Below are 57,671 nucleotides of genomic sequence, written 5' to 3' on the forward strand. Positions count from 1 at the left end.
ACGATCCTTACAGGTGGTTGGAAGACGACCGCTCTGCCGATACCAAAAAATGGGTGGAAGCGCAGAACGTGGTTACTCAGCAGTATTTGGCTCAAATTCCTTATCGCAAAGACATAAAGGACCGGTTGAGACAATTGATGAATTATGAGAAATATTCTCAGCCATTCAAAGAGGGGGCATACACCTATTATTTCAAAAATACCGGATTGCAGAATCAGAGTGTGATGTATCGTCAGAAAGAAGGGGGAGAACCGGAGGTTTTCCTGGATCCAAATACTTTTTCCAAAGATGCAACGACTTCCCTTGCCGGCATCAATTTTTCCAAGGATGGAAGTTTGGTCGCCTATCAGCTGTCTGAAGGTGGTTCAGACTGGACTTCGGTCATTGTGATGAAATCTGCCGATAAAACGGTGGTGGGAGAAACATTGAAAGATGTTAAATTTTCGGGAATTGCATGGCAGGGAAATGAAGGTTTTTATTATAGCAGTTATGATAAACCTGCAGAAGGAAGTCAGCTTTCCGGTATGACTCAATACCATAAGTTATTTTACCATAAACTGGGAACGCCACAGAAAGACGACCAGTTGATTTTTGGAGGAGAGAAAACGCCCAGACGCTATATCGGAGCAGGACTCACAGAAGATGAGCGTTACCTGATCATTTCCGCAGCAAATTCTACTTCAGGAAATGAGCTTTATATCCGTGACCTGAAGGATAAAAAAGGAACTATTGTACCTGTTGTCAATAACTTTGACAAGAGCCATAACATCATAGACAATGTGGGTAGTAAATTATTCATTTATACGAATTTGAATGCTCCGAACGGACGTGTGGTGACCGTTGATGCAGCGAAACCCGGCGTTGAAAACTGGAAAGAACTGATCAGGGAAACTGAAAATGTGCTGAGCCCTTCTTCAGGAGGAGGGAAGTTGTTTGCCAACTATATTAAAGATGCCGTATCCCTGGTATTGCAGTACGATAGAAATGGTAAGCTTGAGCACGAAATTAAGTTGCCTGGAATTGGTTCCGCGAATGGATTTGGTAGTAAACAAGCTGAAAAAGAATTGTATTATACTTTTACTTCCTATGTTTATCCGGCTACAATTTTCAAATACAATGTGGAAACCGGAAAGTCTGAAGTATACAAAAAATCAGGAGTAGATTTTGATCCGGCAAATTATGAATCAAAACAGGTCTTTTATACTTCCAAAGACGGAACGAAAGTGCCGATGATCATTACCTATAAAAAAGGAATTACCCTGGATGGTAAAAACCCTACGGTGTTGTATGGTTACGGAGGTTTTAATGTGAGCCTGACGCCTTCGTTCAGTACTGCAAATATTATCCTGATGGATCAGGGCGGGATTTATGCCGTAGCGAATCTTCGTGGTGGTGGAGAGTATGGCGAAAAATGGCACCTGGCAGGAACAAAACTGCAAAAGCAAAATGTATTTGACGACTTTATCGCGGCGGGAGAATACCTGATCGCAAACAAATATACTTCGAAAGATTACCTGGCCAGTATGGGTGGTTCTAACGGAGGATTACTGGTAGGCGCAACAATGGCCCAACGTCCTGATCTCTTTAAAGTCGCTTTCCCGGCGGTAGGGGTAATGGATATGTTGCGTTACCATAAATTTACTGCTGGTGCAGGATGGAACTTTGACTACGGAACCGCTGAGGATTCAAAAGAGATGTTTGAGTACCTGTATAAATATTCTCCGGTACATGCCTTAAAAGCAGGAACAAAATATCCGGCAACATTGGTGACTACAGCTGATCATGATGACCGGGTGGTACCAGCACACTCTTTCAAGTTTGCCGCAAATTTACAGAAGGATCAGGCCGGGGATGCTCCGGTACTCATCAGTATTCAAACCAATGCCGGACATGGTGCGGGTAAACCCACTGATAAAGCGATTGAAGAAATTGCCGATCGCTGGGCATTCTTATTTTACAATATGGGTGTTACTTATAAAAAGTAACACCTGAAATATCAAAGGAGCATCAGCTCTAAAAAGATGTGACCAGGTTCTTATTTAGCCAATTTAAGGACTTTGGGCACATCTTTTTCATTTCCGGTAAAAATTACCAGCTTCTTGTCTGCACCATAAAGATATAATGATGGATAGTGTTTTGGCTGAAATAGAGGAATGAAAACATAATCTTTATCCTGTAAAGTCGTGATGTTTTTCATTGCTTTTAATGGCTTTGCATAAGTATCCATGAAATAATTGATCGAACGGAATACATCCTGGGAAACGAGATAGAAGTTAATTCCCGACAATTCTTTCTTATTTTTTGATAAGTATCCCGCTACCTTCTGACAATGATCGCAGGTGGCATCAAAAAACATGATGAGGGATTTCTTTCCCTTAGGGATCTGCTCGGTAGAAAAGGTAGTTCCGTTTTCTTTGTAAAAAACTGCTTTGGGGATGGCTGTACCCGGGGTTGGTGCCTGAGCAAATGCGCTTAACGAAAATGCGGTGACAAGTAAGGAAAAGAAAAGTTGTTTCATCTGATCTGTTTTTCTGGGTTAATATTTACTAATATCTGATTCTCCTGCAAGATTTGCGTCATTTGAATTCAAAAATACTATTCCTATATTTATCAATTGAGGTATACGGATAAGAAATGATTATTACCGCTGCCAGGTTTATGAGTTCCTGAGCTACATTAGAAAACAATACAAAACACGAAAAAAGACAAGTATATTCCAATGAAAAAAATGATGTGGAGTGGTGTAGCGGGGAAGGTCCTGATTCTGGTGATTGTCCTGTTCAATATTGGTTGCGATCAGATTACAAAGTCTATAGTAAGAGATCATGTAGATTATAATGCGAATATTAAAGTCATCACTAATCATGTCACGCTGACTAAAGTAGAAAATGCAGGCGCTTTTTTAAGTGTGGGAGATACGCTTCATTCGGGATTTAAATTTGTATTGCTGTTATTGATGCCTGTACTGGTGCTTCTGATGGGTACTTATTTTGTAATGACCAGGAAAAACCTCTCTCCGCTATTGGTGTTTGGCATCAGCTGTGTGATTGGTGGTGGGGCAGGAAATCTGTATGACCGCATTATTTATGGTTCGGTAACCGACTTTCTTCATATTGACTTTGTTATTTTTCAGACGGGCGTGTTCAATGCGGCAGACCTTTCTATTATGCTCGGAATGCTGTTGATCATGATCGATTCATTTTCAAGAAAGAATGTGGCAAATACAAGCTACAGTTAATCCCAGATCTTTCCGGTTTTATAACCCAATTTTGTAGCTATGAAATTATTGCTTGTAGAAGATGAGGCTGATTTGCAGGAAGTGATCCGTCAGTCTCTTGAGAAAGAGAACTATCTGGTGGAAACTGCCGACAGCTATGCCCTTGCTTTAGACAAAATTGTTTCTTATGAATATGATTGCATTCTGCTGGACATCATGTTGCCCGATGGAAGTGGCCTGGACCTGCTTGCGGAATTGAAACAAATGAATAAGTCTGACAATGTGATCATCATTTCTGCAAAAGATGCGCTGGAAGATAAAGTAAAAGGATTGGATATGGGGGCTGACGATTACCTGGTTAAACCTTTTCATATAGCAGAGCTCAATGCCAGAATTAAATCGGTATGGAGAAGAAAGTCTTTGAATGGCAAAAATACAATGGAATATGCGAATATGCGCATGGACCTGGACGAACGTCAGGTGTGGATTGAAGGGAATGAACTCCTGCTCAACCGCAAAGAGTTCGATATCCTGAGTTATCTGTCGGTAAATAAAAACAGGTTAGTCAACAAAACAGCATTGGCGGAACAGGTTTGGGGAGATTATATGGATGGTGCGGACGATTATGAGTTCATCTATTCCCAGATAAAAAACCTCCGCAGAAAACTGAAAGAAAACAATGCAGGTATAGAAATTCAGGCGGTGTATGGCATCGGTTATAAACTGGTCACGTTATGAACCTGCTGAATTACACGCTCAAGTATCTTTCCTTAGCACTACTGCTGGTCATCAGTATCTGGGCGATCTTGTTTTATTTCAATATGATTGATGAAGTACAGGATAGTCTGGACGATGGACTGGAGAACAGTAAGATGCTGGTGATTCAGCGGGTGGAAACAGATCCCGGAATCATTCAGCGTTCCGGCTTTTCTGAACACAATTATGAGATCAAAGAAATCGGAGAACAATCAGGGCTTAAATTTAAGGACAGGTATCGGGACACGATGATGTACACACTGAATGAAGAAGATCTGGAACCGTTCCGGATGCTGACGACTGTATTTAATAAGGACAATAAGTATTATGAAATGAAAGTCGTGGCTTCAACTGTAGAGGAAGATGACCTGGTAAGGAGCTTGTTATATAGCCTGATCTGGTTGTATGCCGCAATTCTGGTCAGCTTTCTGTTGATCAATAACCTGCTGCTTCGGAAAATATGGACGCCGTTTTATCAGTTGCTCAGGAGGTTGAAAGCATTCCGCCTGGATAAAGATCAGGGGATTGAGACGACAAAGACAGGTGTAAAGGAATTTAAAGAACTAAATGAGGCAGTAAGCGGTTTGGTGGAGCAATCGGTCAATACCTATGGAAGCCAGAAGCAGTTTATAGAAAATGCGGCGCATGAATTACAAACACCACTTGCCATCAGTCTGAACAGACTGGAGCTTCTGGCAGAAAATGAAGGACTTACCGATCATCACCTGGAATCTATAGGTCAGGTGATCGGGACTTTACAACGGCTAACGAGATTGAATAAATCGCTCTTATTGCTTTCAAAAATTGAAAACAAGCAATATGGAGAGATTACGCGGCTCTCGATCAATGCAATCGTAAAAAACCTGATCTCGGAATATGAAGACTTTGCGGAAATGAAATCTGTCCGGATCCATCTGGAAGAAGAAGGAGCCGCTGAGCTGGCAATGAACAAAGATCTGGCTGCGGTGCTCATTTCCAATCTCCTTAAAAATGCCATTACCCATAATGTTTCCGGAGGACTTGTAAAGGTCTTCATTAATGGAAATAGTTTAGTCGTCAGCAATACGGGGGGGGCAAACGCCTTAAATCAGGAGAAGATCTTTAAGCGTTTTCAGAAAGACAGCAGGGAACAAAGCAGTATCGGCCTTGGACTTGCTATCGTGAAGGCCATCGTGGATCTCTATGGTTTTAACATCAGGTATTTCTATACCGATCAGCACCACATTCAATTAAATTTCAAATAATTGAAATAATTGCCAATTCTGGTTTTCTATTCCAGTTTCTTTTCAGAATTGACCTCTTTCTTTGTGGTATAAATAAAAACAATTACCATGAAACAAAGGATCATATTAGCAGCAGGCCTGCTTTTTTCAGGCCTTACTTACGCACAGGATATTCCGGTAAAAGATGTGCCTTCAGTAGTACTTAACACTTTCAATAAAACATTTCCACAGGCAGTTAAAGTAGAGTGGGAGATGAAAGGAGAGCTATTTAATGCGGATTTCGATATCAGCAGAAGAGACCATGAAGTATGGTTGAACAATAAAGGTGCGATCGTTAAATACAAAAAAGAGATCCGCTCCAGAGAGTTGCCTGCAGCGGTAGCCAATAGCATTAAAAAGAACTTTAAAGGATTCAGGATTGATGATGTAGATAAGTTTGAAGAAGAAAAACAATTCTTTTATAAGGTAGAATTGAAAACCCTGCGTGAAGAGAAAAAAGTAGTTTTTGATGCACAGGGAAAACTGAGCAATAGAATTTTATAACCCCCCCCCTAAAAAAAATAAGAATATGAAATCATTTAAAAGAGGGTTTGTTGCCCTTAGTATGGCATTGGCTTTTACCCTGACTTTGTCCAGCTGTGATAAAGACGATGATGTGGTTGTTCCGGAAACAGAGCTTTCTGCAGGAGCTAAAGCTTATGTAAATACGCATTTCAGTGGTGTGGCAATTTCACAGATCATCAAAGATAAAGAAGGATTAAGTCATGAGTACGAGGTGATCCTCGCCAATGGTGTGAAACTGGAATTCAACGCAAATGGAGAAGTGGAAAGTATTAAAAGCTTAAAACAGCTGCCAGATAGTGTGATTCCGGCAAAGATTCTGACTTATGTGAAAGCGAATTATCCTGCTGAACAGATTACAGAATGGGAATCAGATGTAAATGATCAGGAAGTTCAGCTAACCAGCGGAATGGAATTGAAATTCAGCAAAGCAGGTGATTTTTTAAGAATTGATATTTAAAAAAAAACTTTCGTTTGAAATGTAATACGCCATCCTGAATCAGTTCAGGATGGCGTATTGTTGTTTAACAGTTTTCCTTACCTTTTTGGCCTTTAGCCGGTGGAGGAGGAGGAGGTCCGAATTTTATCGTTTTTGAAGGTTCCATCGGTGGAGGTGGTGGTGCTTTAGTTGATGAGGCGGGCTCTACCGGTGGGGCTGGCGGTGGGGGTGGCGGCGCCTTAAAACCTGTTTTATGCACCCATTTCCTGGTCTTTTTCTGATCAGCCTTTGCACTTTTCTTAACCGAATCCTGAGGCCTGATGGTGGTAATCACTACTTTTTCCGGATAGAAATCCAGAAGACCATAATCCTTGGTGAAAGCCATTGTAGAGGTGCAAAGCATTCCTCCGATAAGCGGCAGTGCCAACAGGAGCTTGAGCCTTGCCCTACCCGTTGATTTTTCCTTGTTTAACATATTGATCCTTTGTTTTAGTATGGATTGATTAAAGATTTGGTTACTCAGTTGTTTGGTACTGGTTCCGAATGAATTTCTGATCAGAAAGAGGGCGTAATCGTGTTTCCTGATGTCTTCTTTGGTAGTCAGTTCGTCCGCAATATATTCGTGCAACAGCTTGATGTCTTTCTTGATCAGGTAGCTGATCGGGTTGAACCAGCTTAGGATCTGGATAAGTTCAAAAAATAAGATGTCAATACTATGCCCTTGCCGGATGTGAATCATTTCATGTTTCAGAATGGTTTCTTTTTCTAAAATATCTGGTTGGATAAACAGCAGGTTAAAGAAAGAGAAAGCGGCGGTGCCCTGATCAATCGGTACATAAATTACCTGACCATCGCGATGTCTTTCTGTTTTTCTGGAAAGCATGATGATGTGAAAAAGATCTCTGAATAGTTTTAAGGAAAAACCAAGTGCAACCAGGATATAGAGGGTGCTGATCCCTGATTTAAGCAGCTGGTCATTGGAAACGGCCGTCAGTCCGGAAAGCTCCGTCATCGTGCCAGAATCATATCCTGTGCCCTGGAAAAGATGGTTCAGGTAACCAATTTGCAGAACCGGCAGGATGAAAGCCAGAAGGGTAGTGCCGATCAGAAAATACCGGTTTATGGTATAGAATGTTTCTTTGTGAAAGAGCAGACGATAACAGCCATAAAATATAGCCAGGTATAAATTGGCTTCCAGGAGATAGTACAACCAGTTCATCATTTCTTATTTTTAAGTTTTTCCGCGAGTTGGATGAGTTCGTCGAGTTCCTCCAGGTCCATATTTTTTTCCTTTACCAGGAAAGAAACAAGGCTCTGATAGGAGTTTTCAAAGTAATTATTCATGACCTTATCAAAGGCAAAGTGTTTATACTCGGCTTCGGTAATCAACGGAAAATAAATATGTGTGTTCCCTATGGCTTTATGATCAATAAACCCCTTTCCTTCCAGGACCCGGATGACGGTAGAAACGGTATTGTAAGCTGGTTTCGGGGGAGCCATTTTTTCAATGACATCCTTTGTTAAACCTTCTTTTATTTCCCATAAAATCAACATCACCTGTTCTTCTGCTTTTGTAAGTTCTCTCATTTTATCCGCTTAATATTTAACGTTAATTAAAGATACTACTATTTTTATAGTTTGCAAACTATTTTTGTAGTTTGCTTGCAAATTGTTGTATAATAATGATTAACGCTTGTTTAGAAACGAGTATAAAGTGGAAAAGAAAGAAGGGGTGTTTTTTAGAGCGCAGGAAATATTAAGCTGAAGGTAGTTCCCTCATTCACTTTTGATTTTACCCTGATTTCAATTCCATGATATAGGGTAATGCTTTTTACAATAGAAAGACCAAGTCCATAGCCTACATTTTCGGTCAGATTAGCTTTTCGGAACCGGTCAAATATGAAATCGAGGTCTTCTTCCGCAATTCCAATTCCTGTGTCCTGAATGGTAATGACATAATTTTTTCCTTCAGGAAACTCATCTGTAATCAGGATACTTCCCTGATTTACATTATATTTTATCGCATTATTGATGAGGTTATAGAAAAGCTGGAATAAAAGGTCCTGGTTAACATCTTTGAGCAACCGGTCTTCTTTTAGGCGGATGTCCATCTCCAGTTCTTTTTCTGACAGGCGATGGCTGATCTCTTCCATCACTTCATGGATAATTTTGGAAGGTTTTACATGCGCAGATTTCACAAATTGCTGGTTTTCAATTCTGGAGATCAGCAGGAGGGAGTTAGAAATTTTCTTGAGCCTGCTGAGGGTCTTCATCATTTCTACAATACGGAGAACCACATTTTCAGGAAGCTGTTCATCTCCCAACAGGTTTTCCATCTTATTCTGAAGAATGCTGATCGGGGTCATGAGCTCATGTGAAGCGTTTGCAGTAAACTCACGTTCTTTTTCAAAGGCCTCGTTGATCTGGTCCATCAGCTGGATTAAAGATTCATCCAGATATTTAAAATCCTGTGTAGAGGTAGGTACCGGAGGGGAATAATCTTTGAATGGAAACTTCCTGTTGATCAGTTTACTTTTGATGATTTTGCCTAAAGGTCTGATGAGGGCCCTGGTAAAGATCAGGTCGAAAAGAAGGGTCAGTGCAATCAGGCCCATGAGCACATACAAAGCAATCCTTTGGAGTGGCTTATTATATTGGTTAATACTGGCAGTAGTTTTTCCAATCTCCAGCAGGTAATTTTTGGATCCGAAGTTAAAGGTATGCATCAGAATCCGGTAGTTGAGGGTATCTCTTTCTACTACCCGCTGTGCTGTTTTGATGGTATCGATCAGACTTTTTGCAGCAGCAGGTTCCAATGCAATATACTCTTCTTTAAGCATGGTGTAACTACCATAACTATCGTCCCCCTGCAGGTAATGATCGATCCCGTTTTTATGAATGATATTGATCACCTTGGCCTGTTGCCGGCGTAAGGAATAATTGGTGTATTCAGAAACAATACTGTCTACAAGAAAAGGAAGGGAAATGACAAAAAGTAATACCACTGCCAGCTTGGAGCTCGTGATGAACAGGATTAATTTCGATGATAACTTCATTTACTTCTTTATTCTGTAACCCACGCCCCGCACGGTTTCAAGGAAATCTGTGGGCGCCCAGGCATTTAGTTTTTTTCTGATGTTCTTGATGTGCGCATCAATATAATTGGAATCGTAGTCATCATCGGCAAAAGTGCCCCAGATGTGTTCACTAAGCTGCATCCTGGTCAGCACCCGGTTGTTGTGTAAAAAGAGGTAACTCAATAGGTCAAACTCTTTTCTGGACAATTCAATCTGGTTTTCCTTAAAAAGAATCAGTCTTTTTTGCAGGTCTACATTGAAATCGCCCAGCGGCAGCAACTCTTCTTTAACATTGAATTTACGACGGGCAATGGCCTGCATTCTGGATTGAAGTTCCAGTAAAGAAAAAGGCTTGGGTAGGTAATCATCTGCACCCAGATCCAGTCCGGCGATACGGTCTTCCAGGTTTCCACGGGCAGTAAGAATAATATATGCTGCGTCAGGATTGTATTTTTTTGCTTTTGGAAGCAGGCTCAGGCCATCTCCATCAGGCAAACCGAGGTCCAGCAGAATGAAATCATAACTGTTGATTTCCATCTTTTCCAGTCCGTCTTTTATGGTATGGGCAAGGTCGCAGATATAAAAAGCCTTTTTCAGGAAGTCTTCCATTTCATAGGCCAGGGTTTTTTCGTCTTCAACAATCAGAACTTTCATAACCCTGTCTTAATCGTTTCTTCTTTTATTTTCTTTGGAAGGCTTTCCTCTTTTTTCAGGTTTAACTTCTCCAGGTTTTTCCTGTCTCCTGGATTGAGGGACCTCTTTGACATCAGGCTTTCTGTCTTCTTTGCCTCGTTCCTGTTTTTTACCTCTTCTGTCCTGATAAGGATTCTCTAAGGAAATCAGGGATGTAGGGTGGGTGTCTCTGGCAAAAGTACCTGAGGGAAGCCAGAGAAATAGTATGGCTGCGGTAAATGAACGGAAAAAAATATTAGTGCTCATCATGTAAATATATGGAAAGTTTGCCTCTTCCGAGGCAAACTAACACTCCCTCACTTAAAACATTGTGTGTTTTATTATCTGCGCCACTCTAATTGAATGATACGAAGATGAGGACCGAAGATGAAATTAAGATGAAAAAGAAAAATAAATTAAATAATTCTAAAATTTCATGTTGATTTCATCTTCAGTATAGAGATTTGATTTAACAACACACAAATGAAACATTAAAAACAGGGTTATGAAAAAGTTAATAGTATTAGGATTGCTCGGTATAATAGGATGGATGCCATTCCGCGCTGAAGCACAAGTCAGCATCAGCTTAAATATTGGTTCACAACCTTTATGGGGACCAGTGGGATACGATTATGTAGATAATTATTATTTACCTGATATTGAATGTTATTATAATGTACCCAGACGTCAGTTTATTTATCTGGACAATAGCAGATGGATCTATTCTTCTTCATTGCCATCGAGATACAGAGGTTATGATTTATATAGCGGATATAAGGTAGTCGTGAATTCCAGAGATCCGTATCGTCATTTTGAGCGCGACCGTGTGAGCTATGCCAGGTATAGAAATGTAAGAAATCAGCGGGTGATCAGGTATAGTGATGATTCCAGGTACTATGTGATTAAAGGTCATCCACACGGAAGATCATATGGAAGAGGAAGAGACAGGGATGATAGAGATCATGGCAACTGGAGAGGACGCGACAGGGATGATGACCGCAGAGGTGGTTATGGAAGAGGCAGAGACAGAGATGACGACAGAGGTCATGGAAGAGGTGACAGGGACAACGGAAAAGGCCATGGCAGAGGTCACGGTAGAGGTAGAGATTAAACCCTTAAAATTGAGTATATTTAAATATAAAAACACATCTATAAAACACATCAACCATGAAAAAGTTAATCATAATAGGTCTGCTCGGAATTATAGGGATGATTCCCTACCGTGCGGCGGCGCAAATCAGCGTTAATGTAAACATAGGTTCCCAGCCTTTATGGGGACCGGTAGGATATGATCATGTAGACTATTACTATCTGCCGGATATTGAAAGTTATTATTCTGTGCCTAAACGACAGTTTATTTACATGGATAATGGCAGGTGGATCTTTTCAACGTCATTGCCAACCAGATATAGAAGCTATAACTTATACAACGGGTATAAAGTAGTGGTGAATTCGTACGACAACTTTAATTCGGATAGAGTAAGGTATGCTAAATATAAAAAGGTACGTACACAGAAGGTGATCAAATACAGTAATGATTCCAGATATTACGTAGTAAAAGGCCATCCGCATGGAATGCCTCCCGGACAAGCTAAAAAATATTATGGCAAGGATAAAGGGAAATGGGATAAAGGGCATGACAAAGGTCATGGCAAAGGAAAGCATTAATACACACAAAAAGCCAAACCGGGCCCTCCATATCATTTGGAGGGCCCGGTTTTTTTTGATTTATTTATTGGTGATCAGTTTGACCATGATCCTGGGATCCATTCCAGTTGGATTTACCAGGCCGATGCTCAACACGGTATAAATGCCGCCGGCCTTTATTTCTGTTTCGGCTAATTCTGCCTTCAAGGGACTGGCTGTCTTATCTTTAATCTGGAAGATGTATTTCTTAGGTTCTATTTCGATGAAATCGCCTATTGCTTTGTAAGCCTTACCGGTAACCAGTGCCGCGCCATCTTTCACCGCAAGGTCAAGGGCTGGGGCATCCGGAGAAAGGTTAATGAACCTGATTAAAGCTTTAGTAGTTGGTAAGGCACTCACCTCATCACTGGCAATCAAAATGTCTAGTTTTGGTTCTTTATCAATGAGAAACAGCGAATAACCTTTCTTATCCTCCAAGATGATTTTTTTGGTAACAAGACTTTCCGTACTGCCGGCAGTTGTAAATTTGATGGTGCTTTCGCCGGTATTGAGCCTGATGTAGGGAAGGGGACCACCAAAAGGTAAAGGACCCGGATTTGCTTTGCCTCCGTTTATATATACGTTATAGGTACCGGGACTGGCTGAAGTATTGACTACCATTAAGGAAGAAGATTCGGGAACAGGTGTTTCCTTTGTGGAGCAGGATGCCAGCATTAAAGTACTCAGACCGAATAAAGAGGCGGTCATTAATCTGAAAAGATTGAGGGGCTTGTTTTTTGTAAAGAGTTCCATATTAGGGTATGAGGGGTTTAAATATTATCGATGCTAAAACGGGTTTGCAGAATGAAACGCTACAGATCAATGACGAAAAAGAAATGAAATTTGTACCTTAGGGATACTTATTTAAACAGTATGAAAGTTATTGTAGGTTCAGACCATGCGGGATTCCGCTATAAAACCATTTTAGTTGAGGCGATAAAAGAAAAAGGATATGAAGTCCTTGATTTAGGTACCCAGACCGAATCACCCAGTGATTACCCGGATCATGCTGCAGATGTCGCAAAGGCTTTGATCAGCAAGCAGGGGGAACGGGGCATTCTCATCTGCGGAAGTTCCGTAGGGGTAAGCATTGCCGCAAATAAATTTAAGGGAATCCGCGCGGGAGTTTGTCATGATACCTATTCGGCACACCAGTCTGTAGAGCATGACGATGTTAATATTTTATGTATCGGAGAGCGGGTGATCGGGATAGAGCTGGCAAAAGATATCGTATTTGCGTTTTTAAAAGCAGCGTTTTCCAATGAGGAACGACACCTGAAACGTCTGGCGAAAATCTCGGCTATTGAAGCGCAATGGTGAGTTGTGGATAACTATGTGTAAAAACTGTTAGGAACCTGTTGGTAATGTGTTAAAAATAAAATGCAATTATCTTTGGATTAGATAGTTATAGTTCGTAAATTAGATCTATCAAAAAGGAAGTAATTTGACCGTTTGAAAGAAAGACTCCAAAAAGAACAATGGCCTCAGGGCAAAAGGTTCTGGGGATTTCAATGAATTAGTAGAAGATCAGATTCAAAGGAGACAGAGAAAATGATGCTTAAAATGCCAGAACTGTTAAGTAAGGGTATATTCACTAAATTCGGGACAGACATTAAACCTATCCATTATTCTACGGAACGATGTGAAAAGGATAAGTTCGGAGGGATCAAAGTTGAAAAATACTAAGAGGACCAAAGAAGGTTAAAATACAGAGCGTTTGATGCCTTTTTGGTGCTACGGCAAAGAAAAGGTGAAAACGGAGAACCAAATCGCTAGAAGAGGGACTCCGTTTTCTTTTTATATCCGTTTTTTGCTGAAGATCTTTCAGGATCAAATCAAATTCTTTTTAAGACAAATCCGGATTATTAATCCCTTTTAGCAATCTAACGTTAAATAAAGAATTCCTTAACATTAAGGGAATATTGCCGGAGTAGATTTGTCAAAAAAATACCATCGAGACAAATCAAATGATTTCTGGCAGTCAACTGATCTCTTTTCTAAAGAACGGGAGTCATAAAGCAATGGAAGATATTTATCAGCTCTATTGGGAAGAGGTGCTGGATAGTGCTTATAAAAGGCTGCGGGACGAGGAGATTGCTCAGGACATTACCCAGGAAATTTTTATCTCTTTATGGGAGAACCGGGAGAAGATCCAATTGACAGGTACGCTGCGGGCTTATTTTGAAGGGGCGGTAAAATACCGGGTCATTAACTATTTCCGTTCCTCCCTCATTAAAGAAAAACATAAAGAAGACCTTTCCCTCCTGATCCGTGATGAAGTCGGATCCTCTGCAGAAAACATACTGATGCTCAAAGACCTTCACCAGGAAGTAGATGAGGCCATGCTGGACCTACCGGAAAAAATGAGGTTAATTTTTTCTATGAGCAGAAAACAGGAAAAAAGTATCGGAGAAATTTCTTCGGAGCTCGGTATTTCTGTGCAAACGGTTAAAAATCAGCTCAGTGCCGCATTAAAAGTGATGAAGAAAAGGCTTTCTTATCTCCTGTTTTTAATCATTTGTATCTTGTTAACATAAACTTAACCTAAGTTTAACAACTTTGGCTGGTACTATTCTTCTTTTGCTTTGACAATAGGTTGATGACAAAGGAAGAACAAGCACAGGAGCTGCTAAAAAAATATATCAATAAGGAAGCCAGTCCTGCCGAAATTGCACAGGTAGAAAGCTGGTATGCTTCCTCCGCAGGAGAAAACCTGCCCTTGCCAAAAGAAAAAAAGCAAGAGATTGCTGAACGGGTATTGCATAAACTTCGCCAGGAGATGGGAAAAGTTGAAGAGCAGGAAAATCTTCGTTTTCCTTTCTGGTATCAAACCGGCAAAGTCGCAGCTGCCATCCTGCTAGTTTCGGCTCTGGGACTAGGCATTTGGCTGATGAACAGAAAACCAGTGGTTCCTGAAAAACTGCTGTCACTGAGCACTACTGCAAAGGAAAGAAAGAAAATTGTTTTTGCAGAAGGCTCTGAAATTGTGCTCGGACCTTCTTCCCGCCTGAGGTATCCCGCCAGGTTCAAATCATTGGAGAGAACAGTATCGCTCACAGAAGGAGAGGCTTTCTTTAACATTGCCCATGAAGAAAAGCGTCCTTTTATGGTGAAGACTGCTGAGGATCTTTATACAAAAGTTCTGGGGACTTCTTTCCGGATTAAATCTTATCGCAAAAGCAATCATATTTCTGTGGCAGTGCTGACTGGAAAAGTGGCAGTTGGAAATTCCCGTCAACTGTTTGGAACGCTGATCAAAGGACAGGAAATCTCCTACAATAAGGTCGGACAGCGGGCAGAAATTAGCTACACACCTGTAAAAACGTATATCAACCTCAAATTCGAAAACGCTTCTTTACAAGAGGTTGCCCGTAAACTCGAATATGCTTATAGCATCCGGATTTCTTTAAACAGTCCGGCAATCAGCAGGTTGAAATGTAATGCCACTTTTAACACCAAACAAAACCCTGAAGAGATTCTGGACATCATTTGTAGTCTGCATCATCTCCAATTCAGGAAATCTGATGACCATAAAACCTTTAATGTATACAGAAAATGAGAATATAAAGATGATCAACAAAACCGGTACTGATCAGATCAGCACCGGAAAGTCTAAAGCCGGCCTCATAACGACAATTACACAGCCAGGCTTATTTTAACACCACCATTACAGGGTATAAAAACAAATAAAAATATGAAAAAATCCTCATACAAGAGGTTACCAGCTCTTTATAAAGCCATGAAATATTCATTGTTAACTTTTTCCATTCTCTGCACATTCTGTGGAACGCTCTTTGCCTCCCTGACCATGGCACAAACACTGGAGAAAAGCAGGGTTACGATTAAAATTGGTCCCAACCGTGCTACCAGCTCCATACTTAAAGAAATAGAAGCCGGCACCGGACTTCATTTTGTATACAATCCGGAATCTGCCTCTGGAAATCAAAACCTTGCCCCACAGTCCTTCAAAAATGAGAAGGTTTCTTTATTGCTTAAACTTCTGGGTTTCGATTTCCAGGAAAAAGCAGGACATGTGATCCTCAGAAAAATTCCGGTTGCCCCACCAAAACCAGATCGCGTGATCAAAGGAAGGGTAACAGACTCTACCGGAATGGCGATGCCGGGTGTATCCGTAAACGTCATCGGTGGAAAAGCAACGACTACCGCTGCTGATGGAACATATAGCATCCCGGTTCCGGAAAATGGCGTATTGTCTTTCTCTATGGTTGGTTTTAAAACCAAACAGGTTAAAGTTTCCGACATTCAGGAAGTGAATGTTGTACTGATGGAAGATAAAGCCCTTTTATCTGAAATCGTGGTGGTAGGTTACGGTACGCAAAAGAAAGCAACCCTGTCTGGTGCAGTAAGTGTGGTATCCCTGGATAAAGTATCCTCAAGATCTTTAAATAGTGTGGCTGAGGTTCTGGCAGGAAAAGCACCCGGAGTAATTGTAACCAATGAAGGAGGAGATCCTACCTCGGCACCTCGTATCAATATCCGCGGTTCTGGTGGAATCAATGGAGAGAACGTCCTTTATGTGGTAGATGGGACAGTTTTTTCAGGAACACCGGTGCTCAATCCAAATGATATCGAATCTATCTCTGTATTGAAAGATGGATCTGCAGCAATATACGGAGCGCGTGCTTCGGGCGGTGTGGTGCTGATCACCACTAAAAAAGGTAAGAACGAGGCCATGCAGATTACATTTGATGGTAAGATCGGGACACAAGCTGCCTGGAGAAAATTAGAACCCCTAAATGCAGAACAAAGAGCATTTGTGGCGGAAACAGCAGCTAAAAATGGAAAGAGCGACTTACTACCGGCTTTTGACGCTTCAAAATATCCGGATGGAAGAATAACCCGTACCAACTGGATGGATGAAGTTTTCAGAACAGGAATGACTCAGGATTATAATCTTGGTCTTTCCGGAGGAACGGATAAATCCAATGCTTACCTGAGTTTCAATTACCGTAAAGCGGAGGGGATTGTCCTGAATACTTCTGCCGAAAGGTATAATTTCAGGATTAATTCTGATTATAAAATCAGTTCCTGGTTGAAAGTAGGAGAAAACTTTTCTTTTAGCAGCACAAACGGACAGGGTGCAAATACCAGTAGTGATTACACAGGGGCATTATTGTCTGCGATCTATTACCCTGCCAATGGAACACCTTATAACCCGGATGGCTCTTTTGCCGGATTACCTGGCGGGGCATACGCAGGAGATTATGGCGATATCGTTAATCCCGTTGCGGATTTGAAGAGAATTGATGTGAACAGGCCTCAGAATGTATTCATGATCAATCCTTATATCATGGTTGACCTGGCGAAAGGACTATCGTTTAAATCTAATTTTAACCTGACTAAAGACTTCCTGAATACGACAATTTTTACGCCTAAACGTCCGGAAGTAGGAAAACCGGTACTGACCAATTCCCTGGAAGTTGGACAAACCAGAAAGAGCGATATCCTTGCAGAACAAATCCTGAACTATAAGACTGATCTGGAGCAGCATCACCTGGATTTTACCGGCGGATTCTCTTTCCAAAAAACAAAATATAACGACTTTTATGTAAAAGGAAACGGCTTTGATGATGAGTCCCCTTCAAAAAGATACCTGGTAAATGCATCGACATTTGAGCCTGCCACGACCAGGTTTGAAGCTACTGCATTGTCTTCCCTGTTTTTAAGGGCCAACTATAATTATGCAGATAAATATCTGCTATCGCTGATCGGACGTCGTGACGGTTCTTCTCTAATCCCGAAAAAGGAAAACAGGTTCCGTAATTACTACTCTGTTTCGGCCGGATGGGTGCTGACAAAAGAGAATTTCCTGTCGGAAAGTACCTGGTTAAATGAGCTGAAACTAAGAGGAAGTTATGGTTTATTAGGTAACCTGGGTAGTTTATCTGCCACAGATGTGAGCCCTTTATTGGACCGTACCAATTCTTATTTTGGACAAAATCCAAGCTTAGGTACGGGTTATGTATCCAGCATTCTGGAGAACCCGGACCTGAAATGGGCGGAATCCAAACAAACCAATATTGGTCTGGACCTTGGGATCCTGAAAAATGCGCTGACCATTACTGCGGATTATTTTGTTAAAAACACAGATAAAATGATCCTGAAAAAGCCATTGCCGGGAACTGCAGGACTAGCCGTTCAGACCATTAACGCTGGTTTGGTAAGAGATCGCGGATTTGAGCTTGGTATCAATTATAACAGCAGTAAGGAACGCGATTTTACCTATACTGTTGGTCTTACCTTAACCAAAGTGAACAATAAGGTGATTAAACTGGCTCCTGGTCAGGATGTGATTCCGGTAGGTACCAATTTCAGAAATGAGCTGGCTCCGCTGATGATTAAACAGGGACAACCTTTATACAGCTATTTTGTCCTGAAAACTCAGGGAATATTTAAAACTCAGGCGGAAGTTGATGAATATGTCGGTGCTAATGGAGAGAAGATTCAGCCTAAGGCTAAACCGGGCGATTTTAAATTCGCTGATTTGGATAACAATGGTTCCATCGATGCAAAAGACCGTTATTTTGCAGGAAGTGCCTATCCGGACTTCTCCTATGGATTGAGTTTCAACGCAAATTATAAAAACTTTGACCTTAACATTTTTGCTCAGGGTGTCTATGGAAACAAGTTGTTTAATGCCGTTAAAAGAACAACTTATAGCGCAAGTGGACCTTCTTACAATAAGCTAACCGGTATCCTCGATGCCTGGTCGCCGGAAAATCCGAATGGAAAAGTTCCGATCATCTCTACTTCGGATGCCAACGGGAACTTTAATGCTTCAGATTTCTATGTAGAAAATGGATCTTATCTGCGTCTGAGAAACCTGACATTGGGTTATAGCCTTCCTAAATCGCTTACCAGTAAGATGAAAACAGGTGCAGTTCGTATTTATGCGACTTCAAATAACCTGTTTACCATCACCAACTATTCTGGCTTTGATCCTGAAATCGGAATGAGTAATAATGGCCTGGATGTGGGCAGATACCCACAGGCGAGAAGCTTCCTGTTAGGTCTTAGTGTGAATTTATAATTTTTTAAAAGAAAGAAAAATGAAACAAAATATAAAGTATATAGCCGTAGCTGCACTTGCCTTCTTAAGTTCGTGTACGAAGCAATTGGATATTATCCCTCAAGGCGCTCCATCAGCTCAGAACTTCTGGAAAACCCAGGAAGATGCATTAAAGGGAAGAAACGGATTATATGAGAAATATAATGATGAGAACTTCTATGGAAGGGGGATGTTCTGGTTTATCAATGCCAGCGATGATATGGTGACGGGAAGAAACAAACCCGAAGCCGATAACATTAAGAATTTTAATAAGACTTATCTGGGAGGTGGGTATACGGAAAGCCAGTGGTCCATGCGCTATGCGATCATCAAACGCGCAAATGACATCATTAAAAATGTCCCGGGGATTTCAATGGATGAATCCCTGAAAAAGGCAATCATCGGTGATGCCTATTTTAATGCTGGATTGGTTTATTTTCAATTGGCTGCAAATTATGGAAATGAAAAGGCCGGTGTTCCTATTGTCGGATTGGATACGGATCCGGCAAAGGCAATCCCAAGGGCAAAAAATGTAAATGAAAACTATGATTATATCATTCAGTTGTTTGAAAAAGCCGCAGAGCAGCTGCCGTTTTTTACAGACATGAAAGCGGATGATTATGGAAGAGCGCACAAAACTGCAGCTTGGGCTTATCTGTCAAAAGTTTATCTTTATAAAAAAGATTATGCCAATGCCAAGAAATATGCAGATATGGTGATCAGTTCGGGTAAACATGAGTTGGTTTTAACCAGTTTCTCGGATGTATTTAAGGCCTCTAATAACTGGTCTAAAGAGTACATCTGGTCTGTAGTTTGCACGCCTAACGGAGGTGGTACGGGCTGGGGAAGTAAATTGCCAGGCGTAATGCTCACCAATAAAGGCTGGACCCTGTACAACGGCTGGGGTTATTACCTGCCTACCAAAGAGCTATATGATTCTTATGAAACAGGGGATAAACGTCGCGAAGCAACGATCCTGAAGCCAGGAGATAAGTTCATGTTTTTCGGACAGGAACGTAGCTTTACCAAAGATGGAGGAGCAACCTCAGATTACCAGTTTAAGAAATACATGGAGCCTTTCTCTTATGCAAACCCAATCCCTACACATGTAAATCCTAATGGTGATAATGGTACTACTGATCTGAATGTGCCATTGATGCGTTTTGCAGAGGTATTATTGATCAAGGCTGAAGCTGCGATTATGTTGAATGGTGCCGGAGCTGGTGATGCGGAATTGAACAGAATCAGAGTTCGTGCAGGATTAACAGTCAAAAGTGGGATGACCATGACCGACCTGAAACGCGAACGCCGGAATGAGCTGGCCGGAGAATGGGCCGACCGCCATCGCGATCTGGTAAGGTGGGGAGATGCGCAGGCAACCTATGCTTTGCCATTACACGACTCACAAGGAAGAGAGATCTGGGCTTCCAGGGCATTCAATCCTCAGGTTCATGATGTATGGGCTGTTCCACAAAGCGAAATTGACAATAGTGGCGGAGTAATTACTCAAAATCCAGGCTGGTAATGAGAATAGAAATGAAAAATATCATACGTTGTGCTTTGTTTGCCGGTGCTTTATTTGCATCGGAAGCAAAGGCACAACGGTCTTTAAACGTTAATTCTGGTCATAGTCATAACGACTATCACCAGAATATTCCGCTGTTGACCGCCTATTATGCAGGCATTGGTTCTATTGAAGCAGATGTATTCCTTAAAGACGGGGAATTGTATGTCGCACATGATCCTTCAGAAATCAAAACCGGGGTAACCTTAAAAAAAATGTATCTGGAGCCATTGGCGGGTTTCTATCGTCAAAATGGAAACCATGCATATTCCGATTCTACAAAGCGCCTGCAACTGGTAGTCGATATTAAAAAGGATTATGTGAAGGTGCTGGCCCGGTTGATTAAGGACCTGGAAGTTTATCCGGAGGTTTTCAACAGCAGTAAAAACTCCAGGGCAATCAGGATCGTGATCAGTGGTGATGTCCCTGCACCGGCCGATTTTAAAAATTATCCGGATTATATTTCTTTTGATGGTCGCCCATACACCACATATACGGAGGATCAGCTGAAAAGACTAGCCATGATCAGCGATGATATTAAGAACTATACACCCTGGAATGGAAAGGGAAATCCAACTACTCCGGATCTGGCTAAACTAACGGCAGTAATCGAAAAGGCCCATCAACAACATAAACCTTTTCGGTTTTGGGCTACACAGGATAGTCCCAATACCTGGATTGTCCTGGAAAGGTTGGGTGCTGACTGGATCAATACGGATCAGCCGGATAAATTAAAGGAGTTTTACCTGCATCGGGATAAGCTCAGCTATACCAATCCGGTTGCTTACCCGGTTTATACGCCGGAATATAAAGTTGATGGATTACAAAAACCGGTTAAAAATGTCATTCTGCTTATTGGAGATGGAATGGGGCTTGCACAAATTCATGCAGGCAGTATTGCCAATCACGGACAGCTGAATATGGGGAAGATCCATAACATCGGTTTTTCTCAGACGGCTGCGGCAGATGCCGGAAATACAGATTCTGCCGCCGGTGGCTCCGCAATGGCTATCGGTGAAAAAACAAACAACCGGTATATAGGGGTAGGGCCAGATCAAAAGAAACGAACAAATCTGGTGGATACCCTGGCCAATTATGGCATTAAAAGTGGAATCATCAGTGTCGGAGATATTACTGATGCAACCCCGGCTGTATTTTATGCACACCAGACAGACCGTTCAATGAGTTCTGAAATTGCTGCAGACCTGCTGGAAAGCAAGGTAGAAATACTGGTTGGTTCGAATCAAAAGAGCTTTTTGAAAAACAAAGATGCAGAGTTGATGAACAAACTGGGCAGTAAAGGGTTTAAGCTGAGTACGAGTGCGGCAGATTTCTTAAAGGAAAGCAAAGGCCGTCAACTGGTCCTGCTACCGGATAGCGCAACCCGTCCGGTTAAAGATGGACGCGGCCAATTGTTGAAGGAATCATTATTGCACAGCCTGAATATGCTGTCTGCAAATAAGCCCGGCTTTTTTGTGATGGCTGAAGGTGCACAAATCGATTACGGAGGGCATAGCAATGACCTGCCTTATGTGGTTACTGAACTTCATGATTTCGACAAGACAGTGGAGGCAGCTTTGCGTTTCGCTGATCAGAATGGAGAAACGTTGGTGGTCATTACTGCAGATCATGAAACGGGAGGTTTAACCCTGCTGGATGCATCCGCAGAAAAAGGGATGATCAGTGGTGCTTTTAGTACGAACGACCACACCAATATTATGGTTCCGGTATTTGCCTATGGACCAGGCTCAGGAGAGTTCCGGGGCACTTATCCTAACAATGAACTTTTTCATAAGATCATTAAAGTGATGGACCTGAAGAATAAACGTAAAAAATAGCGTTGAGGTATGGCCGTTTTCTGAAAAGAAATGGCCATACTTTAATTTTCCATAGAAATCGGAACTTATTCCCTTAAATAACAAAAATTATCTGTGATTTTCGTTATTTTTAGTTGTCATGAGTAAATCTATCCTAAATCGCGAGCCCCTCAAAAAAAAGATCTTTGTACTTGATACCTCGGTTATCCTATACGATCACAATGCTTTCAATAATTTTCAGGAACATGATGTAGCCATTCCGATCCAGGTACTGGAGGAACTGGACAACATGAAAAATGGAAATGAGACACGTAATGCAGAAGCGAGAAGCTTTATCCGTTTGATGGATGCTGCTTCAGCAGACCAGATCATCAACAAATGGATTCCCCTGAAAGGAAGTAAACGAGGGCATTTTAAAGTGGTGATGGACAATAAGCCTGCACATTGGGATGCAGAGGCAATTTTTGGTGCCGGGAAATTTGACCACCGCATTTTGAATGCAGCCTTAAGTCTGAAGGAAGAATTTCCGGAGAAAAAGATTGTCCTGGTATCTAAAGATATTTGTTTGCGTTTAAAGGCCAAGTCGCTGGATTTGTATGCGGAGGATTATGAAACCGGAAAGATCAAAAATGTAGAGGAGCTGTATACCGGAAAGACCACTCTGACGAATGTTTCTACAACAGTACTCGATGAGTTAAAAGCGGAGGGAAGTACAACGACTATTGACCTGGAGCTTGCTCCGGAAACGGGCAATCATTTTTATATCCTGAAAAGCAAACGTAAACCGGTCACCGCTTACCATGATGTTAAAGCCGGTACGCTGACAACGGTAAAACCTCAGCAGGTATTTAACATTGCCCCGAGAAATGAGGAGCAAAGTATGGCGATCCATGCCTTGCTGAATCCTGCGGTAAAACTGGTGACCATTCAGGGAAAAGCCGGTACAGGAAAAACCTTGCTAGCAATTGCCAGCGCATTGGAACAACGTAAAGACTACCGGCAGATCTACGTAACCCGACCTATCGTGGCCCTGAGCAATAAAGATATCGGTTTCTTACCAGGCGATGCGAAATCAAAGATTGACCCTTATATGGCCCCGATCTGGGACAACCTGCGTTTTATTAAGGAGCAGTACAATGATGATCCGAAAACCCAGGCTAAGATCGATGAATTTGTCAGCACCGAAAAGATCGTGATCGCTCCGCTGGCTTATATCCGTGGCCGGACGCTCACCAAGATATTTTTCATCGTAGACGAAGCGCAGAACTTAACGCCTCATGAAATTAAAACGATCATTTCCAGGGCAGGAGAGGAGACTAAAATTATCTTTACCGGTGATATTTATCAGATCGATACGCCTTATCTCGATGCGGAAAGTAATGGATTGTCTTATTTGATTGAGAGTGCCAAGAACCACCCCTTATATGCTCATATTACCCTGGATAAGGGGGAGCGGAGTGAGCTGGCAAACCTGGCGAACGACTTATTGTAACACAAAAAAACCGCTCATGGTTTGAACGGTTCTTGTAAATATATGATGATGCACTCGTGCTGAGGCCCGGATTAAAGTTTGGCAATAACGAAGTCGTTCAGATTTAATTTTGAAACTTCATTTCTTACCAGGTGATGTTCTGCTGATGAACCGCTCAATTTCAGGTCAGACTGATCTTTCATGTCGGTATAAAGGCTGCCTACTTTTGCATTTACATTTGCTTTAGCCCCATCTTTTAAAAAGATCTGAAGAACGGCTAAGTCGAAGTTACCACGGGTTTTTACCTGGGCAGTATTGGAAGCCTCAATTCTTTGCAGGTCTTTTACATTCACGTAAATGGTTGCCGGGCTGCTCTCTGTAGAGTTGATGTATAAAGTATATCCTTTTTGTTGAACGGTAGTGTTGGCGCCAAGCTCGTCGTTAGTGGTAACGCTTTCTGAATTGCTTTGTACCAATACCACTTTAGCATTTCCGGTAACAACTACTTTATTGAATTTTACAGCGGCTGGTGCGCTTACAGGTGTAGTATCTTTAGCGAAAGTAGTGAAGGCTGAAGAAGTTAAAACGATAGCAGTTAAAGCTGAAGCGAATAAGGTTTTGATCGAGGTTTTCATATCTTTTATATTTTTAGTTTTTAATTATTTAATTGTTGTTTTGTAGATAAGACACCATCACACAGGAAACGTTTCAGCGTTTTTTTGCACATTAGACCATGCCACAGTAACAGTCGACCAACTGCCTATAGTATTCGACCAATCGACGAAAATATTTTCGTCGATTTGGTTATCTTAGTCGTCATTAATTAAAATCAATATGATAAAGCAGATCTCCCTACTCTTTCTCCTTTTAATCTGTTTAGGCAGCAAAACTGTTTTTGCCCAGCAGAGTCATCAAAAACTGATTACAGAAATGGGCTATCTGCTATATCTCCCGGAAGGATACCAGCAGGATACGCTGAAGAAATTTCCTTTGGTATTGTTTCTGCATGGCAGTGGTGAACGGGGAAATGACCTGGAAAAAGTGAAAGTAAATGGTCTGCCTAAACTGGTAGAAGCGGGGAAAAAGTTTCCTTTTATTTTGGTTTCTCCTCAGGCAGAGGAAGGTTGGGAAAGCAAAGACCTGATGCGTTTGATGAGGTCTTTACAAAAGAAATACCGGATAGATGAAGACCGGCTTTACCTTACGGGCCTAAGTATGGGAGGTTATGGCAGCTGGGATATGGCAATTAAATATCCTGGATTGTTTGCAGCCGTTGTCCCGGTTTGTGGTGGTGGAGATCCCTCAAAGGTCTGGATCATGAGACATACGCCAACCTGGGTCTTTCATGGCGCCAAAGATGATGTTGTTCCGTTAAGGGCCAGTCAGGAAATGGTAGATGCATTGCGCCCGTATAACCCCTCTGTTAAATTTACTGTTTTTCCGGAGGCGGGGCACGACAGCTGGACGGATACCTATAATACAGACAGTTTATATACCTGGATGCTCAGCCAGAAACGCTTTAAATATAGCAAAGTTGCAGTTGATCAGGGGATCCTGGACAATTACCGCGGGATCTATGTAAATACTAAAGGGAAGGATACCGTCGTAATCAGCTCTGGCCCCGGTGTGTTGATTGCCACTGTAAAAAATCGAAAAATAGAAATTCAACCCTACGATCAGCATCAGTTTTTTGTCCAGGCCGCCGAGCCGCTGGATGTGGTTTTCTCGGGAAAAGGTAAAAAGCAACAGTTCGTGGTTAATGATGAGGAAAAAAAGGTTTATAAAATGGTGAAAAAAGAATAGTCATAGTTTCTTAATATTTTCATTTTTTTACCATAGATCAAGATTCGTGGAGAAAAAATGTCTCAGATTTGTACCATAAATAAATGACCAAACATTATGGGACAGCTGATTAAGAAAAAACCATTAGCCGTTAATGACATTTTAAATGGAGTTAACAGTGAAAAAACATATTTTGTATACACGTCAAAAGGAATCCGCACCATGAAGGTGATTGTGTTTCTCTTATTGACTTTCATCATTGGCAATCAATTTTTACAGCGTAAAGCAGGAGTGTTGAAACTTCAGCCGGTAGCAGAACTCAAAGGAACTTTGCTTTTCGGTAGACCTCTGAAAAATGTAGATATTCTTAGCCCCGGCAATATTACTCCATTTATGAAAAATAAACAGGAGGCTGAGCTGAAAATAAAAGGATACATTTCTAAAGTGAATGCCAACGGTCAGATGGAAATGAATTTAAGTGATGGTAAAATCCTGAAGGTACACCATAAACCGGCCTTGGGAGACTCAGGATCGTTATTATCTAAAGAAGTAGTGATGGCAGGGAGGTTATACAAAATCGGAGATACTCCCGATCTTGCTTACGAAGTAAATAGCCTGTTGATCTTGTAAATAAGGCTATTATCTTTTCATGATTTTTAATAACTTGTCCTTCATAAACTCAAATTTATGAAGGATTATTTTTTCAATTTGCTGGAGTTTGATTACTGGACCAATACCAGACTTCTCCATGCCATGCAAAACGCAACGGAGATTCCCCAGCGTGCGCAGGATCTGTTTAACCATCTGCTGGCTGCCACGCGTATCTGGAGAAGCCGACTGGTTGGAGAAATGCAGGACGTAGAGGTCTGGGCACATTTCGATATGGAGCAATGGAAACAGGAGCTGGAACTGAACAGAACATTGCTGACTGATTTCCTTCATGCTATTGAGGAGGAGGACCTGAGTAAAAAAGTCCGTTATTACAATACCAAAGGAGTTCAGTACGAGACCAGCGTCTCGGATATACTAACTCACCTCATCATTCATTCAGGATACCATCAGGGCCAGATTGTGAGCCTGATTAAACCGTATCTGACTGTCGCACCGGATTTGATGTACATCACTTATATAAGAGAAAAAAAATGATATTAGAAGTCGCCGTACTGGACGTGATTCCTTCCGAAACAAATTCCTTTGAACGTGACTTTACAAGCGCGTGCCGGATCATCTCTTCGATGAAAGGTTATCAGGGGCATCAGCTGCAACGTTGCCTGGAGATTTCCAGCCGGTATCTTTTGCTGGTCAACTGGGATACTTTAGAAGACCATACTGTAGGATTCAGGCAATCTCCACAATACCAGGAGTGGAAAAGCCTGCTGCATAAGTATTATGATCCTTTCCCCAGGGTGGAGCATTATGAAATGGTCCTTTCGGTAAAAGGATAGTTAAATAATTTTAACTTTGTATTTCCTGATCCTAACATTCCGCATATGGCAAATCATGTAAACATTACTTCTACAGGCATAAAAAAGGTCCTGCGTCTTTATAATGAAAAGCAGGCGCTTGCAGAGTACATCTGGAATGGGTTTGATGCAAAAGCAGACACCATCCGGATTGATTATACTCACAATGAACTGGGAACATTAGAAAGCCTGAAAGTGTCTGATAACGGTTATGGAATAAATTTCTCTCATTTAAAGGATAAGTTTAATCCCTTTTATGAATCGGAAAAAGCCATGGAACAACGCATTCACCTGCATAAATCCACAATGCATGGAAAGAATGGGGTAGGGAGGCTGACCTTTTTTACGTTTGCACATCATGCAGAATGGAACACGGTTTACGAGGAGCAGGGTATTTACAAAAACGGAAGCATTCAGGTGGCAGTTGGCGGACTCAATAATTATGAGTCAGTGCTGATCAACGAGAATGTAAAAACCGCAACAACCGGAACTACTGTTTCTTTTTCAAATATCCAGCTTTCCAAAGAAGCTATAGAGCTCAGCATCATTCCTTATTTACAGGCCGAGTTTTGCTGGTTTCTGGAGCTGAATAAAAACAGGGGATTTTCCATTATCATCAATGGAGTGCCTTTAACTTATCAGGACAATATCATTGATTACGAAGAAGGCCTGATTTTCCGTTATCCGGATAGCAATACCGTATTTAAGGTCAAGTTTATCCAATGGAAAGAATCCCTGCATAAGGAATTATCTAAAAATTACTTCATCAACCACAAAGGACAGGAGGTCTATAAGGACTATACCACGCTGAATAAAAAAGCCGACGAATACTACCACAGTGTGTTCATTGAAAGTGAATTTTTCAATGAGTTTGACTTCAGCAGTTCCGATCATGATGCCCAGGTTAAGCTATACAGCCGTACCAAATCTTCCTCAGAATATAAATACCTGATTAAAAAGATCAATGAGCTGCTGAGAACAAAAAGAAGACCCTTTTTGAAAGAGTTTTCCAATAAACTGATAGAAAAATACGAGCTGGAAGGTGTACTGCCAAAGTTTGAAGCAGAAGAGCAATCCAAAAGACATGATCTGGTGGAAACGTTGAAAGTCATTTATGAAATTCAGCCGAAATTGTTCAGTGGTTTAAGTATCGACCAGAAGAAAGCCTTTGTAAGGCTAATCCACGTGCTTCTTAATTCTTCAGACAGGGCGCAACTGTTCCATGTTATCGAAGGAATTATTGAGCTGGAAGCTGAAGAAAGAGAAGAGCTGATGGGCTTTCTGGCGATATAAAAGAATTTCAAAATTTTATCAGGCCCAGGCTTTGTCTCCTTTCTTATAGGGAACCGAGCCTTCATATCTGCCCGGCACAGCAATGTAGCGCAATGCCTTTGTGCAACCTGCTTCAGAGGTAAAGTAACCCAGCATTGTCAACTGTTTCATCATGATAAAATAGTGATTTGGTAAACCCGGAAAGTCCTTGTTTTTCTTCCGCTCGGCTTCTTCAAGCTCAGGTTTTTTTAATTGATATGTTTTTGCTTCTTTCTCCAGTGAAAGCAATAGGGAAAGCCGCTGTTCCGGGCTGACTTTCATAAAGCCGGTCTGATGCATCTTTTCGCAGGCCAGATCTAGTTTTTTTATTCCTTCCTGAAAGGCTTTCTGATCATTTGGTTCATAGCAATCCTTTACCATGACCGACATAAATTGTCCCACATTGGCTGCTTTTGCTCCGGGGCTGCCAGTTTCCGGCAATATGGTTTCTGAAACTTCATTTAAAAAATCAATTTCATCTTCAGTAAAAAAATTGTTTTTAAGGGTGTTATGGCCCTGGTTACAGCCGGTTAGCAACGCATTCCCACCAATCATTACACCCCCGGTCAGTAAGGCAATCATTTTTAAAAGTTCTCTTCTTTCCATAGGGTTAAAGGTTATTTTTCTTTAATTCACTTACTGCATAGTCTGCAGCTCTCGCGGTTAAAGCCATATAAGTTAATGAAGGATTCTGACAGCCTGAAGAAGTCATACATGCCCCGTCGGTTACAAATACATTCATGCAATCCCAGATCTGATTCCATTTGTTTAATACAGATGTTTTTGGATCTCTTCCCATTCGTGCGGTGCCCATTTCATGGATACCATGGCCCAAGGCATGGCCGCCATCCCAGGTACTTACATTTTTTATACCCACTGCATCAAACATCTGCTTCATCTCTTCCTGCATATCCTTTCTCATTTTCAACTCATTTTCCTTTAATTCTGCATCCATGGCCAGGATCGGTAAACCCCATTTGTCCTTCCTGGTTTTATCTAATGAAATCTTATTTTCATGGTAAGGAAGGATCTCCCCGAAAGCAGTCGCTCCAATGGTCCACTGACCAGGTTCGGTCAGGGCGTCTTTAAAATTGCCGCCCATAGTCAATTCAGCTATTTCTCTGCCCCAGCCTTGACGACTTGCACCACCCTGATAGCCAAATCCACGCAGGTAATCCCTTTTGTCGCCGGATAAATTGACAAAACGGGGAATATAAAAACCGTTTGCCCTTCTGCCGTAAACATATTGATCCTCATAACCTTCAACCGTTCCCTGAGCGCCGATATTATAGTGGTGGTCCATTACATTATGTCCAAGTTCGCCACTACTGCTACCCAGTCCTCCAGGCCATATCTTGGTGGCAGAATTGAATAAAATCCAGGCCGTATTTAAAGTAGAAGCGCATAAAAAGACAATTTTACTTTTATACTCGTATGTTTTATTGGTTTCCGTGTCTAAAACCTCTACACCGGTTGCTTTCTTTTTGTCCTGGTCATATAAAACCTGTGTAACTAAGGAGTATGGTCTTACGGTGAGGTTTCCTGTTTTCATTGCCGCAGGCAGGGTGGAAGATTGGGTACTGAAATAACCACCAAATGGACAGCCTTCCCAGCAACGGTTTCTAAATTCACATTTTGTCCTTCCGGGAATTGCGGCAGTGAGGTTTGCTGTTCTTCCGATAATCAGGTGGCGTTTTTCCTGGTAATGCTTTTTCAAGCGGGCGGCCACATCCTTTTCTACACAATTCAGTTCCATAGGAGGCAGGAAGTGACCATCAGGCAGATGGGGAAGATTTTCTTTAGAGCCACTGATTCCGGCAAATTTCTCCACATGGTCATACCATGGGGCGAGGTCTTGATAACCGATAGGCCAGGGGATGGCGATGCCTTCTTTTTCGTTGGCTTCAAAATCCATCGGGCTCAGGCGATAGGATTGTCTTCCCCATAAAATAGAACGACCTCCCATGCGGTAGCTGCGCCACCAGGTAAAAGGCTTGATCTCCGTATAAGGACAATCTTCTTCATTGGCCCAGGCATCAATTACCGATTCTGATGCAGCCCATCCACGATGAATAACCGGAAGTTTTTTCCTTTGTTCAACGGTGGTCCCTCCCCGGTGATCGAAATCCCATGGGTTCTTCTGGGCAGTTTTATAGTCTTTAATATGATCATAAGGCCCGCCGCGTTCCAGCATTAAAACCTTCAGGCCCTTTTCGCAAAGCTCTTTTGCCGCCCAGCCGCCACTGATACCAGAGCCAACTACAATTGCGTCATATGTATTGTCTTCCATACTTAAATTGTTCATTAAATTTAAATGTACAACTTAATCCAGGCGCCCTTCAACTGCTATTTATTAAAAAAAATACGTTATCTGATCATTTTTTACTGATAAATAAAGGATTTATGGTTAATATAGTAGTTAAATAACCAAATATTTAATGAAGACCCTTATCCAGAAGATCCATGTGGAAGAACGTCATTCTTTTGCATGCCGGACCTATAAGACACCTGATTTTGAAACCGCATGGCACAAACACCTGGAATGCGAGTTAATTCTGATTACCGAGGGGAACGGGACGGCATTAATCGGAGATTATATTGGAGAGTATAAAGAAGGGGATGTTTTCTTTCTGAGTCCGGATCTGCCTCACTGGTTTCGGAAATCGGAGCAAAAGATGACTGGAAGTGCTATTGTGATCCATTTTTTGAAAGACTTTATGGGCGATATTTTTCTATCCTTACCGGAGGTGGAGCCCATTTGCAGGTCGTTGGAAAACAAAGATAAAGGAATTCAATTACAAGGAGCATTGTCTGATGAAGTGGCCTTACTGATCAGGGAAATAGAGAGGGCGGAGGGGCTGGACCGGATTCAGCTGCTTTTGACTTGCATGCGAAAAATCAGTACCTCAGCGGAGCATAAAATTATTACCACCGCTTCTGGCACCCTGGCGGGGGGAGAGGAAAATGCAGTGATAGAAACCATAATTGAGTACTCATTTAAACATTATCTGGATCCCATTTCTTTGAAAGAGGTCGCTGACATCACCAAAATGTCTATTCCTTCCTTCTGCAGGTTCTTCAAAAGGAATGTCAAAAAAAGCTACTTTGATTTTATACGGGAAATCAGGATTGGCCGCGCCTGTAAACTATTGCGCGAAACCAATCGTCCTGTTTTGGATATTTGCTACGATAGCGGATATAACAGCTGGCCGAATTTCAGCAAGCAATTTAAGGATGTGACAAAACTATCTCCATCCAGGTATAGAAAGCAGCATATTACCCACAGTTAGACCAATAAATTTAAATCACCTGTAGCACCGTTTTTCCGTTTCTGCTTTTTTCTTTTGGTACAGTTGATGCGGCAGGGTTTGAGTGGCGGCCGGCAATATCGTTCCAGCCAGAGGAGGCCTGCTCCAGGGGATAAGTATTGGCGATAGTGGTTCGTAATTCACCATTGTCCAGCAGCTCGGCAATTCGGTTCAACCCCTCTCTGGAGGGCTTCATGTCCATAAAAACTCCAGTTACCTGATGCCTGACGGCCTGTTCTTCATCAATGGGCTGAGTGCTGGCCACCAATATGCCACCGGGTTTCATTACTTTGAAAGACCTCAGCTGGTTATCTCCGCCAACAAGATCGAATACCACGTCAATGTCGCTCAGTTCCTCTTCAAAACGGGTTGTTTTATAATCCAATACCTGGTCGGCACCAATAGATTTCAAAAAGTCCTGGTCTGTTGCTGAGGCGGTCACAAAGACTTTGGCACCGATCAGATGTGCAAATTGAACCGCATAAGCACCTACCGCTCCCGCTCCGCCATGGATCAGAATGGTTTGTCCTTTTTCCAGTTTTGCATATTTGAACAATCCCTGCCATGCCGTTTCAGCTACAACAGGCACCGATGCCGCTTCTGAAAAGGATAAAGCGGTGGGTTTTTTAGCGATGATACCGGGCTTAACGGCTACATATTCAGCATAAGCCCCACCATGCCCGGTATCACCATAAACTTCATCGCCGACCTTAAAATCATGTACTTCTTTTCCTATGGCAGCAATCGTACCTGCAAAATCTTCACCTGGAATCCAGGGGAAATGAACCGGGAAGATTTCTTTCATCGCCCCTGAACCCTTTTTCCAATCGATAGGGTTAACAGATGCGGCATGAACTTTCACCAATACCTCATTTCCTTTGATTTCCGGTACAGGAACATCCTCAATTACTAAAGATTCCGGAGTACCATAATCATGCAGTCTGATTGCTTTCATAGTTTTTATTTTTAATGTTCTGAATGCAGCGCGACTCTGTTTCCTTCAGTATCTATAAACTGAGCAATATAGCCGGCCGGAATTTTTGTTCTGGGTACAATTACCTTTCCTCCAGAGGGACCGATTTTGTCGAGCACTTTCTGAAGATCAGGACTGGCGTTGATATAAACAACAGTTCCGTCCTGAGATGGTTTGGAATATTCGTTTTTTAACAGAACTCCGGTAACCCTGCCGGATGTCGCTTGAATTACCCCGGGAGTAGAAGGGAAAAAGGTCAGTTCCTCGTCCCCAATCTGTTGGGTATACATCTGAAGATCCAGAATGGTTTCGTAGAATTTTTTTGCCCGTAAGGTATCTGTTACCGGAATTTCGAACCAGGTGATGACATTGGTTTTTTCAGTTATTTTTTCCATAATTCTTTAGTATAATTTATATACTGCAAAATTATTTCTTCTTAAGGGTTGATAATTGTATAAATCGGTTGTTTTCATTTTCAGCAAGCACACTGGGCGTTACTCCCGAATACTTTCTGACCTCCCTGATGAAATGTGCCTGGTCGCTATAATTCTGTTGCGGATAGCGTTCTTTCTCACTGAGATGATCAAAGGAAGCACGATAACGCAAAATCGTGCAGTAAGACTTTAAGGAAATTCCAAACTGATCTTTAAAATACTGGCTGATCTGTCTGTTGCTCCAAAGAATTGTATTGGAAACTTCTTCCGCAGTAATGGAACCGTTGGTGGCGTATAAGGTAGCAAAGAGGTGTAGCTTTCTATTGTCGGTATTTTTGCATAGGCGCTGCCGGATCTTCTCCTCCAGTATATTGGTCAGGTCGTCGAAATTGGTTAAGTCTGATATGGTTAATCCCCAGAAATCTGCGGGTAAATCTACTTCCGTATTGACCAGTTCCGCAATGCTTTCTTTCAGTACATATTCAGAGGCGGGTAACTTAAAACTGATTCCAAAAACGATGCTGTTTCCCGGCACTACAGACTCCGTTTCCCTGTTCCATAATCCGCTTAACGACAGTCGGACAGACTCTCCTTTGATTGCACGAAAAAGCAAGTCAAAGTATCCGTCAGGAAGGATGCTGAAAATTTTTTCTTGTTCATCGGGATTGTGTACTGACCAATAGCATTTTATGAAGTCGGACAGTAAAGGATCAGGAGCTGCTCTTTGATATTCTACGAGGTTCGTCATCTTGCATCATGAAAATAGTTCTATAAGATAACGCTCAAAATTGAATTATAATGTCTCCTTTTTTGAAGTAATTGTGGCACCCGCACTGGCAATGATGACAAGCGCAACAGAAAGGTATTCCAGGAAGGAAAGGTGCTCGTGTAAAAACACAATTCCACATAAAGCCGCAACGGCAGGCTCAAGGCTCATCAGGATGCTAAATGTACGTGCCGGCATCTGGCTTAGTGCACTCATCTCCAGGGTGAAAGGAATGGCGCTGGATAACAGGGCAAGCGCTGCACCCATTAAAAGCAGGCCTGGTGTCAGGTTGCCGAATCCTCCGCTCGCTATTCCGAAAGGAACAACCAATAGGGTGGCGAAGATCATTCCTACGGAAACGGCATCTCCTCCTTTCATTATTTTAGAAATTCTGCCTCCCAGCACAATATAGGTGGCCCATAATCCGCCGGCAACTAAGGCCAGTATGACTCCAATTAAATCCAGCCCTTTTTCCGACCAGGGTGCAATCAATGCAATTCCTGCTGCGGCAAGCAATACCCAGAGGTAATCCATCATTTTTTTGGAGTTGATTACGGCCAATAACAGCGGACCAATAAACTCCAATGTTACCCCTAATGCAAGTGGAATCCTCTTGATCGCCATATAAAATATCAGGTTCATAGCACCCAATACCAGACCATATAGTGCAACCGCTTTCCATTGTATTTTAGTCAGTTTTCTGAGGTCAGGTCTGTTGGCGATAAGCAGGATGACGGCTGATAAACCTATTCTGAGTGAAGCGGTACTCGCCGGACCAATTGCAGGGAAAAGACCTTTTGCTATTGCTGCCCCGGCCTGAACACTGATGATGGCCAATAAAACTGCGGGTAAAGGTGGGATCTGGAGCAGTTTATTATTTTTCATGATGGGCCGGGAGTTAAATGAGGGGACAAATTTAAGCAAATTATAGCGATTCTGCAGGATGAGTAAAGGAATAGTAGAAATACGAAAGAATTCTTTATTTTCGTTTAAACACACCACCAATACATTTGAAACCAACAACCAACTAAACCAGAATTTATGTTTGTTTTTTCCAGCAAATCTGGAATAATGAGGACTTCTTTCCTGTTATTCCTGGCCCTGCAGTTTTTTCTAATCTCTGCATCAAAAGCCCAGAATCCTTCCACCTTACAGCTTTCTCAAATCAAAAGAGGTTATGGAATGTTTATCCATTTTGGATTGAACACCTTTAACGAGACAGAATGGTCTGATGGAAAATTACCTGTTTCCTCTTATCAGCCGGATCAGCTGGATTGTGATCAATGGGTTAAAACTGCAAAAGACGCGGGGTTCAGATATGTGATCCTGGTGACCAAACATCATGATGGATTTGCACTCTGGAATAGTAAATATTCAGACTATGATGTAGCCTCCTCAGCGGTAAAAACCGATGTGGTAGCGGAGGTTGCAAAAGCCTGTAGAAAATATGGAATTGAGCTCGGCCTGTATTATTCGTTGTGGGACAGACATGAGCCTTCACATCATAATCCGGATCCGGATGCCTATGTTAATTTTATGAAAAATCAACTCACAGAACTGCTCAGTAATTATGGAGACATTTGTGAATTGTGGTTTGATGGCGGATGGGCAAAGAAAGATGAGGACTGGAAATTACCGGAAGTATATGCACATATCAAAAAGCTACAGCCAGGATGTCTGGTTACTGTAAATCATACCATTGGTAAAAAAGAGAAAATAACTGCTATCCAATCTCCTCAGGACATGCAGCCGGGAGATCCTATTCGTTTCTGGCCGGTAGATTTCCGCACAAAAGACCCAAACCTGGCCAGGTGGGACGACCCCAAATTGTTCAGTTACCAGAACGAAAACCATTACCTGATCCTGGAGCATACGCTGTGTCTTTCTGACCGCTGGAACTGGTTTCAGAAGAAAGAGCAATTGCCAGCCAGGGGAGTCGATGAGCTGGAAGAACTGTTTTACTGGACCACTGCAAATAACAACATCATGATTCTGAATGTTCCGCCAGATCAACACGGCCGGATCAGGGAGCATGAGCGGTTGAGAGTTCTTGAACTGGCACAGCGGATTGGAATCCGTGGCGGTAAGAAACCTTTGCCTTCCGGTTATGAAAATCTTGCTTTTAACCTGCCAATCGTCGCTTCAAGCACGGCAAATGATCCAAAAAGAACTGCGGAGAAGGCCAATGATTATAGCCTGGAGACCTGGTGGGCTGCAGGGGATTCCATTGCTTCATTAGAGATGGAACTGAACAAAAAAATAAACCGCATTACCATTATGGAACAACCGGATATGGTGAACCTGAAAGATGGATTCTCCACCATCAGGAATTTTCATATTAAAAAGTTCTCTGTAGAGATCTGGAATGAGGGAGCCTGGGAATCGGTTTATAAAGGAACCGAAATCGGTGCATGTAAGATCATTTCGTTATCTAAATATGTAAATGCTGCAAAGATCAGGCTGAACATTATAGATTCCCGAGGTATTCCGGCAATCAGTCATTTTGCGGTTTCAGATACCAGATCTAAAGGCCTGCGTATCATCAATAGCGGAAAGTTATGAAACGAATAAGTTTAATCGCAGGAGTTCTCCTGCAATGTAGCACCGTCTTCAGTCAGCAGCAATCGCAAAAACCAAACGTCATTTACATCTATGCCGATGATCTGGGCTATGCCGAGACCGGACCTTATGGCCAAAAGAAGATTAAAACCCCAAACCTGGATAAAATGGCCGGTCAGGGGATGAAGTTTAATAACCATTATACCGGAACACCTGTTTGTGCGCCTGCCAGAGCGATGCTCATGACCGGTAAACATGGTGGCCATTCCTATATCCGTGGGAATTTTGAATTAGGGGGCTTTCCCGACAGTACCGAACGCGGGCAGATGCCTTTAAAAGCGGGTACATTTACTGTTGGCCACCTGATGCAGCAGGCGGGATATAAAACCGCTTTAGTAGGGAAATGGGGCCTGGGAATGAACGCTACCGAGGGATCTCCATTGAAACAGGGTTTTGATTATTATTATGGTCTTCTGGATCAAAAGCAGGCGCATAGCTTTTACCCGACCCATTTATGGGAAAATGAAAAGTGGGATACCCTGGAAAATACCTTTATCAATGTACACCAACCGCTGGATTCTGTAAAAGCAACAGACCAGGACTTTGAGTATTATAAAGGAAAGGTCTATGCACCGGAAAAGATGACGGAGAAAGCCCTTGCCTTTATTGATAAGAGTAAAGACCAGCCCTTCTTTTTATACCTGCCTTATCCACTTCCACATGTTTCCTTGCAGGCACCGGATGCAGAAGTGAAAAAATACATCGGGAAATTCGCCGAAAAACCTTATTATGGACAGCAGGGCTATGCCGCTAATAAATATCCATACTCCACCTATGCAGCCATGATCACCTTTCTGGATACACAGGTTGGGATCATCATGCAGCGGATCAAAGAACTGGGGCTGGATGAAAATACCATCATAATGTTTTCCAGTGATAACGGAACAACATTTAATGGCGGGGTAAATCCTAAATTTTTCAATAGTGTAGATGGCTTAAGAGGGCTGAAAATGGACCTTTATGAAGGTGGAATCCGGGAGCCTTTTCTGGTAAGATGGCCCGGGAAAATCAAAGGGGGGGGCAGCACAAACCTGGTTTCCGCACAATACGATCTTCTGGCCACACTGGCAGAGCTGACCGGACAAAAAATAGAAAATACAGATGGCATTTCTTTTCTTCCGACGCTAAGAGGGGAAAATGATAAACAGAAGAAACATGAATACCTCTATTTTGAATATCCTGAAAAAGGCGGACAGGTAGCCATCAGGATGGGAGACTGGAAGGGAGTCCGTGTGAACGTAAAAAAAGATCCTCAAAGCCCATGGCAGCTCTTTAACCTGAAAACCGACAGGAATGAAAGCCGGGATCAGGCGGCAAATCATCCGGAGCTGATCAGCAGGTTTAATGAAATCCAGAAAAAGGAACATCAGGATTCTCATGTAAAAGCATGGAACTTTCTGTAACTTGTAATAGAAATGTCATTAATGACAAAGCAGCACAATTGTTTGAATTTCATAATTATTGGTTTGAACTGAATACTTTGATTTTATAGGCAGCAGATACATTTGTGGTGTAAAACATACACCATGCCCAAACCTTTATTATTTGTGATCACACTATGCGCTATTTTGACGCTTGGTGTTTCGGGAGCAAATGCACAAATGCTCAAACTAAAAGACGCGATCAGTACTGCTTTAAATAACTATGGCAGTATTAAAGCAAAAGGGAATTATCTGAGCGCTTCCGCAGCAGGCGTTCAGCAGGCCCGCCGGGATTACCTTCCCAACCTGAGTTTGTCTGCACAGCAGGATTATGGAACAATTAACGGACAAAATGGCCCTTCCTACGGCTTAGGCGGCTTAGGTGTTGCTTCCAGTGGTCCATCGCTTGACCGTCAAAACTGGAATGCTGCTTTTGGAGCCCTGTACCTGGCCAATGTAAACTGGGACTTTTTTACCTTCGGCAGAATCAGAGAGAAGATTAAGGTTGCCCAAACAATCCTTAAACGTGATGAAAATGACCTGGCACAGGAAAAATTTCAACACGAGATCCGCGTTTCCGCCGCTTACCTGAACCTGCTTGCCGCACAACGGCTCCGCAGATCGCAGGAGCGGAACCTGGATCGTGCCATCACTTTTAAAAATACCGCGGTTATCCGGGCTTCCAATGGATTGATAGCAGGAGTGGATTCTTCTTTGGCAAAGGCCGAAGTATCCAGTGCAAAAATCGCCCTAACCAAGGCCAAAGACCTGGAGCAGGAGCAGGCAAACCGTTTAGGTGTACTGATGGGCATTACTGTTACCGATCTGGTGCTGGATACCGCTTCCATCACACGTGTTCCTGCGGTCCTCTATACCGATAGCATGCTCAATGAAAATGCCCACCCCTTGTTAAAATATTACAGAAACAGGGTAGAACTGAGCAATGAACAGGTAAAACTATTCCGTAAATCTTATTACCCTACTTTTTCTCTATTTGGGGTGATGCAGGGCAGGGGATCGGGTTTCAGTTCCGCCTATGCACAAAATCAAAATGCCTTTACACAGAATTATGGCGATGGCATCAATCCGGTAAGAGGCAATTACCTGGTCGGCCTTGGAATGGTCTGGAACCTGACCAGTATTCTGAGAACACATCCTCAGGTGAGGGCACAGGAATACCTTTCCAAAGGATTGCAAAACGAATATGAACTGGCCGGGCAGCAATTGCAGGCCCAGGTAGCCATTGCGGATACGAAACTGAAAAATGCGGTCGACAACTATAACGAAGCACCAGTGCAGGTAGAAGCGGCTTCAGCTGCCTACCTGCAAAAAAACACCCTGTACAAAAATGGGCTCAGCACTATTGTAGACCTCACTCAGGCTTTATATACCCTTAACCGGGCAGAAACAGACCGCGATATTGCCTATACGAATGTATGGCAGGCCCTGCTGCTTAAATCTGCTGCACTTGGAAATTTTGACCTGTTTATCAACGAATTTTAATTAGCTCCCTACATGAATTTAATACGTTTTGCACTTAGAAAACCGATCTCCATCCTGGTACTTGTTGCCGGATTGTTCTTCTTCGGAATTGGTGCCATCAAAGATATCAAGGTAGATATTTTACCTAAAATGAACCTTCCGGTGATTTATATTGCGCACCCTTTTGGTGGATATACACCTACCCAAATGGAAGCTTATTTCGGGAAGCAATACATCAATATATTACTTTTTGCCAGCGGGGTAAAAACTATTGAAACTAAAAATGTGCAGGGGCTGATGCTGATGAAGCTGACCTATTATGAGGGAACGAACATGGCACAGGCGGCCTCAGAGCTCAGTGCTTTATCGAACAGGGCACAGGCGATTTTCCCTCCCGGTTCCCAGCCGCCTTTTATCATCAGGTTTGATGCTTCCTCTCTGCCGGTCGGACAATTGGTGTTGAGCAGTCCCATACGCTCTAATAATGAGTTACAGGATCTTGCCAATACTTATGTACGTGCTTCCTTTACCGCGATCCCCGGATTATTATCGCCGGCACCATTTGGAGGAAACATCAGAACGATCGAGATCAATGTTGACCCTGAATTATTACGTTCGCATAACATGACGGTAGATCAGGTGGTGGAAGCCATTAAGGTGAACAACCAGACTGCCCCATCAGGGAATGTACGTATGGGCAACCAAAACTACCTGACCCCAACAAACTATACCATACAGAAAGTTAAAGAATTTGAAAATATCCCTTTGTTTAAAGGAGGCGTACAAAACCTGTACCTGCGTGATGTGGCCGTGGTAAAGGATGGGGCGGATGCCACAGCGGGTTATGCGCTGATCAATGGCAAGCGTTCCGTATACCTGAGCATTGCCAAATCCGGAGATGCCTCGACCTGGGATGTGGTAAGTAAGCTCAAAGAAAATCTGCCTGCGATCCAGAATACCTTGCCTGAAGATGTCAAACTCTCCTACGAGTTTGACCAGTCGGTATATGTGATCAATGCGGTGAAAAGTCTCATCAGTGAAGGTGTTATCGGTGCTTTGCTTACCGGTCTGATGGTACTTTTGTTTCTGGGTGATAAAAGAGCAGCGTTGATCGTAATCCTGACCATTCCAACTTCTATTGTGGCAGGGGTACTGTTTTTAAAGCTCTTCGGACAAACCATCAACATCATGTCTTTAAGCGGACTGGCATTGGCGATCGGGATTCTGGTCGACGAATCCACGGTAACCATTGAGAACATTCACCAGCATTTTGATATGGGAAAACCCAAGGCCCTGGCCATCTGGGATGCCTGTAAGGAGATCGCTTTCCCTAAATTATTGATCCTGTTTTGTATCCTGGCCGTATTTGCACCTGCATTTACCATGTCGGGTATTCCGGGTGCGTTATTCCTGCCGCTGGCCCTGGCTATTGGTTTCTCCATGATCGTCTCTTTCTTTTTGTCGCAAACATTTGTACCCATCATGGCCAACTGGCTGATGGTTGCTCATCCTAAAAAAGCGAAAGCACATGGTGCGGAGATCACAGAAGATGAAGCGGTGTTTAAAGAAACCGGATTGAGCCTGGAATCGGAAAAAGATACTTTAAATCAAAAGAAGGTATTGGTAGAACGTGAAGATTTTAATGATGATGGTAAAGTTTCTCTTTTTGAGCGCTTTAGAAATCGTTTCATGCGCTTCCTCGACCGCATCATGCCACATCGGAAAATTGTGGTATTGGGTTATCTGGTACTGATTATCGGTGCTGCTGCTTTATTATTGAGTAATATCGGACGAGATGTTTTACCTAAAGTAAACTCCAGTCAGTTTCAATTGAGAATGCGCGCGCCGGACGGGACGAGATTAGAACGGACGGAAGAAAAGGTTCAGGTGATCCTGAAAGAACTAAAGGACATTGTTGGTCCGGAACACTTGTCTATTTCTTCTGTATATGTAGGACAACACCCGGCTCTATTCTCTGTAAACCCCATCTATCTGTTTATGGCCGGTCCGCATGAAGCCGTTTTTCAGGTAGGATTTAAGGACTACCATGAGGATATGGAAGAGTTTAAAGATCAGCTGAGAGAGCGGGTAAAAAAGCTGGAGCCTGATGTGAAACTTTCTTTTGAACCCATTGAACTTACGGATAAGGTGCTGAGTCAGGGTTCTCCAACTCCGGTAGAGGTCCGCATTGCAGGTAAGAATAAAGCCCAGAATGAAGTTTATGCCAGAAAGGTGATGAAAGCACTGCAAACCATTCCTTATCTGCGGGATATTCAGCTGGCACAAGCCATTAAGTACCCCTCATTGAACGTCAATATCGACCGGGTTAAAGCGGCACAGCTGGGTGTAGACCTGACTGATATTTCGAGATCCCTTGTGGCTTCGACTTCTTCATCGAGGTATACTGATAAGAATATATGGATAGATGAAAAGATCAACCTTGCCTATAGTGTTCAGGTTCAGGTGCCTTTTAACCAGATGAATAGTAAAGAAGATCTTGGAGAGATTCCATTGCTGAGAAATGTGAACCGGCCGGTATTAAGTGACGTGGCCACCATCACTTCTGATACTACTTATGGTGAAAACGATAATTTAGGTGCAATGCCTTACCTTTCTGTCACCGCAAACCTGAATAAAATGGACCTTGGTTCTGCTGCCAAAGACGTGGATAAAGCCATTAAATCTGTAGGTGAGCTGCCCCGCGGACTGATTGTGCAGCCGGTAGGGATGATTAAAGTACTGGACGAAACACTGGGAAGTTTACAATCAGGGCTTCTTGTGGCAATCGTAGTGATCTTCCTGATGCTTTCTGCCAATTTCCAATCCTTTAAAGTACCATTGGTGATCCTGACAACTGTTCCTGCAGTGGTTTTGGGGGCACTCTTGTTATTGAAAATTACCGGATCAACGCTAAATTTACAGTCGTACATGGGAATCATCATGTCGGTCGGAGTATCTATTGCCAATGCAGTCCTGCTCATTACCAATGCCGAACATTTGCGCCTGCACAATGGAAATGCGCTGGAATCGGCCAGAGAGGCGGCAGCTTTAAGGATCAGACCAATTATCATGACGAGTGTGGCAATGGTTGCCGGAATGTTACCTATGGCCATCGGACACGGTGAGGGTGGAGATCAGGTTTCTCCTTTGGGAAGAGCTGTGATCGGAGGTCTAATCGCCTCAACCTTTGCAGTTCTGATTATTTTACCTCTTGTTTTTGCATGGGTACAAGGGAAAGTATCAACGGCATCCATCTCTTTGGATCCTGAGGATAAAGAAAGTAAACATTACATCAAAGGATTAGAAGAATAATAAATAAGGAGTTTAGCCCTATAAAAATATACACCAATGAGAACTAACACCACAAAAAATACGATGATCTTAGCAGGGAGCTTAGCCCTGTTGAGCATCATTAACGGCTGTACGGCCAGCGCAAAGAAAGAAGCCGTAACTGCAGAAAAAAAGCCTGTTATCGCTACTTTTAAACTGGAAAAGGAAAAACTTTCCACCGCTTTACAGCTTCCGGGAGAACTGAGCGCCTTCCAGCAGGTAGACCTATATGCCAAGGTGAGCAGCTTTGTGAAGACTTTAAAGGTTGACATCGGATCGGAGGTGACTAAAGGCCAGTTATTGATGACACTGGAAGCTCCTGAAACCAATTCACAGCTTGCTGCTGCACAATCCAGATTGAAAGCCCAGGAAGCTTTGTATACCGCCAGTAAAGCAAATTACGACCGCCTGTACGAAACGAGTAAAACTCCAGGAACGATCTCCAAGAACGACCTGGACCAGGCTGTTGCGCGCAGAAACTCTGATCTTGCTCAATTTGAAGCCGCTAAAGCTTCTTATAAAGAAGTGAGCAATATCAGGGATTATCTCGAAATAAGGGCTCCTTTTAACGGCATCATCACCGCAAGGAATGTGAATTTAGGTGCCTATGTCGGCCCCTCGGGAAAAGGATCTGAATTTCCCTTGTTCACCTTACAGGAACAGAAAAACCTTCGTCTGGCGGTTTCAATTCCGGAAGTGTATACCGGCTATCTGAAAGATGGACATGAAGTGACCTTCAGTGTAAAGTCTATGCCGGAAAAAATCTTTACCGCAAAAGTTAAACGCTTGTCCGGTGCTTTAGACTTGCGCCTGCGTTCAGAAAGGGTGGAGATAGATGTGCCCAATACCAGCAAAGAACTCTTACCTGGAATGGTAGCAGAGGTTCATATTCCGCTTCCTGCGAATGCAAGTACCTTTACTGTTCCCCGAAAAGCAGTCCTGGAAACCGCCGAAGGAATTTTTGTCTGGAAGGTGGTAGGAAATAAAGCCGTAAAGGTAAACGTTAAAAAAGGCAGGTTAACAGATGATAAAACCGAGATTTTTGGTGAACTTAATGCTGGTGATGAAATTGTTACGGAACCATCTGAAGAACTTCGTGAAGGTAACGTGATCAAACCGTAATTTTATATAGTGATTAAAGTAATGTTAACTAAAAACCTAGACCTGAATTTAGCGCATAAGACGCAAAGTCTTCAGGATTACTATGACTGGCTAAAGGAGATCCGTCCGGATATCCGTATTCCTAATTTAGAGATGGTGAATGATATCGGCCATTTTGGTGTTTTTAAAAGGTCTACTGTGTGTACCTTACATCCAACGCCTTATAACCGCAGGGACTTTTATAAAATCTCCCTCATTATAGGTTCCGGTACCCTTCACTATCCAAATCAACGGATAGAAGTAAACGGCAGAGCACTGTTGTTCACAAATCCCAATATCCCGTATGCATGGGAATGTACCTCTGATACCCAATCGGGTTACTTTTGCCTGTTCACAGAAAATTTCATCCATAAAAGAAATGAGAGCCTGAGGGAGTCCCTGCTGTGGAGAATTCACGATTGCCCGATGATCAATATCAACGAACAACAGGAAAAGACCTTTATGGACATCTTTATGAAGATGATGGACGAATTGGATGGGGAATATGTACATAAATATGAAATGCTGCGCAATTACATTCATCTCATTGTGCATGAAGCTTTAAAAGTAAGGCCAGCAGATACTTATTTCAAAGAGAATAACGCTTCGGTAAGGCTGACTTCCCTGTTTCTGGAGCTTTTGGAACGTCAGTTTCCTATCGGCTCCACGGATCATGTTCTGGAACTCAGAACTGCACACGATTTTGCGCATAAGCTTTCGGTACATGTGAACCATTTGAACCATGCGGTGAAAGAAGTAACCGGCAGAACCACCTCAGAACATATTTCCAGAAGAATTGCTACCGAAGCTATTGCACTGTTGAAACATACGGAATGGAATGTGGCTCAGATTGCCTATTGCCTCGGTTTCGAATATCCGGCTAACTTCAATATATTTTTCAAAAGACAAATGCAGGCTACGCCGAAATCGTTCCGCCAGGTAGGCTAAAAATAATTCAGGCCGCTTTGGCGTATTGGGAGATTTATAATTAAGTTTATGAAAAGTTTAATAACCATGAAAAAGATAATTGTCTTTATGTTTTTTGCCTGCTTTGCCATTGCTGCCCAGGCGCAGGAGAAAGTGAAAAAGGAAGCTGTTACATCGGCCAAAGAAAAAACTCAGGTGGTAGAAGCTGCTTGTGGGGAATGTAAATTCGGCATGGAAGGAAAAGAATGTGACCTTGCTGTTCGTATTGGTGGGCATGCTTATTTTGTGGATGGAACGGGTCTTGACGACCACGGTGATGCGCATGCAAAAGATGGTTTTTGCAATAAAATCAGAAAAGCTGAAGTTACCGGTAAAGTGGTTGATGGCCGGTTTAAAGCCACGTCTTTTAAACTTTTGAAAGAGAAAAAAGCAGATAAATAACGGAGATTGTGACCTAATATCCAGTTGCAATATTGACAAAGGTTTGTTCCCAATTCGCTGTTCCTTTGTTCTTACCCAGCCTCACAATGATTAGGTTTTTAGCCGGATTTACATAGATGTATTGTCCTAATATGCCGGCTGCCATAAAATCACCGTTTTTTGTGGGCAGCCACCATTGGTATTGATAATACCAGGCGCTGCCTTTGCTGGTATCTACTTTTGTAGATTGTCTGACCCAGCTTTCAGGTACGATCTGCTGGCCGTTCCAATTTCCTTTATTCAGGTAAAGCCGGCCGATCTTGGCGAAATCTCTGGCTCTGGCATTGATACAGCAAAAAGTTTTTTCCAGTCCATTATTCTTTTTGTCCAGACTCCAGCTGGCCTCATATTCCATACCCAATGGCTGCCATATTTTTTCCTGTAGGTAGGCTGTGATGTTTTTGGTCTTTAATGCCCTTTCCAGTACCAATCCAAGTATCTGAGGGTTTCCGCTTACATATTCGAAGGCTTCACCCGGGGCTCGTTTGAGTTTTAATTCGGTGGTAGCTTTTCTTAGATTTGTACCGTAATAGAAAGTGGCTACTTCCCCAAATGGATTGCTATAACCTTCATTGAATTGCAATCCGGACGTCATTTGTAAAAGATGTTCGAGTGTGACTTTCTCAAAACCATTTTTTCTTAATTCGGGAATATAATTGGTAACGGGTTCATTTATTGATTTAATGAGACCATCATTGATGGCACAACCAATCAGGATAGAGGTAACAGACTTTGCCATAGAAAAGGAGGGAACAATAGCCGCCTGATTGTAACCCTGGAAATATTTTTCATATTGAATGGTGTCGTTCTGAATGATCATAAACGCTACAGTATTGTTCTCTTCCAGATATTGATCAAAGGGAACTTCTCCATGCTGATCAGGATTGATGTTTTTTGGAAATTTGCCCTTTTCTGTTTGATAGAAAGAGAATTTCTGACCGGTGTTGTTTAAACTTCGGGATGGAAATTTTTTATAATCTCCAATATCTGCAAAATTGTAATAGACAAAACGGGCAACTTTACAGGAAACGAGACCAACGATGATAAAAAATAGGGTAATCAGGAAGATGTAAGTACTTTTTGGTTTTCTTATAAACATGGGCCCGGATTAATTTTATCTATCAGAAAATAGCTTGATGTTTTTATTCTTTTACTTTTTGAAGTTTATTTATCTTCGGTTAATAAGCTTCAATTCAATTATAATGAAATTTCGGGACAAGGGTACAGCAGGAACCTGTTAAAAGAACGTAGATTCCTGCAAATGTGCTTAAACTTTAGATAAACGTGGAATAGCCTATTTCGTAAATTCGATCCGCTGTACTAAATAAGCCTTTCCGAAATTAGCTGGATCGTGGATTACGGTCGCTTTGATAGACTTCCACTTTGGATAGATTTGTCCTTTATCTTTTGTCCAACTCTCTCTCATTTCCAGTACATTTCGCCAGATTTCCTCCAATTGAGCCTTCACTTCCTGGTTGGCATAGGTCAGTTGCAAGCCTTTCTGAACATATTGATATTGCTCATTTTCTTTATTGATTGCAATAAATGGTCCGCCTGGTATATACGATTTGATTAACGAGATGTCAAACGACTCATTCCCCTGGTATTTTTCTGAGCTGATGACCCGGACGAAATTAAACCATCTGTCGGAAGCATCCTGAGGAGGATTCTTTTCTATATTGAATCGTGCTTTGACGCGATAAGTGTAACCAGGTTTTCTGTCAGCAAATCCGTGCAGGGATAATTCTGCCGATTTATTCTGTGGCATAATTAACAATTGATCATTGACTGATTCATAGCGATGATCTACTAATAATTCCACTTCTTGTCCATTTTTAAGGTTCAAAGGACCGTATGTTTCGTCCTTTTTGCATGCAGAGAAAAGAATGATAAAACAGAGTAAAGAGAGATATTTCATAATTTAGAAAAAATAAGTGTTTAATTCTGAAAACGTAAAGATTAGGGATAACGCTACACCAGCAAGTAATTATTCGATAGATTTTTCCATTTCCATCAATATTACCTCTTTTAATGGGATACCAAACCTATGGTGCTCAATAGGAAAAGGAAAGCTGTTCCCCGTATTTATATAGTTTCTTCTCTCGTAATACCTTATTAATTCGTCCCTGCCTGCTATCACAGTCAGATTAATTACCTTACAGTTTACCTCTTTGGCATGTACTTCAGCGGCCTTCAATAAGGTACTTCCAATTCCAGCAGATTGAAGTTCCGGATTCACGGCAAACATGCCCAGATGTACCTTTCCTTCCTTTTTATGTAAATTCACACAGCCGATAATCTGTCGGTTTGCATCTGTATATTTTAAAATGCAGATGTCTGGATTGGTAAGGTAGGTTGTTAAAGCTTCTTCGTCAACTCTGATATCCCCTCCAATAAAAGAATTTTCATTAGTCCACCCTTTTGTAGAAGATTCCCCTCTGTAGGTGATATTTACTAACGTTAATATTTCTGATAAATCGGCAATTGAAGCTTTTGAAACTGACATGATATATTTTGAATTAAAAAGTCTTTATTTTTTTGCTAAAATATAAAGTTCTTTCTTTTTTGACCATTTTTGCCTGAATTTAAATCTCAATGAGAAGGTTTGTCTGGCTACAATCCTGTTTCTATTATAGAAAACATAAAAGGCGAAGTCATTAAACTTCGCCTTTTTATATCATCAGAAATACTGATGTAACTCTTTTACGTTTAGAACGTAAATCGTACACCCAAACCTATATCACCACCCCAGAATTCCGTATCTGGAGTAATTTGTAGTGCCGGAATCCAATCCAATGACAAATTGATTGGTGCTCCCTTAAATTTATAATCCAATCCTAAAACCCCATTAGCAGATAAATAAATATCGCTGCCGCCACCATGTTTTATTTTGTAAGCTCCAACAGTTGCACCACCACCATAAAACCAGTTAAAACCTTCAACACCTTTGATTGGGTTGTAAACTTCGTATAAACCAGTAACATTAAGGTAGGTCACACCGCTATTGCTTCTGAAGTTTCCGATTAATTCAAGCATTGCACCTTTACTAAGTGCTGTTTTAAAACTTACTCCATTGGCGTTACCAAAACGGCCACCAATTGCATTTTTGTAGTCCTGGGCATTTGCGCTGTTGATGCTCATGGTAAACAGAACTGCAGCTGCAACAAAAGAAAAAAGTACTTTTTTCATGATCATAATGTAATTTGTTTAATATAGATGTAGTATCGAAATAGATTCCGACAAAACTAAAAAGCCGGCAGGTGACTTGCAATCGTGGAAAACCAGTATAAAAAACTACCGGTTTACAGGTATAAAGAAGATATAAAAATCCAGACTCCTCCACTAACCATATGAACTTTTCCTAACTTTGAGATAACATCTTAAAACCATCAGATATGTTTCATAAAAACGAATATATAGAAAGAAGAAAACAACTCGCTACGCAATTCAACTCCGGAATCCTGCTCTTTTTAGGAAATGAAGAGAGTCCGATGAACTTCTTTGATAACACTTATCATTTCAGACAAGACAGTACTTTTCTTTATTACTTTGGAATTCAGGAACCAGGGCTCAATGCCATCATCGATATAGATGAAGATAAAGTGATCCTGTTTGGGGATGAGATGAGTATGGATGCCATCGTATGGATGGGCAGACAAAAGACACTTCGTGCAAAGGCAGACGATTCGGGTATCACCCTGGTTTCTCCAGCTGTGCAACTGGAAACCTATATTGCCTCCGCAAAGGGAAGAAAGGTTCATTTCCTGCCGCCATACCGTGCCGAAGCTAAGATAAAACTGGCCGGTTTACTGAATCTTAATATCAATCAATTAAACGAAGCGGTATCTGTTCCTTTTATCAAGGCGGTTGTTGCTCAGCGTTCTGTAAAATCTGCAGTAGAACTTGTGGAGCTCGACAGAGCTTCTGAGATTTCGGCAGACATGCACCTTAAAGCCATGCAAATGGCAAGACCAGGGATGACGGAAAATGAAATCGCAGCTGCGGTTCATCAGGTGGCTTTAAACGCCGGCGGACAACTTTCTTACCCGATTATTTTAAGTGTTGACGGGCATATCCTGCACAACCATTCTCATAGGAATACGCTGAAAGAAGGGGATATGGTGCTAAATGATTCTGGTGCAGAAACGCCAATGGGTTATGCCGGCGACCTTACCCGTACTTTTCCGGCGGGAAAAAAATTCCTTCCGGCACAAAAGGATGCGTATAACATCGTACTTCATGCCTATCAGGAAGCGGTAAAAGCCCTGAAACCCGGAGTGCGTTATATTGATATTCACTATAAATCCTGCCTTAGTCTGGCAGAAGGCCTGAAATCACTTGGACTGATGAAAGGAAATCTGGAAGATGCTGTTGGGCAGGGTGCACATGCCTTGTTCTTTCAATGTGGTACGGGGCATATGATGGGACTGGATGTTCATGACATGGAGAACCTGGGCGAACAATATGTAGGATATACTGATGAATTGAAAAAGAATACCACTCAATTCGGATTAAAATCCCTGAGGTTAGGTAAAGCGCTGGAGTCAGGCTATGTGCTGACCATAGAACCAGGACTTTATTTTATTCCGGAACTGATTGATCAATGGAAAGAAACCAATCAATTTTCAGAGTTTATCAATTATGATAAAGTAGAGGAGTATAGAAACTTTGGAGGAATCCGTGTAGAAGATGATTATGTAGTTACCGATAATGGCTCCCGTCAGTTGGGTAAACAACTTGCAATCTCTGTGGATGAGGTTGAAGCGATAAGAAGTAATGCTTTTTAAAAATAACCACCGGATGTCAGGAATGGCATCCGGTGGTTAAAATGAACTATCTGATCAGCGTGATAAAACCTGTATAAGGTTGATTAGTCCCGATGTCAATAGAGTAAAAATAGGTATCTTCTCTTAGTGGGCTACCATTAAATAATCCTTCCCAATAATTCGAATCATTGGAATAGTTTCTCGTGGTAAAGATAATCTGCCCTTTCTTAGTGAAAATGGTCACTTTATTATTCGGGAAATTGGAGATGTCTTCAATCGTCCATTTATCATTTCTGCCATCTCCATTTGGCGTAATGATGTTGGAAGCCAGAATCGCATCTTTCTTTTTATCCAGATTAATAGTGATGGTCCCTGAGGTGTTTGTCAACCCCTTATTATCCGTTGCGACTGCACTGATGTAATAGGTGCCGGCGTCTTTTGGTTGCCATCTAAAGGTATAAGGCGGACTTACAACTGTGGCAATTTTAGTGGTCCTTTCAAAGAATTCAACCTTTGCAACTGACCCGTCAGCATCTGTAGCCTGGGCAGTGATCGTTACCTTTTTGTTCGGATTAAAAAGACTTCCATCTTCAGGACTGATGATCGCAATTGCTGGTGGGGTATTTACCGGAACCACCTGAATCATAATGGCATTAGAAACGCTATCCTCTTCATTATTGTCTATTGCCTTTGCTGTAATCGAATGATTTCCAAGCGTTGCCCCGGTCCAGCTTAGCTGATAAGGTGAGGAACTGCTTTCTCCGATTTTTACGGCTCCGTCAAAGAACTCAACCAAGGTAATTGTACCATCTCCATCGGTTGCCTCTGCTTGAATAAGAATAGGTTGTGAAGTATCCACAACATTTTGCTCAGGAGCAGCCAAAGCCACTACGGGACGTATATTCTTCTTAACGATAATGGAAAGACTATCAGTGGTAACCAATCCGGCCCTGTCAATCGCTTTGGCGGTTAAACTATAAGTTCCCACAGGAAGAGGTGCAAGGGTATAGCTAAATGAGGGACCCGAAATGGTAGTCAGTTTCGTTGATCCCTGATACAGCTCAACTATCGGTGCAGGCCCGTCCGGATCAGTAGCTGTTCCCGCTATTTTTATGGAATCTTTGGTTTTATAGATGCCATTGTTCATAGGAGAACTGAAGGCGATAAGTGGTGCAGAATTGGCCTTACTGTCGATGATCACCTGACTGTTTCTGAAGTCGGTATTTCCGGCAGCGAAGCTGGTAAAGCCCATTTGGTTTGATCCCTGGATCGGGGTGCTCCAGTTTCCGTTTTCGTTGAACCCACGTTTGTATAAGTTCAGGTTCACACTGCTATTCGAAATTCCAGGCAGTTCTATATTCTCAACAGCACTGGTATCCACATCACCGTAGTTTCTGATGATCCAGTACTTTGAATCCGGAATGCTGACCTGTTGCGCAGGGTTAAAAGGAAGGCTGTTTAGCCTGCTGATAACTACATTTCCTTTAGGATAGGTTCCTGTAGCTGCATAATTTAAAGCCAGTCCGGTAAGGTCAAAATCGTATTTACCGGCGGCATTTATTGCCAGCGTCTGACTAAGACCATTGGCTACCGGGGCAGAGGATGCGTCACGTTGTACATTTCCACTAGCCTCTACCACATAATGGTTAGGCGACACATCTATCAGTTGTCCGGCGCCTGCATTTCCCTGTCCTTGCAGGTATACTTTTAGTCCGGGTTCATTGCCACTCAATGTGAGGTGCATGTTCTCCTGGATTTCCTGCTCGGTACGGGAAGTAGACCATAAACGGAATTCATCCATTTTTCCATTGATGGTATTGTCGTCCATACTTCCAATATTAAAACTGTCCCACAAAGGAGGAGCCGAAGAAGCTGGTTTGGTACCTGATAACTTACCATCAATATAGAATTTTACCAATCCGTTGTCGTAGCTGAAAGCCAGGTGATGCCACACATTCAGGGTGTTAAACATTCCGGGAATGTCAATCCTTGAAGCAGCATTGTTTGCCACACCTATGCTTAAACTGTTGTCATCATCTGCATGAACAAGAAAACTTCCCCATCCATTTCCAACAGATTGATTCCATGATTTTGCTGAAGCCGCATTTAACCAATATTCAAGGGTAAAGGTGGTTGGTTTCCAGTTTAATCCGGTTATTTTCATTGCTCCTGAAGCACCATCAAACTGGTATGCTTTACCTGCCAGTGTTTCAAGTGGCTCAAAGCCGGAAATCCTGTTTACAGAAAGCTGACCTAAAGTAGTAGCGCCAGGAGTTAAGCTGAAACTAATCGGATCGGCCATTGGCCCCTGATGATTAGCAAGCGAGCTCCATGCTGGTCCGAAGGCATTGAAAGCCCGTCCGTTCAGACGATAAAGGTCTAGTGTAGAAGAAGGTGCCTGTATATTTTTCAGGTTTACTCCAATCAGGCCGGTAGGGGCAATATTGCTTCCATAATTGTTAATCACCCAATAGGTACTATCCAGAACGGAAGGATTGGTGTTTTCATTTGGAATAGATTTTAAACGGCTCACCACGACTTCACCATTTGGGTTGGTACCGCTTTCAGAAAACTGTAAGCTTAAACCCGCCAAAGGATAATCGCTGATTCCGGCCGTAGTAATCGATTTGCTTTCACTAAGTCCTGCGGCTACCGGAGCGGTAGAGGTAACTCTTTTTGCATCTCCGTTTAAGGTAACCTTATATCCGTTGTCCGACAAATCGGAAACTCCTTTACTGGCATCCTGAAACTGTAAGTATACTTTTAGTCCGGGTTCATTTCCTATAGATGTGAGGTGCATTCCTTCACGAACCTGCTGCTGGGTTTTCTCCACAGACCACATCCTGAATTCTTCAATCTCTCCATCTATAGAGTTACCGTCTGCCGATCCTATTCTAAAGATGCTCCATACTGGTGGAAGTGCAGAAGCGGTTTTGCTGTCCATCAGTTTTCCATCCCTGTAAATTTTGGCAACACCATTATTGAAGGTATAGGCGTAATGATGCCAAGCCAGGTCTTTAAAGGCTTCCAAAACACCCAGTCTGGATGCGGCATTGTTGGCTACACCAACGTTAAATCCGCCGGTGCCATCCGAGTGAACCAGGAATGATCCCCATCCGTTACCAATAGACTGGTTATAATTTTTAAAAGATTTAGCCTTATGCCACCATTCAATGGTGAAAATTTTCGGCTGCCAGTTGAAATCCTGGATCTCCAGATAATCTCCGTTTCCGTCAAAACTCATCGCTTTGCCGGCAATCACATCTGCTTTAATTCCTCTTTGATTTACTTTAATCTCAGAGAATAGCTGAACGCTGGAACTGATTTTAATCGTACCATTATAAACCTGAGCTGCTGTCGGACTAAAACGTGCATAAATTCTCAGGTCTTTAACGGTTCCGTTTACCGGACTAACAATTAAGGAAGAGCTGGCATCCACATAAGTCAGGTTATCCAGAGAAAGCTCATAACCTGGAGGGGCTTTGATCTTAATGGTATCTGCAGGAAGGTTTGTTCCTGATAAAAGGAAGCTTTCTGCCTTTGTTTTTGATCCGGCCCTCGCATCACTGAATATCAGAGAGTCTGCACTGCTCAATAGAAAAGGTGTACTGTCTTTAATAAAGAAATATTGAGCGTAAGCATTTTGATTGTTTACGGTAATGGTATTGTTTACCTCGTCAACTGCACTTGCCGGCGTACTGAACTGCCATTTTCCACTTCCATAAGCAGGCCTGGTAAGTACGAGTATTTTTTCCGGATTGAGCTGATCGGCAGCCGTTAAATCTTCGGTACTGCTGAAGGTTAAGTTCATATTCAGGTTGGTATTCGTATTGAAACGGTTTCCTACCCAATATTCATTACCGATTTTAACCGCAGAAGGGGAGAAGTCGTTGAATGCTGCTGAGGTAAAGTCTATTTTAGAGAAACCAGCAATCACCGGGGTGACCGAATTGTAGAAAGCAGTAACATTAACGCCGTTGCCATAAACTGAACTTCCGGCAACTTCAGATTTTGCCTGTGATACCCCTCCGCCAAACGGATAAGCAGTTTTTACCCGAACTGGTGTTCCGGTTACAGTTACCGCTTTTTTGCTAACGATATCGTAAATTTCAGCTTCTGTATTGTCGAAATTTGAATAATATACCAAACCTGCTTCATTTCCCTGAACAGGGTGGTGGAAGCCTTGTTTGATTTCAAATGAGCTCAGCGCCCTGCTCCAAACCTTTACTTCATCAATCTCTCCTTTGAAAAATTTATTGCTGGGACCACTGTTCCACAATCCTAGTCTTACCAATCCATTGGTGGTGTTTATCGCCAGTGGGGTAGGAGCCAGTTTTTGTTCTCCATCATAGTAGAAACTTACATTTGTTCCGTCAAATACAAGGGCATAATGATGCCATTCGCCTTTACTGTTAGGCAGTGTGAAGTCTTTGTTTGAGTTCCAGAAGTTGGCTCTCCATAGATTATCGGTAGTGGTAGTTCTCAGGCTGAATTCGCCTAAAGTGGTTCCGGTAATTCCGGTTGTAAATAGCCCGCCATCATTAAAGGCATCGGCTTTTGCCCAGAGTTCAATTGTTCTGGCTTTTGCACCGTTGATGGCGGCATTACTTCCTAAGGTAATAAATTCTGTTCCTGCGCCGGTAAAAGCTACCGAGGTGCCTGGCGCCGGCTGGAAAGTATGGTCTTCTCCAAAAACATCAGCGCCATTGGCACTGGCTTTCAGACGGTAATGCCATACTTCTCCCGATTGCATGGTCAGCGGAACTTCCTGCTGAACGGGAACGAGGTTTGAACCGGAAAAAGATCCGGAAACATTTGTTTGTGAACCATAGGCGGTAGTAGGGCCGTATTCGAATACCACATTGGTCAGTGTTCCTCCCAATGGGTTAACTTTTCCTGTTAGTAATGCACCGTTTTTACGGATGTTAAATGCTGTTCCGGTGATCAGGTTTTTAAAATTCAATAACCCGGTTTCTTTAGGGATGCTGTTGCTTCTGAGTCCCTGTAATCCATTGGCACCAATGGCGCGTACGGCGTACCATTCCTGCTTATTGACATCCGAACCGTTCAGAACAATACTCGTATCTGCGGTCAGACCGGCAGATTCCATGTATTTTTCTCCCAGTTTGAACACTTCATACTGAACATCGGGTACTGATTTCTTCCAGGATAACTGTAAAGAACTATTTCCGGCCCAGATTACTTCCAGACCTTCAGGTGCGGCAAGGACATTGACATTATTGGCAATGCTCTCCTGTGCCCCCCGCTTTATCCTGATCTGTATTTTTGAAAACAGGTTTGGAACAGTCCATTTAAACTGTCTTTTGTCTGCAGCAATATTGCTGGCAATTGCAGTCCAGGTAGTTCCGTTATCTGCTGAATAATCGAGGTTAAAAGTACCGGGAACGCCGTAGGCATCCCAGCGGATATATTCTGACTTTCCAGGTCCCATTGCTTCTCCTCCCAGAGGATAAGCCATCGTGATTTCATCTTTTACAAATTCGTAAACGATAAAATACTCTTGTGGGCCCTGTGGAATAAGATTCCCGTTGATATTTAAGGTATAAGTTCCGGCAACCGGGTTGTCTATGGTTACCTGCTCTACGTTATTGATATGGTCAACCTTTCTGGTAGGCAGGGAATTCAGGCTTATTGCATTTGCAGCAGTATCTAAACCCCATGGCAGGAAAGTGTTGGAGGATGGGTCGGTAACATTCAGGTCAAGGTCGTTGACTAAGGACTGTGCTGCACCTGGTGTAGCCTCATAATCATGCCAGTATAACAATACCCTCACCTGACTGGTACCTGCGGGCACTTCAATCGTTGAACTTGCTGATGCTCCGTTTGCCATTTGTCCGGTGCTGAAGTTTCTGCCCTGGATGGTTTTAAATGCACGGCGGACATTGGGGCGTCCAAAGCCGGTTTTAAAATCGATTCCGGGATTGTAAATGTCGTCAGCAGTATTTAAAAGAATGGCTTTTATCAATGCGGAAGGAGCGGTTGTTGCCTGTGTTTCGGCTTTATAGGCCTGATACAGCATGGCAAAGATACCGGAAACCTTTGGTGCGGCATAAGAAGTTCCTCCGGAACCTTCAATGGTCATATCCGGCTTAATCCGGCCATCATAGGCAGGTCCTTTATTGGTCCAATCCAGGAAATTATCGTCATAATCTGTTCCGCTGATGGTCAGCAGGTTTTTAGCATGTTTGGCACTTCCGGTCAGGTTACCCCATCCCGGAATACCATTGTATTTACCTCCAATAGGAACAATATCTCCACTGTTTCCGGAAGAGTAAACCAGCATGGCCTCTGGCCTGGTCCGGATATAGTTGTCGTGCTCATTAGATAAGGAGCCATAATTGGCATCTGCACCCCAACCGTAAGACATATTGGTTACCCTGATCTTTTTATTGGGATCGTCGTAATTGGTATAGGTGTTCTGTCCCGAGACCACATAAAAATTTGATCCCCATGCATTGGATTGGTCTTTAGGATCATAGTTTCCTGCACTTCCCATGCGTTTGGAAACACCCCAGGAGTGTCCTCCTGGATTAACGTTCATAGACCCGGGAATCATCCTCCCTTGCATGTCAATATCCTGGAGGAAGTCATTTTCACGAATATGTACGTTTACACCTGCTCCATTATAATTTACCCCGTTAAAACCGCTGTTGATATAGTTTGAACGGCCGATATTATTGCTGAAGATATCTCCAGGGCCGTCTACTTCGGGTTTCGGTGTATCCTCAACCGGAGAAATGAATTTGATCTCCCTGATTAAAGCAAGTTTCCTTAATTTGTTCTGAGGGATTCTGACGATCCAGTTTTTACCCGGACCTTTAGCCTGAATCCTGGCTTCCTCAAGGATAGATTTTTCTGCAGCCAGAAGATCAGCATCTTCATAAAATGCAATTTCCAGTTCTATCTCCCCGCCTTTTCTGGCATGCTGAGGGATTTTATCGCGAAAGAGATTCTCTGCTAATTTGAAGCCTTCGTCGATAGGCAAAACGGTTCTGATTCCTAATGTCGCAAACTGGTCGGAATTGAGCTCTTTTTTGAAATGGGCGTAATAGGAATAATTTGGAACGTAATCCAATAGTTTTATTCCCAGATCTTTTAGCTTTTCTTTTTTTGGCTGATCTGGCAGTTCTTCAAACTGAACCAGAAAATATTGTCCTTTGTTGTACCGGATTCTGTTTTTTTTCTGGTCCAGCAGGATGGTTTTCTGATCGGATCTAAAACCTTTTTCGGGCTTAAACTCCTTATTGGTGTGGAGAATACGGAAATCTTTTTCCGCGGGCTTTCGATCTTGCGCGCTTAAAAATAAGGGCACAAGGAAGCCCCAAAGAAATAATAAAATTTTCTTCATAATGGTTTATTGAGGTGGTTTGGTTTAGTGGCGTGGAGTACTGCGGATGTAAATGAAAACAGGAACTTTTCTGATTGGAAAGAAATAGTTGAAGAGAGATTTCATAAGAGAGGATTTAGGATGATTGGTTTAGGTTTGGTTTGTTAATCCAATCTAAGGGCTTTTGTTCGGATTTTGAAGATTTGATGTTGCGCAAACGATTGATATTGATCTGATTAGAAGGAAATGGCCTTTTGGTGCAAAATACAGACTGTAGGTGATGGAATACTTTTGTATAGGGAAAGGATAAACGGCTATTTTGGCTTAAAATTCTACTAAATAGGTATATAAAAAGGTTTTTTTGACGTAATATTCGTATTACAATGCAACCATGTGTATTTCAGCGCAAACGTTTGCATACCGGACAATATTGTATGAAGTAAGTTGGGTTTTTAAAAATAAAATAGATTCCTGTAGGCAATTTGTGTTTTAATTGGCTCTCTATCAATATAAACCAACCAAATATTTACAGTATGAAAATCAACAATTTACTAAGGGCCTCTCTGGCC

At 42.3% G+C, this 57,671-nt stretch carries 49 protein-coding genes (2 of these 49 cut by a window edge); 30 read left to right on the forward strand and 19 right to left on the reverse strand.

All coding sequences use genetic code 11. The features are described from left to right. Positions 1-1,985: the 3' portion of a prolyl oligopeptidase family serine peptidase gene (locus BFS30_RS19325; protein ID WP_069380794.1), read on the forward strand. The gene continues 151 nt to the left of window position 1, outside the view; only the last 1,985 of its 2,136 coding nucleotides appear in the window; the start codon falls outside the window, past its left edge; it ends in the stop codon at positions 1,983-1,985. Positions 1,986-2,035: 50 nt separating this feature from the next. On the opposite strand, the gene BFS30_RS19330 is transcribed toward BFS30_RS19325, so the two are convergent. Next, positions 2,036-2,518, reverse strand: a complete 483-nt coding sequence (locus BFS30_RS19330) for a TlpA family protein disulfide reductase (RefSeq protein WP_069380795.1) — start codon at positions 2,516-2,518, stop codon at positions 2,036-2,038. Positions 2,519-2,719: 201 nt separating this feature from the next. Here BFS30_RS19330 and lspA point away from each other — a divergent pair, with 201 nt between their 5' ends. From lspA to BFS30_RS19355, 5 genes are all read left to right on the forward strand, one after another. Then, positions 2,720-3,238: a signal peptidase II gene (gene lspA / locus BFS30_RS19335; RefSeq protein WP_237028609.1), complete on the forward strand. Its 519-nt coding sequence runs from the start codon at positions 2,720-2,722 to the stop codon at positions 3,236-3,238. 39 nt (positions 3,239-3,277) lie between these two features. Beyond that, complete coding sequence (locus BFS30_RS19340; RefSeq protein WP_069380796.1) at positions 3,278-3,955, forward strand: response regulator transcription factor; 678 nt, start codon at positions 3,278-3,280, stop codon at positions 3,953-3,955. Beyond that, entirely contained in the window at positions 3,952-5,217 is a 1,266-nt protein-coding gene (locus tag BFS30_RS19345; RefSeq protein ID WP_069380797.1) for a sensor histidine kinase, read from the forward strand. Before BFS30_RS19340 ends, BFS30_RS19345 begins: the two co-directional genes overlap by 4 nt. A gap of 87 nt (positions 5,218-5,304) precedes the next feature. Beyond that, positions 5,305-5,739: a PepSY-like domain-containing protein gene (locus tag BFS30_RS19350; RefSeq protein WP_069380798.1), complete on the forward strand. Its 435-nt coding sequence runs from the start codon at positions 5,305-5,307 to the stop codon at positions 5,737-5,739. Between the two features lie 25 nt (positions 5,740-5,764). Beyond that, positions 5,765-6,217, forward strand: coding sequence for a PepSY-like domain-containing protein (locus BFS30_RS19355; RefSeq protein WP_069380799.1), 453 nt, complete (start codon positions 5,765-5,767; stop codon positions 6,215-6,217). A 64-nt stretch (positions 6,218-6,281) separates the two neighbouring features. Here the strand turns inward: BFS30_RS19355 and BFS30_RS19360 are convergent, their stop codons facing one another. The 5 genes from BFS30_RS19360 to BFS30_RS19380 all read right to left on the reverse strand — a co-directional run bounded on the left by BFS30_RS19360 (position 6,282) and on the right by BFS30_RS19380 (position 10,215). Continuing rightward, on the reverse strand, positions 6,282-7,418 hold the full coding sequence (locus BFS30_RS19360) for a M56 family metallopeptidase (protein WP_083252120.1): 1,137 nt from the start codon (positions 7,416-7,418) through the stop codon (positions 6,282-6,284). Continuing rightward, entirely contained in the window at positions 7,415-7,783 is a 369-nt protein-coding gene (locus tag BFS30_RS19365) for a BlaI/MecI/CopY family transcriptional regulator (RefSeq protein ID WP_069380801.1), read from the reverse strand. The genes BFS30_RS19360 and BFS30_RS19365 overlap by 4 nt, the downstream gene beginning before the upstream one ends. A 152-nt stretch (positions 7,784-7,935) precedes the next feature. Beyond that, positions 7,936-9,252 (reverse strand): sensor histidine kinase, encoded by a 1,317-nt coding sequence (locus tag BFS30_RS19370; RefSeq protein ID WP_069380802.1) that lies wholly within the window; start codon positions 9,250-9,252, stop codon positions 7,936-7,938. Beyond that, entirely contained in the window at positions 9,253-9,927 is a 675-nt protein-coding gene (locus tag BFS30_RS19375) for a response regulator transcription factor (protein WP_069380803.1), read from the reverse strand. Between the two features lie 9 nt (positions 9,928-9,936). After that, positions 9,937-10,215 carry a hypothetical protein gene (locus tag BFS30_RS19380; protein ID WP_157262968.1) on the reverse strand — a complete coding sequence of 93 codons (279 nt, stop codon included), beginning with the start codon at positions 10,213-10,215 and terminating at the stop codon, positions 9,937-9,939. A 235-nt stretch (positions 10,216-10,450) separates the two neighbouring features. Here BFS30_RS19380 and BFS30_RS19385 point away from each other — a divergent pair, with 235 nt between their 5' ends. Next, a complete protein-coding gene (locus BFS30_RS19385; protein WP_208602988.1) occupies positions 10,451-11,056 on the forward strand; it encodes a hypothetical protein in 606 nt (201 codons plus the stop codon). A gap of 56 nt (positions 11,057-11,112) precedes the next feature. Further along, positions 11,113-11,613, forward strand: a complete 501-nt coding sequence (locus BFS30_RS19390; RefSeq protein ID WP_069380806.1) for a hypothetical protein — start codon at positions 11,113-11,115, stop codon at positions 11,611-11,613. 60 nt (positions 11,614-11,673) lie between these two features. Here BFS30_RS19390 and BFS30_RS19395 read toward each other — a convergent pair whose 3' ends face one another. Beyond that, positions 11,674-12,384: a DUF4397 domain-containing protein gene (locus tag BFS30_RS19395; protein ID WP_069380807.1), complete on the reverse strand. Its 711-nt coding sequence runs from the start codon at positions 12,382-12,384 to the stop codon at positions 11,674-11,676. Between the two features lie 120 nt (positions 12,385-12,504). On the opposite strand from BFS30_RS19395, the gene rpiB reads away from it, so the two are divergent. The 7 genes from rpiB (at position 12,505) to BFS30_RS19430 (ending at position 23,573) form a co-directional block, all read left to right on the forward strand. Next, positions 12,505-12,951 carry a ribose 5-phosphate isomerase B gene (gene rpiB, locus BFS30_RS19400; protein WP_069380808.1) on the forward strand — a complete coding sequence of 149 codons (447 nt, stop codon included), beginning with the start codon at positions 12,505-12,507 and terminating at the stop codon, positions 12,949-12,951. A 647-nt stretch (positions 12,952-13,598) separates the two neighbouring features. Next, positions 13,599-14,168, forward strand: a complete 570-nt coding sequence (locus BFS30_RS19405; RefSeq protein WP_069380809.1) for an RNA polymerase sigma factor — start codon at positions 13,599-13,601, stop codon at positions 14,166-14,168. A 62-nt stretch (positions 14,169-14,230) separates the two neighbouring features. Further along, positions 14,231-15,190, forward strand: a complete 960-nt coding sequence (locus BFS30_RS19410) for a FecR family protein (RefSeq protein WP_069380810.1) — start codon at positions 14,231-14,233, stop codon at positions 15,188-15,190. A 135-nt stretch (positions 15,191-15,325) separates the two neighbouring features. Next, positions 15,326-18,682, forward strand: coding sequence for a SusC/RagA family TonB-linked outer membrane protein (locus BFS30_RS19415; protein WP_237028610.1), 3,357 nt, complete (start codon positions 15,326-15,328; stop codon positions 18,680-18,682). A gap of 19 nt (positions 18,683-18,701) precedes the next feature. Continuing rightward, a complete protein-coding gene (locus BFS30_RS19420; RefSeq protein ID WP_069380811.1) occupies positions 18,702-20,225 on the forward strand; it encodes a RagB/SusD family nutrient uptake outer membrane protein in 1,524 nt (507 codons plus the stop codon). An 11-nt stretch (positions 20,226-20,236) separates the two neighbouring features. Continuing rightward, the gene (locus BFS30_RS19425) at positions 20,237-22,102 is read left to right on the forward strand and encodes an alkaline phosphatase (RefSeq protein WP_069382541.1); all 1,866 of its coding nucleotides are present in this window, start codon (positions 20,237-20,239) and stop codon (positions 22,100-22,102) included. A gap of 118 nt (positions 22,103-22,220) precedes the next feature. Further along, positions 22,221-23,573 (forward strand): PhoH family protein, encoded by a 1,353-nt coding sequence (locus BFS30_RS19430; RefSeq protein ID WP_069380812.1) that lies wholly within the window; start codon positions 22,221-22,223, stop codon positions 23,571-23,573. A gap of 71 nt (positions 23,574-23,644) precedes the next feature. On the opposite strand, the gene BFS30_RS19435 is transcribed toward BFS30_RS19430, so the two are convergent. Further along, on the reverse strand, positions 23,645-24,187 hold the full coding sequence (locus tag BFS30_RS19435) for a GIN domain-containing protein (RefSeq protein ID WP_069380813.1): 543 nt from the start codon (positions 24,185-24,187) through the stop codon (positions 23,645-23,647). Positions 24,188-24,386: 199 nt separating this feature from the next. Here BFS30_RS19435 and BFS30_RS19440 point away from each other — a divergent pair, with 199 nt between their 5' ends. From BFS30_RS19440 to BFS30_RS19460, 5 genes are all read left to right on the forward strand, one after another. Further along, positions 24,387-25,355: a prolyl oligopeptidase family serine peptidase gene (locus tag BFS30_RS19440; protein ID WP_069380814.1), complete on the forward strand. Its 969-nt coding sequence runs from the start codon at positions 24,387-24,389 to the stop codon at positions 25,353-25,355. A gap of 96 nt (positions 25,356-25,451) precedes the next feature. After that, the gene (locus BFS30_RS19445; protein WP_069380815.1) at positions 25,452-25,964 is read left to right on the forward strand and encodes a hypothetical protein; all 513 of its coding nucleotides are present in this window, start codon (positions 25,452-25,454) and stop codon (positions 25,962-25,964) included. Between the two features lie 57 nt (positions 25,965-26,021). Then, positions 26,022-26,480: a DinB family protein gene (locus BFS30_RS19450; protein WP_069380816.1), complete on the forward strand. Its 459-nt coding sequence runs from the start codon at positions 26,022-26,024 to the stop codon at positions 26,478-26,480. Next, positions 26,477-26,779 carry an antibiotic biosynthesis monooxygenase family protein gene (locus BFS30_RS19455; RefSeq protein WP_069380817.1) on the forward strand — a complete coding sequence of 101 codons (303 nt, stop codon included), beginning with the start codon at positions 26,477-26,479 and terminating at the stop codon, positions 26,777-26,779. The genes BFS30_RS19450 and BFS30_RS19455 overlap by 4 nt, the downstream gene beginning before the upstream one ends. Positions 26,780-26,824: 45 nt before the next feature. Further along, positions 26,825-28,090, forward strand: a complete 1,266-nt coding sequence (locus BFS30_RS19460; protein ID WP_069380818.1) for an ATP-binding protein — start codon at positions 26,825-26,827, stop codon at positions 28,088-28,090. Between the two features lie 18 nt (positions 28,091-28,108). Here the strand turns inward: BFS30_RS19460 and BFS30_RS19465 are convergent, their stop codons facing one another. Both BFS30_RS19465 and BFS30_RS19470 read right to left on the reverse strand, forming a co-directional pair. Beyond that, entirely contained in the window at positions 28,109-28,714 is a 606-nt protein-coding gene (locus BFS30_RS19465; RefSeq protein ID WP_069380819.1) for a gluconate 2-dehydrogenase subunit 3 family protein, read from the reverse strand. 4 nt (positions 28,715-28,718) lie between these two features. After that, positions 28,719-30,398, reverse strand: a complete 1,680-nt coding sequence (locus BFS30_RS19470; protein WP_069382542.1) for a GMC oxidoreductase — start codon at positions 30,396-30,398, stop codon at positions 28,719-28,721. A 148-nt stretch (positions 30,399-30,546) separates the two neighbouring features. On the opposite strand from BFS30_RS19470, the gene BFS30_RS19475 reads away from it, so the two are divergent. Then, entirely contained in the window at positions 30,547-31,398 is an 852-nt protein-coding gene (locus tag BFS30_RS19475; RefSeq protein WP_069380820.1) for an AraC family transcriptional regulator, read from the forward strand. Between the two features lie 10 nt (positions 31,399-31,408). Here the strand turns inward: BFS30_RS19475 and BFS30_RS19480 are convergent, their stop codons facing one another. The 4 genes from BFS30_RS19480 to BFS30_RS19495 are packed head-to-tail and all read right to left on the reverse strand — an operon-like array spanning position 31,409 to position 34,474. Then, complete coding sequence (locus BFS30_RS19480) at positions 31,409-32,371, reverse strand: NADP-dependent oxidoreductase (protein ID WP_069380821.1); 963 nt, start codon at positions 32,369-32,371, stop codon at positions 31,409-31,411. An 11-nt stretch (positions 32,372-32,382) separates the two neighbouring features. Continuing rightward, positions 32,383-32,784, reverse strand: a complete 402-nt coding sequence (locus BFS30_RS19485) for a VOC family protein (RefSeq protein ID WP_069380822.1) — start codon at positions 32,782-32,784, stop codon at positions 32,383-32,385. A gap of 31 nt (positions 32,785-32,815) precedes the next feature. Next, complete coding sequence (locus tag BFS30_RS19490) at positions 32,816-33,571, reverse strand: helix-turn-helix domain-containing protein (RefSeq protein WP_069380823.1); 756 nt, start codon at positions 33,569-33,571, stop codon at positions 32,816-32,818. A 45-nt stretch (positions 33,572-33,616) separates the two neighbouring features. Continuing rightward, positions 33,617-34,474 carry an EamA family transporter gene (locus BFS30_RS19495; protein WP_069380824.1) on the reverse strand — a complete coding sequence of 286 codons (858 nt, stop codon included), beginning with the start codon at positions 34,472-34,474 and terminating at the stop codon, positions 33,617-33,619. A gap of 156 nt (positions 34,475-34,630) precedes the next feature. Between BFS30_RS19495 and BFS30_RS19500 the strand changes: the two genes are divergently transcribed. The 7 genes from BFS30_RS19500 to BFS30_RS19530 all read left to right on the forward strand — a co-directional run bounded on the left by BFS30_RS19500 (position 34,631) and on the right by BFS30_RS19530 (position 44,949). Then, on the forward strand, positions 34,631-36,151 hold the full coding sequence (locus BFS30_RS19500) for an alpha-L-fucosidase (RefSeq protein WP_069380825.1): 1,521 nt from the start codon (positions 34,631-34,633) through the stop codon (positions 36,149-36,151). Further along, positions 36,148-37,611 carry an arylsulfatase gene (locus BFS30_RS19505; RefSeq protein ID WP_069380826.1) on the forward strand — a complete coding sequence of 488 codons (1,464 nt, stop codon included), beginning with the start codon at positions 36,148-36,150 and terminating at the stop codon, positions 37,609-37,611. The genes BFS30_RS19500 and BFS30_RS19505 overlap by 4 nt, the downstream gene beginning before the upstream one ends. 123 nt (positions 37,612-37,734) lie before the next feature. Continuing rightward, positions 37,735-39,132 (forward strand): TolC family protein, encoded by a 1,398-nt coding sequence (locus BFS30_RS19510; protein WP_083252122.1) that lies wholly within the window; start codon positions 37,735-37,737, stop codon positions 39,130-39,132. Positions 39,133-39,144: 12 nt separating this feature from the next. Further along, the gene (locus tag BFS30_RS19515) at positions 39,145-42,423 is read left to right on the forward strand and encodes an efflux RND transporter permease subunit (RefSeq protein WP_069380827.1); all 3,279 of its coding nucleotides are present in this window, start codon (positions 39,145-39,147) and stop codon (positions 42,421-42,423) included. A gap of 36 nt (positions 42,424-42,459) precedes the next feature. Next, positions 42,460-43,563, forward strand: a complete 1,104-nt coding sequence (locus BFS30_RS19520; RefSeq protein ID WP_069380828.1) for an efflux RND transporter periplasmic adaptor subunit — start codon at positions 42,460-42,462, stop codon at positions 43,561-43,563. Between the two features lie 21 nt (positions 43,564-43,584). Then, entirely contained in the window at positions 43,585-44,529 is a 945-nt protein-coding gene (locus tag BFS30_RS19525) for a helix-turn-helix domain-containing protein (protein ID WP_069380829.1), read from the forward strand. 66 nt (positions 44,530-44,595) lie between these two features. Next, the gene (locus tag BFS30_RS19530; protein WP_069382544.1) at positions 44,596-44,949 is read left to right on the forward strand and encodes a DUF6370 family protein; all 354 of its coding nucleotides are present in this window, start codon (positions 44,596-44,598) and stop codon (positions 44,947-44,949) included. A gap of 13 nt (positions 44,950-44,962) precedes the next feature. On the opposite strand, the gene BFS30_RS19535 is transcribed toward BFS30_RS19530, so the two are convergent. The 4 genes from BFS30_RS19535 to BFS30_RS19550 all read right to left on the reverse strand — a co-directional run bounded on the left by BFS30_RS19535 (position 44,963) and on the right by BFS30_RS19550 (position 48,177). Next, the gene (locus tag BFS30_RS19535) at positions 44,963-46,087 is read right to left on the reverse strand and encodes a serine hydrolase domain-containing protein (RefSeq protein WP_069380830.1); all 1,125 of its coding nucleotides are present in this window, start codon (positions 46,085-46,087) and stop codon (positions 44,963-44,965) included. Positions 46,088-46,282: 195 nt separating this feature from the next. Further along, entirely contained in the window at positions 46,283-46,906 is a 624-nt protein-coding gene (locus BFS30_RS19540) for a hypothetical protein (RefSeq protein ID WP_069380831.1), read from the reverse strand. A gap of 69 nt (positions 46,907-46,975) precedes the next feature. Then, on the reverse strand, positions 46,976-47,494 hold the full coding sequence (locus tag BFS30_RS19545; protein WP_069380832.1) for a GNAT family N-acetyltransferase: 519 nt from the start codon (positions 47,492-47,494) through the stop codon (positions 46,976-46,978). Positions 47,495-47,697: 203 nt separating this feature from the next. Next, positions 47,698-48,177 carry a hypothetical protein gene (locus BFS30_RS19550; protein ID WP_069382545.1) on the reverse strand — a complete coding sequence of 160 codons (480 nt, stop codon included), beginning with the start codon at positions 48,175-48,177 and terminating at the stop codon, positions 47,698-47,700. Positions 48,178-48,383: 206 nt separating this feature from the next. On the opposite strand from BFS30_RS19550, the gene BFS30_RS19555 reads away from it, so the two are divergent. Next, positions 48,384-49,775, forward strand: coding sequence for an aminopeptidase P family protein (locus BFS30_RS19555; protein WP_069380833.1), 1,392 nt, complete (start codon positions 48,384-48,386; stop codon positions 49,773-49,775). 46 nt (positions 49,776-49,821) lie between these two features. Here the strand turns inward: BFS30_RS19555 and BFS30_RS19560 are convergent, their stop codons facing one another. Next, positions 49,822-57,123 carry a LamG-like jellyroll fold domain-containing protein gene (locus BFS30_RS19560; RefSeq protein ID WP_069380834.1) on the reverse strand — a complete coding sequence of 2,434 codons (7,302 nt, stop codon included), beginning with the start codon at positions 57,121-57,123 and terminating at the stop codon, positions 49,822-49,824. A 512-nt stretch (positions 57,124-57,635) separates the two neighbouring features. Between BFS30_RS19560 and BFS30_RS19565 the strand changes: the two genes are divergently transcribed. After that, positions 57,636-57,671, forward strand: the start of a protein-coding gene (locus BFS30_RS19565) for an endo-beta-N-acetylglucosaminidase H (protein ID WP_069380835.1). It continues 1,407 nt past the right edge of the window; only the first 36 of its 1,443 coding nucleotides appear in the window; its start codon is at positions 57,636-57,638; its stop codon lies beyond the right edge, outside the window.

This window comes from Pedobacter steynii, assembly GCF_001721645.1.
In the GTDB taxonomy this organism is placed as follows: Bacteria; Bacteroidota; Bacteroidia; order Sphingobacteriales; family Sphingobacteriaceae; genus Pedobacter; species Pedobacter steynii_A.

Excerpts from the sequence above, each read along its gene's own strand:
- BFS30_RS19435 (WP_069380813.1), bottom strand. The coding sequence starts at position 24,187 with ATGAAAACCTCGATCAAAACCTTATTCGCTTCAGCTTTAACTGCTATC.
- BFS30_RS19530 (WP_069382544.1), top strand. The coding sequence starts at position 44,596 with ATGAAAAAGATAATTGTCTTTATGTTTTTTGCCTGCTTTGCCATTGCT.
- BFS30_RS19410 (WP_069380810.1), top strand. The coding sequence starts at position 14,231 with ATGACAAAGGAAGAACAAGCACAGGAGCTGCTAAAAAAATATATCAAT.
- BFS30_RS19460 (WP_069380818.1), top strand. The coding sequence starts at position 26,825 with ATGGCAAATCATGTAAACATTACTTCTACAGGCATAAAAAAGGTCCTG.
- BFS30_RS19475 (WP_069380820.1), top strand. The coding sequence starts at position 30,547 with ATGAAGACCCTTATCCAGAAGATCCATGTGGAAGAACGTCATTCTTTT.
- BFS30_RS19425 (WP_069382541.1), top strand. The coding sequence starts at position 20,237 with ATGAAAAATATCATACGTTGTGCTTTGTTTGCCGGTGCTTTATTTGCA.
- BFS30_RS19480 (WP_069380821.1), bottom strand. The coding sequence starts at position 32,371 with ATGAAAGCAATCAGACTGCATGATTATGGTACTCCGGAATCTTTAGTA.
- BFS30_RS19345 (WP_069380797.1), top strand. The coding sequence starts at position 3,952 with ATGAACCTGCTGAATTACACGCTCAAGTATCTTTCCTTAGCACTACTG.
- BFS30_RS19330 (WP_069380795.1), bottom strand. The coding sequence starts at position 2,518 with ATGAAACAACTTTTCTTTTCCTTACTTGTCACCGCATTTTCGTTAAGC.
- BFS30_RS19395 (WP_069380807.1), bottom strand. The coding sequence starts at position 12,384 with ATGGAACTCTTTACAAAAAACAAGCCCCTCAATCTTTTCAGATTAATG.
- BFS30_RS19500 (WP_069380825.1), top strand. The coding sequence starts at position 34,631 with ATGTTTGTTTTTTCCAGCAAATCTGGAATAATGAGGACTTCTTTCCTG.
- BFS30_RS19545 (WP_069380832.1), bottom strand. The coding sequence starts at position 47,494 with ATGTCAGTTTCAAAAGCTTCAATTGCCGATTTATCAGAAATATTAACG.
- BFS30_RS19450 (WP_069380816.1), top strand. The coding sequence starts at position 26,022 with ATGAAGGATTATTTTTTCAATTTGCTGGAGTTTGATTACTGGACCAAT.
- BFS30_RS19440 (WP_069380814.1), top strand. The coding sequence starts at position 24,387 with ATGATAAAGCAGATCTCCCTACTCTTTCTCCTTTTAATCTGTTTAGGC.
- BFS30_RS19455 (WP_069380817.1), top strand. The coding sequence starts at position 26,477 with ATGATATTAGAAGTCGCCGTACTGGACGTGATTCCTTCCGAAACAAAT.
- BFS30_RS19350 (WP_069380798.1), top strand. The coding sequence starts at position 5,305 with ATGAAACAAAGGATCATATTAGCAGCAGGCCTGCTTTTTTCAGGCCTT.
- BFS30_RS19375 (WP_069380803.1), bottom strand. The coding sequence starts at position 9,927 with ATGAAAGTTCTGATTGTTGAAGACGAAAAAACCCTGGCCTATGAAATG.
- BFS30_RS19540 (WP_069380831.1), bottom strand. The coding sequence starts at position 46,906 with ATGAAATATCTCTCTTTACTCTGTTTTATCATTCTTTTCTCTGCATGC.
- BFS30_RS19390 (WP_069380806.1), top strand. The coding sequence starts at position 11,113 with ATGAAAAAGTTAATCATAATAGGTCTGCTCGGAATTATAGGGATGATT.
- BFS30_RS19365 (WP_069380801.1), bottom strand. The coding sequence starts at position 7,783 with ATGAGAGAACTTACAAAAGCAGAAGAACAGGTGATGTTGATTTTATGG.
- BFS30_RS19505 (WP_069380826.1), top strand. The coding sequence starts at position 36,148 with ATGAAACGAATAAGTTTAATCGCAGGAGTTCTCCTGCAATGTAGCACC.
- BFS30_RS19340 (WP_069380796.1), top strand. The coding sequence starts at position 3,278 with ATGAAATTATTGCTTGTAGAAGATGAGGCTGATTTGCAGGAAGTGATC.
- BFS30_RS19380 (WP_157262968.1), bottom strand. The coding sequence starts at position 10,215 with ATGATGAGCACTAATATTTTTTTCCGTTCATTTACCGCAGCCATACTA.
- BFS30_RS19355 (WP_069380799.1), top strand. The coding sequence starts at position 5,765 with ATGAAATCATTTAAAAGAGGGTTTGTTGCCCTTAGTATGGCATTGGCT.
- BFS30_RS19550 (WP_069382545.1), bottom strand. The coding sequence starts at position 48,177 with ATGAAAAAAGTACTTTTTTCTTTTGTTGCAGCTGCAGTTCTGTTTACC.
- BFS30_RS19520 (WP_069380828.1), top strand. The coding sequence starts at position 42,460 with ATGAGAACTAACACCACAAAAAATACGATGATCTTAGCAGGGAGCTTA.
- BFS30_RS19510 (WP_083252122.1), top strand. The coding sequence starts at position 37,735 with ATGCCCAAACCTTTATTATTTGTGATCACACTATGCGCTATTTTGACG.
- BFS30_RS19470 (WP_069382542.1), bottom strand. The coding sequence starts at position 30,398 with ATGGAAGACAATACATATGACGCAATTGTAGTTGGCTCTGGTATCAGT.
- BFS30_RS19555 (WP_069380833.1), top strand. The coding sequence starts at position 48,384 with ATGTTTCATAAAAACGAATATATAGAAAGAAGAAAACAACTCGCTACG.
- BFS30_RS19445 (WP_069380815.1), top strand. The coding sequence starts at position 25,452 with ATGGGACAGCTGATTAAGAAAAAACCATTAGCCGTTAATGACATTTTA.
- BFS30_RS19515 (WP_069380827.1), top strand. The coding sequence starts at position 39,145 with ATGAATTTAATACGTTTTGCACTTAGAAAACCGATCTCCATCCTGGTA.
- BFS30_RS19420 (WP_069380811.1), top strand. The coding sequence starts at position 18,702 with ATGAAACAAAATATAAAGTATATAGCCGTAGCTGCACTTGCCTTCTTA.
- BFS30_RS19535 (WP_069380830.1), bottom strand. The coding sequence starts at position 46,087 with ATGTTTATAAGAAAACCAAAAAGTACTTACATCTTCCTGATTACCCTA.
- BFS30_RS19465 (WP_069380819.1), bottom strand. The coding sequence starts at position 28,714 with ATGGAAAGAAGAGAACTTTTAAAAATGATTGCCTTACTGACCGGGGGT.
- BFS30_RS19430 (WP_069380812.1), top strand. The coding sequence starts at position 22,221 with ATGAGTAAATCTATCCTAAATCGCGAGCCCCTCAAAAAAAAGATCTTT.
- BFS30_RS19490 (WP_069380823.1), bottom strand. The coding sequence starts at position 33,571 with ATGACGAACCTCGTAGAATATCAAAGAGCAGCTCCTGATCCTTTACTG.
- BFS30_RS19560 (WP_069380834.1), bottom strand. The coding sequence starts at position 57,123 with ATGAAGAAAATTTTATTATTTCTTTGGGGCTTCCTTGTGCCCTTATTT.
- BFS30_RS19360 (WP_083252120.1), bottom strand. The coding sequence starts at position 7,418 with ATGATGAACTGGTTGTACTATCTCCTGGAAGCCAATTTATACCTGGCT.
- BFS30_RS19485 (WP_069380822.1), bottom strand. The coding sequence starts at position 32,784 with ATGGAAAAAATAACTGAAAAAACCAATGTCATCACCTGGTTCGAAATT.
- BFS30_RS19405 (WP_069380809.1), top strand. The coding sequence starts at position 13,599 with ATGATTTCTGGCAGTCAACTGATCTCTTTTCTAAAGAACGGGAGTCAT.
- BFS30_RS19415 (WP_237028610.1), top strand. The coding sequence starts at position 15,326 with ATGAAAAAATCCTCATACAAGAGGTTACCAGCTCTTTATAAAGCCATG.
- BFS30_RS19525 (WP_069380829.1), top strand. The coding sequence starts at position 43,585 with ATGTTAACTAAAAACCTAGACCTGAATTTAGCGCATAAGACGCAAAGT.
- lspA (WP_237028609.1), top strand. The coding sequence starts at position 2,720 with ATGAAAAAAATGATGTGGAGTGGTGTAGCGGGGAAGGTCCTGATTCTG.
- BFS30_RS19370 (WP_069380802.1), bottom strand. The coding sequence starts at position 9,252 with ATGAAGTTATCATCGAAATTAATCCTGTTCATCACGAGCTCCAAGCTG.
- BFS30_RS19495 (WP_069380824.1), bottom strand. The coding sequence starts at position 34,474 with ATGAAAAATAATAAACTGCTCCAGATCCCACCTTTACCCGCAGTTTTA.
- BFS30_RS19385 (WP_208602988.1), top strand. The coding sequence starts at position 10,451 with ATGAAAAAGTTAATAGTATTAGGATTGCTCGGTATAATAGGATGGATG.
- rpiB (WP_069380808.1), top strand. The coding sequence starts at position 12,505 with ATGAAAGTTATTGTAGGTTCAGACCATGCGGGATTCCGCTATAAAACC.